We start from the raw sequence: 43,333 nt of genomic DNA, 5'->3' as shown, positions 1-43,333 counted from the left end.
CTAAATCAACGCGCCAGTGCTCGACCCTACCTGCGAGCGGCTGAGGGGGAAGTTCCCTCGGCCGACTCACCACTTTGGCATGAAGGCGCATATCGGCGTGGATGCCGCTTCCGGCCTGGTCCACACGCTGGTCGGCACGGCCGGCAATGTCGCGGACGTCACGCAGGCTCATGCGCTGTTGCACGTTGACGAGAAGATTGCGCTGGGTGACGCGGGCTATCAGGGCGTCGAAAAGCGCGGAGAAAATCAGCATCCGGACATCACCTGGCACGTCGCTTTGCGGCCAAGCAAACGCAAGGCGCTCCCCAAGAGCAAACTGGGGCGCTTGCGCGAGAAACTTGAGCACACCAAGGCAAGCGTTCGCGCCAAGGTCGAGCATCCATTCCATGTGGTGAAGAACCTGTTTCGTCATCGTAAAACGCGCTATCGCGGCTTGGCAAAAAACACCGCACAACCGTTTTCCCTATTCGGCCTGGCCAACTTGGTGATGGCGCGCCGACGCTTGGGAATGCTCGATGCCCAAGGTGCGTCATGAACGACGAAAACCGAGTAAAACGAAGCAAAAATATGCAATATGGCAGCTTCATTTGGCCAGAAAGATCAGATTTTGGTCGCTGAACGAATTCGTCCCGGCGTCGGTAGGATTCGCGCAGAAAACGTCAATTGTTCAGCGGTTCCTTAAGGGCACCTCGAATAACCGCTTTTTAACGCGACAAAATGGCACAGTCATCAAGGTGGCCGATTCGAGCCAGAAATTTTGATGTTCGTGACGTAAGAACGGTCGCTTTGGCGCTCTTGCGTGGCACTGCTGGATCGGTTTTGCGTTCGGATTGGCCGCCTCGGCCTCTGAATCAGAATGCCGGAATGCCTCGTTCCTTCAAGAATACGAGTCGCCGCAGGTTGTAACTGGCCGCTTTCAGATTCAAGGCGAACGTCGTGCGCACGATTCCCATGCAGCGCACCAGTTTGCCACCCATCTGAGCCATTGCGCCAAAGACGTGCTCGACGCGGGCACGTGGTGTCGCGATGCGGCGGTTGCGCTGCTTCTGCGCTTGCGAAATCGGCTTTGTGGCGCTGCCTTTTCGCTGTATCTGAACGCGCCATCCGGCCTGCTTCAACGTTGCCTCGCGCTCAGCGCTTGGGTAACCACGGTCGGCATATACGTCGCGACTGGTGTTGTTGGGATCGAGCAGCTCTTCAAAAACGGTGGTGTCGGCCACGGCGGCATTCGTGATGATGACTTTGCGTATAAGCTTGTGGCGTTTGTCGACGCTCGCGTGCAGCTTGTATCCGAAATCGCTCTTGCCGTGCTTCTTGGTCCACTTCGCATCGACATCTTTTTGCGCACGTTTATGCGCGGACCAAGCGACCGGCATCGTGCCTTCCTTTACAGTGTCGGCCTCTTCGCGTTTGTTGCGCTGGACTGGCGCCTGGACAAGCGAAGCGTCAACGATTTGACCGCAGCGTGCAAGGTAGCCATGCGCCAGTAATTGTTGTTGCACTTGTTCGAACAGCTTGCCTCCCAGCCCAGCTTGCGCCAGGCGATCCCGGAACAGCCAGATCGTCTTCGCAAATGGTGCTGCTCTCGGTGAGCCCGAGAAATTGCAGGAAGCTGCGACGATCAAGCAGTTGATACTCAAGCGCGTCATCGGCAAGGTTGTATAGTTGTTGCAGTACCAGAATCTTGGCCATCAGGACCGTCCGATACGGTGGTCGACCGCCCTTGGCACGTGACGGCCGAGGTAACGCAAGATCGATCTCGTTTGCCAAGGCAACGAAGTCGACATGATTGGTCAAACCAACGAGCGGGTCGCCCAGTTTGGAACGTCTGTTTCCACGTTCGTCTTCGGCAAACATGCTGGGCTTGGGAATCATCATCGCTTGGACTCGTCGATCAGTTCGGAATCAGAATTTTACTGAATCAGTTGTGTGGATGGGGAGGTTTTTAGAGGTGCCCTTAAGTAATTACGTGAAAGGTTCAACATGATGGCGGCGCACACTTTATTTGGCATTGATATTTCCTACGGCGACGCAGCGGCGATAATATCTGCTGTAGCCGCCGTCTATGCTGCTTATTATGCATATAGACAAGGAAAAGATGATGACGCGCGACGGCAAAAACGCACTGCCATTGACTTTGCTGCAGAATGGTGCCGCGTCGAAGCCCCTTCGCCAATATCCATCATGCGCGAATGCCTAAGAAACTTGGAAAGACCAATGCTTGCGGCCCTCCTAAACGGAGAGATGTTCAAAGTAGAGGGAAAATACCATGATGAAATCTCAACATTTTTTTCGGAAATAATAAGGGGAAATGGGGGGGAGGGATTCCGATGTGAAAACGGTAAGATCACCATACAAGAGAAAGAATCCGAACTACTGAGAAACTATTTTGCACGCCGTCTAAATTTTCTGGAAGTCGTCGCTGCGGCGTTCAATTCAGAACTCGCCGACCGGCAACTGATCACACAGTTTTTTGGGGGAATAATTTTTAAGAATCCTTCTTACAGAACCGCGGTGGAGATTGATCGCACTGCATGGCCCGAACTTGCGCAATTCATTTATAGCAATACACGCAACGGGAAATGAGTGCGCAATCATATGCCTGCTGCGGTTGCAGATATTGATCAGTACCGTAAAAAAACAGCGCGTCTGTGCACCGTGCTATTTGGTAGCCATGCGGTCGAGCTATCGCAGGCGATCACATATGTCGAAAGGCGTCTACATGGTTCAATTAGGTCCCGCGCACTTCGCATTCCGCGGCTTCATACTACATTGCTATGGACTGCGGGGCGTTCATCTCGGTACTTGCTTATGAAGGACGCTGAATTATTTTACGACGAAAAATTGATGGATTGTATTGACCTGGCTTCGTTTCTCAAAGACAGAGGCGCGAAAAACCATCGAAAGTAAGCTTTTATACGGATCTGCGCGACCGGTATTTTTGTTGAACACATCAACTGCTGCGGGTCGGTGATGACACTCTGCCGATGGCAGGTGTGAACTGAATGCGAGGTAAGGTTTTCTCGTTTCTCTTTTTGGGTATTGATGTTGAGAGGCAATATCGTGTCGATCTTTCTGGTTTCAATTGGTCATCGACCTGTTCCGACCCATTGGAGTGCTGCTCGCGCAATCTGGGCGCTTGCAGCACTGATAGGATTATCAGCGCAATCATCACAGGCTCAGTCAATTTCCGCTAGCAATACGCTTTCCTGCGCGGCGAGGCCCATCGCGCCGATGGACGAAAGTTCATACGCGCGACACTTTGAATCGTACGTCACGTACCCAACGCAAATGTACAACGATACAAAGGTTTACCCGGGCGCCGATGCTGTCCACCAAATAAGGTCGTACCGCGAGCACTTCTATCAACCTCGAGATGTGGTGTGCATTATGGGACAGGGACTGACACCCGCGCAACTCCAAGGCGCTGGCGTCTTCGACACATCGGGAGGTGACGTGTTCCTGCTCACACCGCTGCAGGACGCGAGTTTTGACCCAATTCGCCAGCATTCAGCAGACCCGTTCCAGTCGAATACCGCTTCTCTGCGGGATACGATAACCTCAGCAATCCTTTCGTCGAAGGCAAACGGCCGACTTTTTGCGTGCGACAACAGGAGACCAGCACCGCCGCCAAATTGCGAGAAGCTTGCAATGCAAGGAATTGAACGCGACCAAGATCAGTTCGCTGCGGCCATGGCAGTCAGGACGCCCGTCAATCGCTCGGTTATCCACGTCTACACCTACGATCCTGCGGCAAACACTGACGCTGCGTTTGCTGCAAACGCAGCCGTGATGAACACCTTCATTTCACGGGTGGCGACCCAAGAGATCACCATGGCTCCGATTTACCAACCGCGGCCCAGCAATGGCACGAACTACAATGTCTGGACCCAGGACCTCGCGAGTCCGGTGGATGCCTATTCACTGACCGACTACCTGGGCAATTTCATTTCCAGAGTCGCCGTGGACGGAATCTATGCGCGGTTTCTCGCAATCGGATCTGATTTTGATGGGTTAAAAAGCACTACCCCTGTGGTGAAGCCTATTTCGGAGGTGAAAGTAGTCTCCTATAACGCGTTTGCGCGTTCTGACGCAATGATGGAAATGGTGCGCGCCTATGTGTGTAACGACGGAACCGGCGCACTAATGGCCCTCAAGGACTTTCCTAGCGATACACAGATGACTTTCACGATCTTCAAATTCTATTCGTGCGATAACCGCGCGCTCAATGGACAGCGTGTTGTCGATATGAATATTTTTCTGCAAAAGGATTTGAAATTTGTGAGGGACGACCTCCGCCAACTTAGTTTGGAGGACAAGCTTAACGAGATCAACAAGCAATTGGTCGCGTTGAACGGCATTCAGCTCAGCTCTCTGAAAGCGCTCCTGGCGATTGAAAAGTACGTCGCTCAAACTTTCTACGATAGTCGAATCGCTTCTCTTTCGACTCAGAGTGCGCAGATACAAGCGGCCGCGGGCAGCACGAACCTACTGCAAGTGGCGGGTGCGATCGCTGGAACTGTGTCAGGAATCTCAGAGCTGACAACAGGTCTTACGGCGTTTCAGGCCCTTACGAAGAATGCTCCAAGCAGTGATTTCGGGCTGCTGAAAGACTACTTTGTTGACAAGAGCGCTGACTTCAAGAAGTCGGGTGACAACATGTCAAACGGCTTTTCATCTCTCGCTAAGACCGGCCCGGTCGTACTGGCAGCAATCGACAGCGCCCTCCACACTGGCGCAAACGCAAACGAAATAGCCCAACTTAGGCAACAATTGGACGCGCTTCAAAAGGAGAAGACGGCACTGCTTGCCGACATCACGACCCAGGTTCGCCAAGCAGATGCTCAACTCATTGATATCTACAGTACGCTTTACCGGCTCAGGAGCGCGCAGCAGACGCTGCGACGCGACGTCGAGAACAGTTTGCATCCCCTCATTGCTCTCAATTTATTGTCTAGCGTCGGGATCGAGTTTGTGGCGAACGTGAAGGGATGCATTTACGGAGTACATTCGTGGAGCGATGGATCACAGAATTCGACGGTTCCAGTCTTGCAGGACTGCGCTGGCTCGGCAACCACTCTCGCAGCGCTGCAGACATGCACTGGAAGGGCTAAGGACAAGAGTCAATTGGTGGCAGTGATCGGCCACCAACAGGCGTACATCGTGGCACACGGGCGCGACGCACTTCAATGCTTTAAACACTGACGGTGGCTTAGGGGAGTTGGCCTGAGGGCTTCGAGGTCGGGCGCGGCATGTATGCCGTTGATGACGTCCAGACTTTACGGCGGTTTGGCCGCTCGGATGCTAATCTTACTGTGTCACAAATTGTATCGAACTACGTTGCAGCATGGGCAGCGCTGGAGCTGTATTGCAATCGCGCGCGCGATGAGTGCGCGCAGCGTCGGAATGGAGTCAGGTACGTGGCGTTGCGTGCGCCCCGCTGCCGCGAGGGATGTAATCGTCGGGTAGGGCAAGGATTTCTGGCCGAGCAGAGTTTTTTTTAGAGCCTCGATGATTGAGGCGTTGAGTGATCAAAAAACCGTAGGCGGCGATACAAAGAGTTGCGTGATGGTGAAACCCTTGCCAGCCTCGCCCTTCGTAATGCCCCAGTCCAAATTCTTGCTTTAGTTCTTGATAGTCGCGTTCGATACGCCAGCGCATCTTGGTCACGAACACAAGTTGCTCAAGTGTGGCGTCGCTCGGTGCTGTCGAGAGGAAGTATTTCAACGGTTCAGCATCGCCTTCGGGCCATTCGATCAATAACCATTCCTCTTCGCGTTGTTCGCTGCGCCAATAGTCGCGATGCGCCGGTCGCACGCGCAACGCAGTGAAGCGCGACGACAATGCCGTATTGGTGCCCTCTCGCCAACCAACCTGCTGGTAGGACGCTGATGGCAATCCCATCGCCAACGCTTTCACTGCAGTGGGTTCATGACCCGGCCCCCGGCGCAGCAAGGTTGATGGTCGTCCCCGCCCGGGTTGGGGTATCGGAGGCAGCGGCGATATGCCCGGCGCCCATACAGTCGTTCCGGGCCGAATGCAAATCGGAGTTGTTCTGTCGTAGAATTCATGCTGGGCAACGCGTTGTTTGTGTTGATGAATGCGTTTCTCGTAAACTCTCATTCTATCAATCACTTACGGCGATCCTTGCCCTTTTTATGAAATATTCAGGCTAGGTTTCTTTTCTCACTTAGGGCCATTCGCTGGCGAACTATTCATCCGCAGTTCGAATCCCGAAAGCCGATTCGAACTGCGGATGCGAATTGAAAATTCCCTGCTCATACCCTATTCGTTCCCTGTTCTGTAATTCTGTCAATTGCTTCAAATAACCGGGAGCGCAAGTGCTGGTGTGGGTTTGTCCACGGTGCCTGCAACCGAATGCAGAACAAATTCGATCAATTCGCTGTATTTTTCCCTGTTACAGGGAATAGGGTGCAGAGACAGGTTCGCGCAAGACTGCACTCACCGCCAAGAATTGGTTTTAAGTAGTCCAGTGACATCCAGAAACCCGCCTCAAGCCCAGTGCTGATGCGGGTTTTTTCGTTTTGAGTTTGGAAAACCTTTAGCAGCGATACCCCATTGCCTCGAATACAATAATGAGCACAATAAATATTGAGGTAATGCGATGGCAGAAAGTAAAGCAGCGGGTAGTCTTCCAGCAGGCTTATACGAACGGCTCGTTTACGATGACGAAGCGGCGGACTTAGATGCACTGGCAGCCTCTCACTGCGCAGTGATCAGTCAGCCTTCCCAAGCCCAGCGTCGTGAACATCTCATCGACGAAGTCACATCCCGTTTGCCTGAGCTTTTAGATGCCATATCAAGTGGTTCCGACGGAAGCGCCGAACAAGTGCGAGCTGAAGTGAAGCTGATCGCCCATATGCTTCGGGAAGCGCGATTGGAACAGAGCGAAAAATCCACTGTGCAATTGCCCGCCGAACCGCTACGCATTCTGCGTGCTGTGCATGCGCCCGATGCCGTTCCCACATTCCCGCAAACAGGCTTGCGACGCCCTTGGATATTTACATCTGCCCGCAGTGATCCATCTCTTCTCAATGAACTTCGTGCAGAACTCGGTAACGTTGATCGCGTCGACATCCTCGTCAGCTTCATCACATGGAGCGGTGTGCGTAAGCTCATCGACGTACTCAAATTGGCAACGGCGCTCGACGCTGGGGAAAATCCGCGTACTCGCTTTCGAATTCTAACCACGACATATATTGGCGCGACGGAAGTTCGGGCAGTGGATGCGCTGGCAGAATTGCCTGGCGTCGAACTACGCATTTCGTTGGATGGGCGGCGCAATCGGCTACATGCCAAGGCTTGGTTATTTCATCGAATGACAGGGTTTGGCACTGCGTTCGTCGGTAGTGCAAATCTGTCAGAGTCAGCGTTGATTGGTGGGATTGAATGGACGGTAAAGTTCACGGAATCTGGCGACTTTGATTTATATGCCGCCGCGTGTGCAAACTTTGAGACGCTGTGGAATGACGGCGAGTTTCAACTCTACGATCCGAAAAATGATGAGCAGCGCTTAGCGCTAACAGTAGCATTACAAGAACAGCGCCGGCGACCCGGGCGAAGCAATGACAACTCAGAACCGATCGCCATACATACGTGGTTTGAACTCCGGCCAAAAGCGTACCAGCTTGAGATGCTTGAACGACTTGAGGCGGAGCGCCAGCATGGCCGTTGGCGGAATTTGGTGGTTGCTGCCACTGGTACAGGAAAAACAGTGGTGGCGGCGTTCGACTACGAACGTCGAACGCGTGAAGAGGGTAGCGCCCCAAGGTTGCTCTTCATTGCGCATCGCGTTCAAATTTTGCGACAGGCACTCGCCACCTTTCGCCAAGTATTGCGTGATCCTGCATTTGGTGAACTACTTGATGGCGAAAACTCGCCTTCGCAATACACGCACTTGTTCGCCACCACACGGTTCACAGCCGTGGTCTGGTGCAGGAGTTGGGGGCTGATTATTGGCGCGTAGTGATCGTCGATGAGGCGCATCACCTCAAGGCCGCTACATTCGATCAATTTGTTCGGTCGGTTCGCCCTCAATTATTGTTGGGGCTTACCGCGACGCCAGAACGTGCGGATGGAAAAAATCTAAACGATTATTTTGATTCGAGACCGGATGGCTCGCCTGCAGTATCGCTGCGACTCTGGGATGCACTAGACCAGCAATTGTTGGCGCCGTTCGAGTATTACGCGACCGCTGATGAGACCGACCTGAGAGACATCAAATGGAACCGGCCCGAGGAAATAGGCCAACTTGATGCGCTGATATCGAGTAACACAGTGCGCGGGCGGCTGGTCATTAATGCCGTCCGCCAGTACGTGTCGGACTTGGATCAGCTTAAAGGCATCGTATTTTGTGTCAGCGTGGCGCATGCTCAATTTATGGCGAACTGGTTCGAGCAGTCTGGGCTGCCAGCGCGAAGTTTGACCGGCGCCAACACGACCGAGCAGCGGGACGACGCCGTACGGAGCTTGAGGTCGGGCGAAATCAAACTGATCTGTACCTGCGACCTGTTTAATGAAGGCGTGGATATTCCAGAGATCAATACGCTGTTGCTGTTGCGCCCGACGCAAAGCCCGGTAATTTTTCAGCAGCAGATTGGCCGTGGCCTCCGGCTGGCCGATGGCAAGGAGAGTTGCCTCGTTTTAGATTTTGTTGGCCTATATGCCGAAGGCTTCCGTTTCGATACTTTGTTCAGAGCGATCACCGGGCAGACACGAGCACAGCTAAAAGACGCGGTTGAAAATGGATTCGGGTTACTGCCGACGGGATGCTATATCCAATTTGATAGGGTAGCGCGTGAGCGCGTGCTGACGAGCCTACGGGCAGCGTTACAAATGAATGCGCGACGGATCAGGCAAGAGTTGGGGATTTGGGCTGCTAATCGTCCTGGTCAGCCACTTCGGATGAAGGATTTTTTGCGTGACAATGAATTCGATATTGGCGATCTGTATGCGAATAAACGTTCATGGACCAGCTACATGCGCGATGCCAATTTGCCGGTGCCGCTGGCCGGGCCGCGGGAAGCCGAGTTAAGTCAGCGGATGGGAAGTATCTTGCATGCGAATGATCCGAATGCGCTGGATGCCTGGACCACGGTTCTTACTACCGGTGAAATCGACGAGACTCGCGTGCAAATGCTCGCGCATCAGATCTTGCACAGTACAGAGGAGTTAATTGACCCTGCAGGATTTACAGCGTTAATACAGGCTCATCCAGCTTTGCGCGATGAACTGCTTGAGCTTGTGAATTGGCTACGAGAGGATAGTGCGATAAGTCCTCGACCGCTACCTGATGCGCCATCGGATTGGCCGCTGACATTGCACGCTCGGTATGAACGACGCGAGATTCAGACCGCAGTTGCTCACATCACGTCAACGAAACGGCCTCGGTTCGGCGAGGGGTGTTTGCCGCTGAAGGATGAAAAGATTGAGTTAATGTTTGTGACGCTGGACAAGCGAGAGGGATTTGCTGATCGAGTGCAATACCACGATTATGCGATCAGTCCCGAGCGCTTTCACTGGCAGACGCAGAATATGGCAGGTGCAAATAATTCTACGGGTCGCCGCTATCTCGACAGCGGTGAAAATGGCTGGGGCTTCCAACTTTTTGTCAGGGAGGATGCGGAACATGCTTTTGTTGCACTCGGCCCCGTCAAGCTTGAAAGTCATGAGGGAGATAGGCCGATATCGATCGTGTGGAGGCTCAAGCATGCGATGCCGATCGAAATTTTCCGGCGCTTTAGCGTGCTGAGAAGCGCGTGAAAGCACTGAGCTGGTTTTCTGGTAGTAATTTTCCGGGATAGTTCCTTGCCCATGCAGCCGCAAATCGTCCTTGGACAACAAAAATTTCCGAAATCCAACTCTTTTCGGCGCCCGCCAGAATCGTCACGCCACCCTATCTTGTCTGGCCTGCATGTGCGCGCTGTTACAAGTGCTTTCTTCTGAAACGTTTCACAACTTCACAAACCGCTCTGCTGATAGTACGCTGTAGATTCTCCACATGGATGGCAACGCAGCAGAATTGAGGATAGCCATGAATCAACCGTTATTACGCATCCCCCCTTTACTGACACGCACCGCGTTATTCGCCGCGTTCGCTACGGTATTGGCAGTAGCGCCCCTTGCTGTACAGGCAGCGCCATCGCATCATAGTGCGCATGCTTCGGTTTGTCAGAATTGTGGGACCGTTATCTCGACTCACACATATAAGAGACCCGCGGCACACGGTAGCGGCGTGGGCATCGCTACAGGCGCAGTTGTGGGCGGCGTGCTGGGCAACCAGGTGGGCGGGGGTACTGGCCGCTCTGTGGCAACAGTGGCAGGAGCTGTAGGCGGCGGCTATGCCGGCAACGAGATAGAAAAGCACGCACGCTCGACCACGGTGACGGAAGTACGCGTTCGAATGAACAATGGTTCGGTTCGCACCTTTACTGAATCGGGAAACAGCCGGCGGCATTCAGGCGAGCATGTCAAGATTGCCAACGGTAGATTGGTCGCACGACGCTAGTCTCGTACATTGCGTTCGAGCGTAGTCGCAAATCATGATTTCATTTTCTAGTTGAATTCAGTAGGCGCGACCAGTTCAACTGAATCAATATTCAAAGTCCCGAACGCCAAAAAAACATGCGCAAGATTTGCGCATGTTTTTCGATAATATTCGAATTTTAGTAACCTGATTTCTTGCCAACTACGTCGCCCAGATAACCGCCGCCAATCACCCCCGCGACGGTCGCAAGGGCCCGTCCGTTTCCGCCGCCCACCTGGTTGCCAAGTAAGCCACCTATCACCGCACCGGTCGCAATACCCACAGTACTATGTTGCGCAGCTGGTTGCTGAATTGGTTGTTGCACGGGCTGCGGATACGGCTGACCATCATTCGAAGAGGCCTGAGCGTACTGCGTAGACGGCGCAGCTTGCGAATAAACCGTGGGCGCATGATGCGTGACAGGTTTGTGATGCACAACCGGAGCCGCCATGGCAGGGGCCTGCATAGCGTACTGGTAAGGCGTTGCGTCAGTTGCTGGAACATTGCCCACAACCGGCAAAACAGTTGGCGCAGCGGCATTTGCCATCGGTGCGACGGTGCCATGCGAATTTGGTAACACGCCGGTGATGGCGGCCACACCAATCAAGCTGACCAGCATGACTGACGCTGCAGCACCTGCCATCAAGGGGTGGATGCGATTCGATGTTTGGTTCATTTCCATTTGTTACTCCGAGATGCCGCCGTGAATGTGGCGTATGGAGAGATTAACGTCCGATGCATCGACCCGTAAGTACGAAAGCTGTATCAAGCGTAACTAGTTGTAACTCAACTCCTCCATGAGGCTAGCCCTCGAGAAGAAGTAATTCTGCCGAGGGCATCTTTTTTGTAACATCGTCAAGCATTCCCGACGTTTCTTGCGTTAATGGCTGGCAAACATCATCACGTCTCAAAGGCACACCATGAAATCGAGAATTGTCCCCGCAATATTATGCGCAGTTGCACTGGCTGGCACGTCAGGACTGGCGAATGCCAAAGGCTGCCTGAAGGGCGCTGCGGCAGGTGCGGTCGCCGGTCATTACGCTGGTCATCATGCAGTCGTTGGCGCGGTTGGTGGTTGTGTCGTGGGACGACACCTCGCCAACAAAAAAGCGGCTGAGCAGAAAGAGCAGGCAACTGCGGTCTCCGCCGCCGCACCTGCGCCGGCTAAGTAATAGACCATTTTGTCTGCTGCCGCTGTATTCAGTAAATCCAAGGAACCAATTTTTTGACACGACTTTTGTAAGAAGCATAGTCAGGATACTGTTCCTGCAGCCAGATTTCCTCGCGACGGGCCTTTAAGTCAAAGAAGATGAAAAGAGCAGGCACAAGTACCAGCCGCAGTGGACTGAACGTGACCAACGCCCATCCGAGACCACCAATGAGAATGGCGAAGTACATGGGGTGGCGTACAAATCGATATGCGCCATTAGTAACCAATTGGCCTTGCGGCCGCGGGTGCGGAAACGGTGTCAAGGAGCGTCCTAAGTTATGCGCGCTCCATGCCATCAGCAGAATGCCGGTAACGACAAATGCCCATCCAGCAAGCCGAAACATGTCAGGACTCGGCCAAGCGGCCCCAATCCGCGGCACGACAAGAAATAGGGTCAGTAATGCGACTTGCATGATTACCCACGACTCGCCACGATGGCCCATTTTGTCCTCTTTGGTATGCGTCATCCGAGCTGCTATCATCGATTCTGCCTGGCTTTAGTGACTGTCATCACAAACGATGAAAATCCGGGCGAGCTTTTCAAATCGAATCCTATTGCCCTTGCTTCCTCAAATGTTGCGGCCAGTCGCAATCAGAGCCATGTGCCATGGTTGGACGGACTCATCTCGAATCCCTGCAGTCGGAATGGCCACAATCGTTAACAGAGATTATTGTTGTTTTACGACAAAGTAAAGAACCCAGTGCGTTCGCCACGAAGACGTTCGCTCACATCCTGGGCGGGGCTATCCGTGAGATGACACCAACAGAACTTTCATCCTGAAATCGTTCAATCTCTGCCAACAGATTCATCAGGGTCTCCAACCATGGGTAGCGCTGATAGCGTTGGGCATTGTTCCTTGCCTCTAGGTCAGCGATGAACTGCCGAGTAAAAATGCAAGGCTGTGACCTGCTGCATACGCCGCCATGAATTTGTGCGCGTTTTCCGAGATAAGCCATCGCACACTGTCGTTTGTAGGCGCTGACGCCACCATAACAAGCGACAACATCCTGGTTGTCATGGTGCCTTGTGATGTGATGTGAATAGGCATTCCAGTCACCCCCACGGATTTTAATCGCCGCCGCTCTGGGATAGACGTCAGACACCAGATCGTCTGAGTAGAGTGCTATTGGCATATTAGAGAGTCCGTCAGGACTTCATCATGTCCCGTCTGATGGGGAAGAATGAAATTGAATCTGTCTGACGAAGTGGCATTGCCGTGAATGTAGATGATGTTCATGAGCCCCCTTTTTCTGCAGCATAGGGCAGGGGGCAACTCCAGTTCAGTGCGGTACCGCACAATACGCCTCCAGGCAGACAGTCTTGGTTCAGTTTTCCAAAGTGGGCCAAAGCGAATCGGGGGAATAAGTATGTCGCATCAATCGAATCCAGGATTTCGCGGGCGTCACCTTGGGTCACGATAGGCGTGGCCACTATATTCCGACTGAATCGCGAGTTCTTTACTGGAATTGCCGGCATCATTTCGAGGACCCGATTGATGACAAGGTAGCGCACGCGCACTTCGGTAATTTCCTTGATGCGCATCGCCAAGATCGTCTGGTCCTGTGTCACCGCCTGATAATAATAGACGGACCGCGAAAGACTCAGCGCACTTCATGCTTGCCGAACTCCAGCATCGAATCGTTTCACCAGATCCTCGACCAGAGTTCGCTTGCGAGAAGGCTTTAGAGCTTTTTTGACAAAACATCCTGAAGCATGGCCTTGTCCAGTGGTGAGTCAGCCACAATCAGCTTCAGTTTCGTGTTCTTTTCTTCCAGTTGCTTGAGCCTGCGCAGTTTCGATGGTGCGAAGCCACGGTGAGCGACCTGCCTCGTGTTGACCTGCTGTTGCGGATACTTGAATCGCTGACGCGCCTACGCATGAAGGGCTTTGAAATTTCAGTCGATGATTTTGGAATGGGGTACACGGCGACGCGGTTGCGTCGGTGGTTGCGCAACAAGCATAAGGTCAGGCGACGCAAGGGTGGGACGTATCCACTCTCGCACCTTTACGGGTACTTCGGACTCGTACGCCTGAGCGCGCGAGGGCGCAGTCAGGCGTGGGCGAAGGCGTAGGGTCTTGTCCGAGAGCCGGATGCGGGAAATCTGCACGTCCGGTTCGATGAGAGGGGTGTGGAAACGGGGTGCATTGCACTACCGCGCCACATCCCGACTCTACCGTGAACCCCTCACTGAAATACGCCCGCGGATCATCGATCCACGGGCGTATAGGTTGACACCATAATTCGGTCAAAACACTGGGGATTATTTCTTGGTAGCGTCCGCTAACTTTGCCTTGGTTGCCGGATTCAAGACTAGGGCTGCTGGCGCCGGACCGGCAGCTGGTGCCTGCACGATCTCGATTTTTGCCGTGGCCTTGGTCTCATCCAGGAACTTCTGCAGGCTTTGCTGCCGCGCTTTTTGGATCAAGCCGGGTTTGATCTGTTCGAATGGTGGAGCCTCTTTCATGCGCGAGTCTTCCAGCAGGATGATGTGATAGCCGAACTGTGACTTGACTGGCTCTTCGGTAAATTTGCCTTTCTCCAGCTTGGCAACTGCCGCGCCGAATTCGGGCACCATCCTGCGCGGATCGAACCAGCCCAGATCGCCGCCATTGACTTTGGAGCCGGGGTCTTTGGATTTTTCTTTGGCTAGGGCTTCGAAGGTTTTTGGGTCTTTTTTCAGCTTGGCGATGATGTCCTTGGCCTCGGCTTCCTTTTCAACCAGGATGTGACGCGCTTTGTATTCATTGCCGCCCATCTGGGTCTTGATCTTTTCGTACTCGGCTTTGAGCATGTCGTCGGTGACTGGATGGGTCGCCAAATAGTCTTGAACAAAGGCGTTGGCAAGAATGGATTGCTTGGTCAGTTCGAGTTGATCGACGACTTCAGGGGTCTTGTCCAGGCCTTTTTTGGTAGCTTCTTGCGAGATGACTAGTTGCAGCGCCAGGTGGTCAATGATCGCCTTGCGTGCTTCCGGACTATCGGGCTGACCTTGTGCGCTACGTTGTTTCACCAACAGATCGACGCGATTTTCACTGATGGCGGTGCCATTCACTTTGGCGGCAATCGCTTCCTTGGCGGCAGCGGGCTCTTTGCTCTTCGCGGAATCTTTGTCGTTGCACGCGCTCAGGGTCAGCAGGCAAGCCGCGCTGGCCAGCAAGATTCGGGATTTGATAAACATCGATAACGTTCCTTAATGAAATGGACTGCGCAATATTCTTTTCTAAAGACAAACTACTTGAAAAACCGCCGCTCGCGGCGGGCGCCCGAATCCTTGATCTGCTTTGACTTGACCAATTGCGTCAGGGCGTTGGTCATGCGTGCCGACAGTTTTGCATTCAGATCCTGGCTGGGCGTCATCCCAAGTTGGGCGATAGCCGCCTTTAAGATGTCCGGAGCCGATTGCGGTTGATCCGTGATCAGCTTGGTCCAGAAGTCGCCGCCAGTCGATGGGATCGCGCGCGATCCGACAGCTTTGACGCCTTGGCGGCGCTGGCCAGTCTGCGTTTTGGCAGCACGCTTGTTCGGTGCTGTTTTCCCTGGGCTTGCAGCATTCACGCCCTCCAGTGCCGCCAGCGCTTTCTCCAGCATCTCTAATTGCATTTGGTAGTGGTCTCTGCCCTTGGTGACATGAGCGATTTCTGCTTTGATGGCGTCTCTTGCAGACAGTAGATTTGACACGCTGTTCTCCTTGATATATTGGAATAGGGGTTGGATTGTACTCCGGCAACGATATTAGTTCTATTTGATGTGCATATCACATTTGAAATCAGAATCTGCCAAGAGTTGATATGTTGATGGGAGCGTCCGCCAACCTGACCGGTCAAAAAATCCTTGCCAGTTCTGAATATTGGTTCGCCTGTCGAATCAATTTTGGAATGCAGACAGCCCAGTTACCGCAAATGGATTCAGAAGATGAAATCCCGATGAACGCCACGCAATGGCAGGTCATCGGCAGATCTTGAATTGTAGCGCCGCGCTTCCGCGATCGGCCACTACAATTTCATGACCCGCCTCGTCTATCTGCCTGCTTCGCTAATCGCGTGTCTAGGTCTTGATGCGCTGACGGTATTCGTTTTCGTGCAGTCGAACCAACAGCGCTGTGCAGACGCATGCCCGCCGTAAGCTGAATTGATCGGAGTTGGACAGCTCGCATTCCTTCTGACGCGAACGTCTACAGGCTCGAAAAGAGCCATTCGAACAGGGTAGTGTTGAAATGCGTGCTCGATTGGTCGCCTTGTCGCAACCGCCGGATACGGAGTGTCCTAAGGCGGTAGCGTACTGTCGCAACCTTGAGCATGGTGTATTACTGTTCGCTGCAGCGGCCGGCTTGACGGAAATACGTATTTCCCAGTTACCAGATTTGTCTGGATTGGGGGCGCCAGGATATTGTAATGGCTGGCACTTATCTGCATTGCTGGTTTGCTTAGGGCGGCCCACCAGACATCAATCACTACGGCTGAAACGCAAGACAAGTTTTCAGCATGGTCCGGCTTCACTGGCTGACGTGGATCACGTCCCGTACGATGGGATAGACCTCTTGTTTCCAGCGCCGCCCGCTGAATACGCCGTAATGCCCGACACCGGTTTGCATGTAGTGCAACTTCATGTAACTCGGGATTTGGCTGCAAAGGTCCTGCGCGGCCATTGTCTGCCCGATTGCGCAGATATCGTCATGCTCGCCTTCGATAGTGAGAAGCGCAGTGTGTCGGATGGCCGCCGGATTGACGATGCGTCCATACCATTCCAGTTTGCCCAGTGGCAAAGCGTACTCCTGGAAGATGTGGCGTATCGTCTCCAGATAGAACTCGGCGGTCAGATCCTGCACCGCGAAATACTCCGCATAGAACGCGCGTGTCGTGTTGGCCTTTACCAGATCGCCTTCAACCAGGTGGTTATACAGCCCTTTGAAGGAATCCACATGCCGCTCAAGGTTCATACTCATGAAAGCCGCGAGTTGCAGGAAGCCAGGGTACACACGGCGCATGGCGCCAGGGTGGCGCAGCGGTACGGTGCTAATGAGCTTCTGCTCGAACCACTTGATGGACTTGCTGATGGCGAGTTCGTTTACTTTGGTCGGATTGACGCGCGTGTCGATTGGACCAGCCATTAGCGTCAGACTTCGCGGTTGCGCCGGGTGGCCATCTTCGGCCATGATGACAGTGGCAACCAGGGCGGACACACAAGGCTGGCATATTGCCACCATGTGCGCACCCGGACCCATGATTTCCAGGAATGTGATCAGGTAATGGGCATATTCGTCCAATCCAAATCGGCCAGCCGCCAACGGCACATCGCGTGCATTGTGCCAGTCTGTAATGTACACGTCGTGGTCGGCCAGCATCGTGCGCGCGGTCTCGCGCAACAGTGTCGCGAAATGACCTGACATGGGTGCGACGATCAGCACGCGCGGCTGACCGGTTACCCCTTCCTTCTTGAAATGCAATAGCGTGCCGAACGGCGCGACATGTGCTGCCTCTTCGTGCACTGCTACCTCGCAGGCGTTGCCATTTTTAACGACGCTTACGCTGCTGATGCAAAAGTCCGGCCGCGTGTGCGTGACCTCGGTGCTCGAAAACACCTCATAGGCTGCGGTGAGTTTGCGAATGCCGGGGTGGTCAATCAACCAGGGATGAGACAGCGCTTTGACGGCACCCTGCGTCAACATGCGCATCCCCGCCATCATGTCAGAATGCGCTTGATATACTTGATACTTCATGGATACTCCCGTCTCCGTTGAGGGGGCAATAGCCAAGGCGCTAGCAAGTTGCAGGCCATGACCTTTCTGGCACGAGCCTTGCTCAGCCTTTCGTTGAGTTGTCTACCGTATGTCATGCCCATACGAGGCAGTGAAAGGGGAATACGCAAAATGGCCCAAGCTACACTCTCCATCGGCAGTAAAAATTACGCGTCGTGGTCGATGCGCGGCTGGTTGCTGGCGAAATTCTCCATGCTTCCGTTCGACGAACAGGTCATATCGTCCGATGATCCGGCGATGCGCGCGGAGATTCTATTAGTGGCGCCGTCGATCCTGGTGCCCTGCCTCACGTACGATGGCGTGAAGGTGTGGGACACACTCGCGATTGGCGAGTATCTCAACGAAGTCAAGCCCAAGGCTGGCCTGTTGCCCGCCGATCGCGGCGCACGTGCGCACTGCCGCGCTATCTGCGGCGAGATGCACTCTGGATTTTTTGCCCTGCGGTCGGCGCTACCGATGAACCTCAAGAGGCATTTCAAGGATTTCAAAGTGTGGGCGCGCGCGCAGGCCGATATCGAACGCATCGCAGTCATCTGGCACGAATGCCTAAACACTTATGGCGGGCCTTATCTCTTTGGGGCGAAGCCGTGCATGGCCGACGCCATGTATGCACCTGTGGTCACGCGTTTCCTGACCTACAACGTGAAGCTGGATGCCGTCTGTACCGCATACTGCAAATGCATCATGGCGTTGCCGCAGGTGCAGGAATGGGTGGCGGCAGCGAAACTGGAGCCAGAAGAGATTGATGAACTCGATGCCGAATTCTGATCCTTGGTGCTCATCGCTACGGTCCTGCCATTTCATGTTTGGAAATTGCCCTACAGCACTCCCAATTGCATCCGGGATGTGGGGACGACGGCTACGGTGCACGGCCCGCGACGTCAAGCCTCATGACAGTGAAACCCAATGCCCTTTTCAGGCGCATTGCGTGCGCTAACATGGTGCACGATGCATCTTGCCATTGGTTACGTCGGCCACTCTACTCGACCAAGACCCTGCGCGATGATTTCCCCCAGTTAGAACAGGGCGCGATCGCTCAACACCGCGTAGTCGACGTCGTCCAAGGTGAAGCCCGCCACCTCGCGCATGCCCAGCCGCTGGTGGGCGCGCAGCGAGGCGACATTGTCGCGGCGGATGAACAGGACCGCCTCGCGGCTCTGGCAGTGAGCCCGCAGCGCCGTATACAGTTGGGCCAGCAGGCCGCGGCCGCGCTCACTGTCGGCGATGCACACCGGCCCGTACACATAGGCGTCAGACTCGCCCGGCCAAGCGGCCAGCATCGCCCGCACCGGTGGCGGTGCAACTGGGTCGTCCTTGTCCGAACTGAACAGCACGCCGACCACCCGACCGTCGCGGTGGGCGACCACGACCGGCGCGCCGCTCGCGGCCATGTGTGCAACCTTGTCGCGTGGGAACTCCCCGGTTAGCGTACCGCCCTGAGAGGGCGAGTTGGCGTGCATTAGGGCGGCCACACCGTCGAGATCGGCGGTGCTGCTGAGGGAGATGTCGTACATGATGGCTGCTTGTTCCATGATTGCGCCAGAAGCCGAAAAGGCGATACAGACATCCAGTGGTATCGCAGCTTAACAAACTGTATGCATCCAGCCGTGAGTGTCGGGGGCGCTGCCATGCTGGATGGACAACAGAGCCTCACGCAGTGCCATTGTGACGGGTCCGTTTTCACCGTTATTGATGCGCATTTCGAAGCCGTTGGCTTTGACTTCGCCGACGGGCGTGATGACAGCAGCTGTGCCACAGGCAAAGACTTCGGTCATGCGGCCGGCGGCGATGTCATCGCGCCATTGCTGGACTGTGAGTTTGCGTTCCTGGGCTTCGAAACCGAGATCCTTGGCCAATTCCAGCAGGCTGCGGCGAGTGATGCCAGGCAGCAGTGTGCCGGTCAGCTCGGGTGTGACGATGACGGTTTTGCCGCCTTCTTGATAAACGAAGAACAGGTTCATGCCGCCCATTTCTTCGATGTATTCGCGATGCACTGCATCGAGCCAGACCACTTGGTCGCAACCTTTTTCCTGGGCTTGCGCCTGGGCCACCAGACTAGCGGCGTAGTTGCCCGCACACTTCGCTTCACCGGTGCCGCCGGGAGCGGCGCGCACATAGTCTTCGCTGATCCAGACGGTGACCGGTTTCACACCCTTGGGAAAGTAGGCTCCAGCCGGTGACGCGAATAACACGAACAGGTATTCATTGGAGGGACGCACGCCCAAGTATGGGTCCGTGGCGATCATCAGAGGACGCAAGTAAAGACTTTCGCCGATATTTTGCGGTACCCAAGCACGATCCAGGCAAATGAGTTCATCGGCGGCCTTCAGAAACAATTCGACCGGGATTTCGGGCATGGCCAGACGCTTGGCGCTGCGGTTAAAACGCTCGCCGTTGGCTTCAGGGCGAAACGTTTTCACGCCACCATCGGGTTGGGCGAAGGCTTTGAAGCCCTCAAAGATGGCTTGACCGTAGTGCAGCGAAGACGCGGAAGGATCAAGGCTCAAAGGTCCGTAGGCCTTGACTTCACCTTGTTGCCAGGTGCCGTCGCGGTAGGGAATCACGACCATGTGATCGGTGAAGGTGCGGCCGAAAGTAAGCTTGCTCATTCGCTCGGCGCGCTGGGCGTCGCTCAAGATAGTGGCGGAAGGCGTTACGAGGAGGTTGAAGGTTGAAGTGGTCATGGATAAATTTCGCAAAAAATAGTAGGTTGGATATAGTAATCTAGCGCAAATCAAATAAGAAGGATGACGGGATCGTAGCCCCAACGCGCAACACCAAGTGCGTACCGTGTGCAACGCCTTCTGGATATCGCGGCCTGCTTGGTGTCAACGCAGCCCGTCTCTCTCCTGCACAGCCTGTAAAACATTTGCTGGCGCCAGCTCGGCGTAGCCCTGTAGCCGCTTGAACGCGGTAAGTTCTTTCGATTTCTCAGCCTGAGAAATGATTTCGGCTTTGGTTGCGCCACGCTGCGCGGCTTGGTCGATCAAGGCTCGCAATGTTGCGAGGTAGGTGCGTGTGTCGGCGTCCATGCGCGCCAGATTGCCGAGCGTGCCGCGGCCGGGCACGATCTGGCGCGGGCGCAGGCTGGCGAGGCTATCATAGGCAGAGATCCAGTTGGCGAGGCGGCTGTCGGCAGTGAGCGCGAGCAAGGCATCGGACTGCATGATGGCGCCAGCGAACGCGATTTCCTCCCGCTGCAGCCAGACCGCGATGTTGCCAGAACTTTGCGCGGGACCGAAATACAACAATTGCAGCAGGCTGTCGCTGAAGCGTATCTCTTCGGTGTCACTGGAAAAACCTCGTGGCAGCGCGAGTTCGGTTCCGTGGGCCTTTTCCCGGAGCAGCGCCTGCATCGCCTTGAGCTGGTCGGCGCCGCGCGTTTCCATCAGTTTGCGCGCTTCCTCATGGGCCAGCAGGGGCACTCCGAGTTTTTTGAAGTAACCGTTGCCGAGCCAGCGCGCTGGGTCGGGACCTGTGTTGATGACGTATTTGATCGGGTAGCTGCTGACTCTCTGGATCGCCCGATGCAGCATTTGAGCGACGCGATAAGAGGGACCGCTGTCGATGACGACAACCCCGGCCGAGGTGGTGATAAAGCCGAGATTGACTGTCAATGCGTCGTTGTCGTAGCTGGCCGGTTTGAGGTCGCCGTACACGACATACACGCCGGGTGCGACCCGCACCGGCTCCAATTGCAGATCGGCCGCAACACCGAGCATGCAGCAGCACGCCATGGCAATGCCAAGCAAGCCGTGGAATAACATCGTGGATTGGTTATTTTTTCTTCTTAACATTGGATCAGGTTCCAGGAGTCGGATGCTAAGTGTAACGGTTGGCGTTTGAAAACGGTCTGACTCGGATTTGGCGCCGTTTCGGGCAATCTCTGTATTTCCGCACATGACAACGGTTGCAAGACCCGTAGTTGGGTCAACGAAATCCCTGCACGGGGTTCAATATCGCGTGGGCGTCAACGGGCAAGGACAAGAATTTTGACGAAAAAAAAGCCCGCTGGTAAGAGCGGGCTAAATCCAATTCTTGGAGGAGATTGGAGGAGACAGCTGAACTATGCTGCATTGCCACATATATTGCCACTTTTAATTCGACATGAGAGATATCATGTTCGTGAATAACGCTTGATCGATGGCATGAAGAAGCGAAGCCTGGCCGGGACTCATCCTTGCCACCAACGATATTTCGCGGCGGCGCCCGATGGCGTCCCCCTACACTGAGTAACCTGTGCAAACAACTATTCCTAAACGAACAGCTGTAATTATCAATGCCTCGGCAGGAAACGGACATACCTCCGAATGGGCAAGCCGTCTCGCCGATAAATTTCAATCCCATGGCATGAGTGCGCAGGTGACGCTCGCACGGAGTGGTGACCAGATTCTTGAGGCGTCCCAATTCGCAGCAAGGGACGGGTATGACGTAATTGTCGCCGGCGGTGGCGACGGCACCATCAATACGGTTGCGTCAGCCCTGGTCGGAACCGATATCGCGTTTGGAGTCCTTCCACTCGGAACATTGAACCATTTTGCGAAAGACTTGCATATTCCTCTGGATCTTGATGCGGCGGTTCGCAATATCGCGGCCCGGCACAGCGTCAAGATCGACGCCGCCGAGGTGAATGGTCGGATCTTTCTCAATAATTCGAGCCTCGGACTGTACCCTGACATCGTACGACATCGTGAAACACAACAGAGGCGACTGGGAAGAGGAAAATGGCCCGCTTTTTTCTGGGCTACCGTGACGGCATTGCGTCGCTATCCGTTTTTGAACGTGACGCTCCGCTTGAATAATGAAGAACATAAGCGCCGCACGCCATTCATCTTTGTCGGCAATAATGAATATTTGATGGAAGGCTTTAATATTGGTGGGCGCAAGCGCCTTGACTCCGGGCAGTTGTGCCTGTATGTCACGCACCGTACCGGGCGCCTGGGTTTGTTATTGCTCGCGATCCGTGCGCTCTTCGGCCGGCTGCGACAGGCAAAAGACTTCGACGCGGTTGCCGCGAGAGAAGTTTTGATTGAAACGCGACACAAACGCATTCGCGTTGCCACGGATGGTGAAGTGACTGTCATGGAGACGCCTCTGCGTTACCGAAACTGTCCAGGCGCGTTAAATGTCATTGTGCCGCAAGACGTCGATATGAAAGCAGCAAATCATGCGGACGCTTGTCCATCTGTCGGATCTCCACTTTGATCGCATTGATCATGCACTGATCACGCCTCTGATCGCGCTTGTAAGGGAATCGTGTCCTGACCTTGTAGTTGTTTCCGGCGACCTGACTCAACGCGCGCGCACGGCGCAATTCAAAGAAGCACGACGGTTTTTGGATGCTTTACCGACGCCGCAAATTATCGTTCCGGGCAACCACGACATACCGTTGCACAATATCTTCAGCCGCTTTATGCGGCCGCTCGAAAAGTATCAACGCTATATCACGGACGTTCTTGACCCGGCTTATATTGATGAAGAGATTGCCGTGTTCGGGATCAACACCGCACGTTCCTTGACCATTAAGCATGGACGGGTCAATGACGAGCAGATTGCGGGTGTCCGCGCGCGCTTATGCGCACTGGACGATGACATCACAAAAATCATCGTAACGCATCATCCCTTTGATTTGCCCGAGCGCTACGACGACAAGAATCTGGTCCGAAGGGCGCCGATTGCAATGGACATGTTTTCAAGTTGCAGAGCAGACCTGCTGCTTGCCGGCCATCTGCATGCCAGTCATGCGGGAAATACTGCGGCACGGTATGACATCGCAGGCTATTCAGCGCTGGCCGTGCAAGCCGGCACTGCGACTTCGACGCGCGCCAGAGGTGAGTCGAATTCCTTCAATATCATTCGCATTGCCGCTCCCCGTATCGTCATAGAGCGTTTTAGTTGGATACCGAACCGGCGAAGATTTGCGCATGCAACGACTGAAACATTCGAACGCGTTTCCAATGGATGGGCCAGTGTTAAGCATGTCAGCCAGCCTTAGGCTGCAGCCGGCCTTTCATGAGCGGCGCAATTAGTCGAACTTTGCCGCGACCGAGGTTCCGGTGCGTCTTCGTTGCTGCCAAACGTCCTTGAATAGGACGCTCAATCCGATCACCCAGGTGAGCGACGCCGTCCAACCCGCGAGAATGTCGGACGGGAAGTGCACGCCAAGGTATATCCGGGACAAGCCGACCAGGAACACGAAACACACGCCGATCAGCGCCACAAGCCAGCGCCAACGACTATGCCACGTCAGTGCCACCAGAGCAGCCACCACGGCCATGGAGTGCATCGCGTGACCGCTAGGGAAGCTGAATGTCGTTTCAGGGAGAAGAGAAATCCAGAAATCAGGCCGACCTCGGGCAAAAACGTGTTTGGCGAGCATATTGAGCAACGCCGCCCCTCCCACCGCAAGAACCCAAAAAGCCGCTTGCATTCGATTTCGCCGTCGTAGCAAGTAGAGAAAAACCAGAACGTCAAAAGGGGCGAGCGCAGCAGCTGAGCCAGCTCGGGTAAAAAATACCATGGCCGCATCGAGCATGGCGTTTGCATGACTGTGGACGAACAAGAGAATAGGCTTGTCGAACAGAAAAATTTCCTTCTCGACTACATCTTCCGCCAAAGTTCCAAATAGATATAAAGGTAGCAGCACGCCGCCAAACAGAATGAGCAACTTGAGGTAGTGGCGACGCAGCCAAGTTTCTGAATGGTTCATAAATGGATCTGAAGGGAAAAATGGTGCGCTGGACATCAACGCAACCGACGCCTTTCGCGCGATTTCGCCCGGGACATCAGGCATTAGGTACGAAGCACAATCGAGGGGGAGAGCATGGATTAGATGCCGGAATCGACACCAGCACGACGCCTGGATATTTCAGGGTGCTTACGATTCATGTTATCGGCTGATACAAAAAGCTGCGGACGATCTGCCGCAGGCATTTCGTCCGCTCAACACGCTACCCTAAAGAGACAGCAGGCGCTCAAAAAACGAGCGATAACGACGCAGGGCAATCCGTAAATTCTCCGTGGACGCCTTGTCAGTTTGGTCCAACTGAGCGTCAAGCTTGGCGCGCTCATCGGAAAATGTTTCCGCTAAGCTCTTCATGACTTGGGCAACGAGCTCGTCCCCTTGCCGGACAGCCTGTTTCGGATCATCGACAAAACTTCTTTGAACGGCATCCCAGCGCGAGCGAAAATCTTTGGCCACCTCCGCCAAAAAGAGCGGGGCGAGCTGCTCGTCTTCACGCTTCACATCGGAGTTTTGATTTTCGATCACGGGTTCCTGGAGATCTCGATTAACATCCAGTGGTGCAGTCGGTATCTCCGTAGTGGTTGCCAAATCGGCCGTAGTGAGACTTTTTTCCTCTGGCTCTCCGTTCATTTTCGCACCTCCATTTGCTTTGCTGGTATCACTTCTGGCTTAGCTTCCCTTACCTCCAGCAGTTCATCGAAGAGCACGCGGTAATGCACCACCGCTTTGCGCAGCTCCTCGGTATCGGCTTCGCCGCGCTCATCGCGCACCGCGATGGCCTGCGCCGAGCGGTAATGGTCCACCACGGCAGGGTGATCGACTGAGATGTCGGCCGCACGGTGCTCAAAATCCTCCATGGGGTAGCCACGCTTTACCATCAACTCACGCACCAAATGGTCTGCCTCGATGACGACACCCTTGGGGTTGTCGACGAAGCGGCCCTGTAAGACTGCCCAGGCCTGACTGAACCTGGCGGCTTCAGGCGGCGCCAGAGGTACGATAGTGAGGCGCTCAACCCGCTTTTCGCGCGCCTTGAGTTCCGATTCGGCCGTTGCTCGGCTTCCGAGTTCATCGACGGTTCGACCGTATTCCGGACCGAAGCGTTTTTGGAGTCTATGAGATTGCTTTTTTTGGTAGAAGAACCATGCCGCAAGTGCAATCAATGCAAGGACAATAACGCCGGCCAGAATGATCCATGTTTGTGTGGCGATCGTACTCATATGTACCTCCTCTTTTGATTAATCCGTTAATGAGATGTTCGGAAGCAATATGGAGGCGTATCGGAGGTGGGGACGCCGGGTTCTTGTTAATCACTCTTGCGTAATGCTGCGAAGCACAAGCGACATGCCGTGCAATCTTCCTCGAAACCTCATCTCAGTATAGACCTCACGTTCGCAGTCTGTTCGGCGGCGCACACTACGTCCGCCCAAAGATCTGTTCCCGCGCAAACACGTCGCAAACATTCCACATTACACTGTCATGGCCGCACGGAAAATCCAATATTCGCTTGCATTTATATGCTGCTGGTTGAGGCGCATAAGGAGCCAAAAATGGGTCGTTCTCGCACTCCCAAACCACGCCGCCCCGGCCTCTCCCGCCGCGATTTTTTGAAACGAACTGGTGCGGTGCTGCTTGCATTAGGCGCGGCGCCGCTTTTGCAATCCTGCGGTGGCCACCACGCAGAAGCCGCACCTGCACCCGTTACCGGAACTTCGGGCGAGACAACGTTCGGACATAGTGTTGCCAGCGGCGACCCGTTGTTCGATCGGGTGATCCTCTGGACCCGGATAACGACGAACAGCGCCGGCCCTATACCAGTCGACTTCGTCGTAGCCAGGGACGCCGCGCTCAGCCAGATTGTCCGCAGCGGGCAGGTCACGACCGATCTCGGCCATGACCATACGGTCAAGATCGATGTCGACGGCCTGCAGGCGAATACGACTTACTACTACCGCTTCTCCACCGGCGGCGTCAATTCGCCGATAGGCCGCACCAAGACACTGCCGATCGGCGACACCGGCAGAGTTCGCATGGCGGTCGTCACTTGCGCCAGCCTCGCACAGGGTTTTTTCAATGCCTACCGCCGGATATCGGAGCGCGCCGACCTCGATCTGGTCGTGCATCTGGGCGACTATATTTACGAGTTTGGTAACGGCCAGGACGGCAACGTTCGGCTATATGACCCCGCCAACGAGATTCTTTCCCTGAGCGACTATCGCACTCGTTACGCGCAGTACAGACGCGACACGGATTTACAGGAAGTGCATCGTCAGCATCCGATGGTGGCGATCTGGGATGACCACGAATTTGCGGACAACGCCTACGCCAATGGGGCGCTGAATCACACGGAAGCGACCGAAGGCTCATGGGCGGCGCGGGTTGCGGCCGCCTTGCAGGCGTACTACGAATGGATGCCCATACGCGTGGTCGATCCCGCCAACCTGCGTAAAAACAATCGCAGTTTTGCACTCGGCAATCTGGCCGACTTGCTGTTGCTCGAAGAGCGGGTCAATGCACGCTCCAAGCAGCTGCTGGCCGACAGCACCACCAACACCTTCACTCAAAGCGGCGCGTTTACAGATCCGAATCGCCAGATTCTCGGTTCAGAGGAGGAATCCTGGCTATCCGACAAATTGCGCAGTTCGACCGCAAAATGGAAACTGATCGCACAGGGCGTGATGTTCGCGCAACTCAAGATAACGCCGGGGACGATTGCGAATGGCGGCGGCACGTTCGTGAACCCGGATCAATGGGATGGTTATCAACCCGCCCGGGACCGTGTATATGCCATCCTCAAGGGTAATGCAACGACTCCCGCGATCGACAATGTCGTGCTCCTCAGCGGTGACCTCCACAGTTCATGGGCGGCCGACCTGTCGCAGGATCCGAATAATTCGGACGTCGCCAGCGGTGGTTATGATCCGAATACGGGGGCGGGCTCGCGGGCGGTCGAATTCGTCAGCACATCGATTACTTCGCCCGGCTTGCGCGAACTGGCAAACGTGACAGTCGCCGGGCTCAAGCTCGTCAATCCGCATTTCAAATACATCGAACTTAGCAAGCGCGGCTACATGCTGGTGGACGTTGATGCCACCCGGGTCATCAACGAGTGGTGGTACGTGGATACGGTAGCGAGCGTCAGCAATGTGCAGTCATTCGGCATGGCCTTACAGGTTCAGGATGGCGCCAGGCATTTGATATTGGCATCGCAAACAGCGCCGCGATTAAATCCGCCAGCGCTGGCGCCGTGACGGAAAGAATCGGGAACGCTGTCCTTGAAAGAGCGCGCTGTTCTCTGCTGTGGGCTTGACTCTTCATGCGGTTTGAGTGGATTCGTCATCGCGTCGAGCTGTACGGGGATATCGCGCAAAAAAATGCCTAACTTGGTGATGAACCAGGGCAATCGCACGAAGAACCGCATGAACATTGGTGCTGCCGGGTTGCGTTCCCTCCCCCTCGCAGGGGGTAGGGGCGGAGCAGGGAATTCAGGAGGCATGCCTCCTGCCTGAGTAGCGGTATCCGCTTGGAAGCGGATACACATGGACGCGGGGTAGTGCGGTCGATGAATGATGTATGTTGCCGATCGACCGTCCTACCCCCATCCCAACCTTCCCCCTGCAAGGGGGAAGGGGCGAGAAGCCTCAGCCTGCAACGATCTTTATGCAATCGCCCTGGACGATGAACGCGCTCACTTGCCGTTGCGGCGATTACCGGTGACGTTGAACGCTTGCTGCCAATCAGCTAGCCAGATCGGAAGTGAATTATGCAGAAAAGTCGCTACACAATCAGGGTGATGACTCGGCAAGAAGTAGATATCGCCATCGACTGGGCTGCGGCAGAAGGATGGAACCCGGGGTTGTACGATGCGAATTGCTTCTACGCTGCTGATCCAAACGGTTTTCTTATCGGGTTGCTTGGGGATGAGCCTATTGCAACGGTTTCAGTCGTTAAATACGGTGATTCCTTCGGCTTCCTCGGTTTTTACATTGTCAAGCCGGCGTATCGTGGCAAGGGCTACGGAATTCAGATCTGGAACGCCGGTCTTGCGCAGCTTAGAGGTCGTACTATCGGCCTTGATGGTGTAGTAGATCGGCAGGGCAACTACCAGAATTCCGGGTTTACGTTGGCCTATACAAACATCCGATATCGGGGAACTGGCGGCGGGTATTTTTCGACTGATTCAGGGGTCGTGCAGTTGTCCACGCTCCTTTTTGATGAGATATGCGCATATGACAAACCGTTTTTTCCCGACAATCGCATGCAATTCCTGAGGTGCTGGATAAATCAACCCCAGAGTACGGCACTAGGCATCCTACGAAACGGCACGCTGGCGGGTTACGGGGTTCTGCGTAGTTGTCGCTCTGGATATAAGATCGGCCCATTATTTGCGGACAGTCCAGAGCTTGCAGAACATCTGTTCTTGGCGTTGAAGGCACATGCCCCGGAAGGTGCCCCAATTTTTCTGGACACGCCGGCAGTGAATTCAGCGGCAGTCGATTTAGTGAGGCGACACAACATGATCGTCGAGTTCGAGACGGCCCGCATGTACAGCGGCAAATGCCATGATTTGCCCATAAGCAGACTGTTCGGTGTCACGACTTTTGAACTTGGGTGATCAGAATTCAAAGACCAACACCTGAAACCGGCGTTTGCTGCGGACTGATGCCTTGGGCTCAAGCCGTCAATTTGCTAAGGCTTGGGGCTGATCTCATCCAAGCTGGGTCGTGGTGCCAATTGCCAATCAGCAAGCCGGATACATGCATGCAAACTGTTTCCTATCATCGAAAGCGCTTGCAAAAAGCGTCGGGTCCATACCTGCACCGAAAGTACGATAACCCTTTGTAGTGTGATAACTGATGGAGGTTCTATGTCGATAGCGTTACAAGAATTGGAAAGAACGGTGGGCGAGCTAACGGTGCCCGGCAAGGGAATTCTCGCAGCCGATGAGAGCGTTGGCACCATCGAGAAGCGGTTCAAGGCGGTGAACGCAGCGTGCACCGAGGAGACCCGACGCGATTACCGGGAGTTATTGTTTTCCACCCCCGGACTCGGTGATTTCATCAGTGGGGTCATCCTGTTCGAGGAGACGCTGAAACAGAAAAGTTTGACAAGTATGCTGCTGCCGCAGTTGCTGGCAGAACAAGGCATTGCATACGGAATCAAGGTGGATAGGGGCACGGTGCCGCTAACCGGCTTTCCCGGAGAGAAAATGACGCAGGGCCTGGACGGCCTGCAGCAGCGGCTTGGCGAGTACAAACAGATGGGTGCGCGTTTCGCCAAGTGGCGCGCGGTCATTGCCATCGGCGCGGGCATCCCGACGTCGCAGGCGATCGCAGCCAACGCGCATGACTTGGCGTCCTATGCGGCCATGTGCCAGGAGCTCGGCCTGGTACCGATCGTCGAGCCTGAGGTATTGATGGACGGCGATCATACGCTCGCGACCTGCGCGCGCGTCACCGAAGAGGTGCTGCATGCGGTGTTTCACGCGCTGCACCAGCACCGTGTCACGCTTGAGTGCCTGCTCCTGAAACCCAACATGGTCGTGCCTGGCGCCGCATGCTCCGAGCAAGCGACGCCGCATCAGGTGGCGCAGGCAACGCTCACCTGCCTGCGGCGCACGGTCCCGGCAGCGGTGCCTGGGATCAATTTCCTCTCGGGCGGGCAGAGTGATGCGGCGGCCACGGCCAACCTCAACGCCATGAACGCCACGGCACAAAGCCATCCGTGGGCCTTGAGCTTCTCCTACGGACGTGCGCTGCAGGCGCCTGCCCTAAAGGCGTGGCGCGGCGAGTCCGCGAACAAGATCAACGCGCAGCAAGCGCTTTACCAGCGGGCGCGCCTGAATAGCGCGGCGTGCCAAGGTCAATACACCGCCGCCATGGAGAACGAATGAGCTCCTGCGTGGGTCGAGCCGTGTCTGGTAACGCGGGTCGGGTCGCACCATCCCGGCACGCAGCTCGTGACGACTCTGGAACGCTGCCTGGTACCGGCTGATGCCGAACCGGCAGCTCAATCTGGAAACGGCCGTATTCATTGAATCTCGGACAATATGCAATTGATCACAACAATGAATTACTGTATGTTTATACAGTAATCGTGGTAAGCTAGTATTTTGTTGTGACCGATTTCATAGGGGATTTCCTACCATGGCGAACTTCAATTCCATAGGGACAGGCTTCGATTTTGAATACCTCGCTACATCGTTCTTGTTACGTATCGGCAGGCGGGAAATATCCATTTGTCGTGATTTTCGTAAGCGCTATTACACAACCAGTCCTGTTCTGGAATGGTGCCCGGGCATTGAGCCGGGACATCTTGAATTGTTGCTGCTGCGTAAGTGGTTGATCATCCTGTCTAGAGCTCGGTAGAGCGAAGCTTGCTGGAGCATATCGGCCCAGCTGCTTGACTCGGACGCCGCTTGGGACCCCGGTTTCGTGCCTGAACCAATTGAGCGAGCGGATAGCCGCGCGCGTGAGGCCTGCGGTGTGACCTCCGCGGTGTGTTATCGGGCGCAGACCGGACGATCGGGCAGGCTTTATTTGCGCCATTCGAAATGATCAAGCTCATCGAAAATCGCTTCTACTATCTTGAGAATTTCTGCACCGTCTTGGAGTGGATCGCGGAGCGTTACAGCGACCTTCTTACTGCCCAGGAACGGGAGTTCATCGACCACTTTCATCTGTTATCCAAGGAAACGAAAGCGCTACTGGTCAGAATGGTGATGCGCAAAGGCGATCTGTTTCGATCGAGCAAATTAGCGTACGACGAAATAGGGTCGGTAGAAGACGCAGCGGCGCCCCTGATTATGCTTGGCTGGGTCGATGAGAACCCATGGCTCAGCTTGGACGAGCTGTTCGGGCTCTTGAAAAAAGCCGAGATCTCACAGGTCTTCGGATCATCTCTCCATAAAACTGCAGCGAGAAAGTCGGATCAACTGCTGGCGCTTCGTGGTGAATTTACCGACAGCCGCGACTTTACGGCCTGGTACCCGGCATCCAACGAGCGCGTGTATCAGGTGCAAATCACCCCGATCTGCGATCGCCTCAGACTGATGTTCTTTGGTAACTTGCGGCAGGACTGGTCGGAGTTCGTGCTTGCGGACTTGGGGATATTCCAATATGAAAAAGTTGAGTTTTCAGCATCGTCACGGGGATTTCGGAGTCGCCAGGACATTGACGACTACCTGCACCTTCATCGATGTCGAGAACGATTCCTGCTGGGTGAGCCACCGGAAGAAGTTCTTAAGGACATCCCCGCCCGCGTGTATGACAATGATTGGCTAGAAGGTAGGCGCTCAAAACTGCTGTTTCAAATCGCCCAGCATTATGAGCAAATCAAGCAATTCCCTGCCGCGCTCAACGTCTATGGCCAATGCCAATATTCTGGTTCGCGCGTTCGAGCAATACGGATGATGGAACGCTGTGCCCAATTTGAATCGGCGTTCAGTTTGGCCAACATCGCCGAACGCACGCCCGAAAGCGAGGCAGAGAAACAACAGCTCTTGCGAATTTTGCCAAGATTGCATCGCAAGCTCGGCCATCCCAGGATTCCCGCGGTACACCACCACCTGGATCCCGCCAGTAGAATCGATCTGGCATTACCCAAACCTGAGCCGCTAATTTCAGTAGAGGAGCTCGTCAGGGTTCATCTGGAACAGCTTAGCCGCCAGCAGCGTGTACGAGTACATTACGTCGAAAATGCGCTGATCAATTCGCTGTTTGGATTGCTGTGTTGGAGTGCCATCTTTGCACCGATCCCAGGTGCTTTTTTTCACCCATTTCATACGGGTCCGGCCGATCTGCATAGCCCTGATTTCTATCGCCGCCGTGAGTCGCAGTTCATCAACAGTCTATTGCAGCTAGACTCGGATCAGTACACGCATACCATCCGCCATAACTTCAGAGAAAAAGCGGGAATACAGTCTCCGTTTGTATTCTGGGATGTATTGACCGAAGAGTTACTCGATCTTGCACTGTCCTGTGTGCCGGCGCTCCACCTGAAAATATGGTTCGAACGCATGTTGCTAGATATCAAATTGAACCGCGCAGGTATGCCGGATCTGATCCAATTTTGGCCGGACGAGAAGCGCTACCGCATGATCGAGGTAAAGGGACCGGGTGATCGCTTGCAGGACAACCAGATGCGATGGCTCGACTATTGTGCAAAGCACGACATCCCGGTCGCGGTATGTTATGTGCAATGGGCGGAACGGGTCGAATGAAATACGCGGTCGCCGTCCGTGCCCTGTGTGAATTCACTGCCAAGCAGGGTGATCTTGATTTGCGCTTCACGCCGTCGCCATCGGCACAGGAAGGCATCGCAGGACACGCGATCATCCGCTCGCGTCGTGCCGCCATGGATCAGGCCGATTCTCAGCCGGATTATCAGGCCGATTGTCAGGTCGGTTATCAGGCGGAGGTGGCCCTCACCGGCGAATTCAAGAATTTGCGCGTTGCCGGCCGCGCCGATGGCTATGATCCGGCACAGAATCAGCTGGAAGAAATCAAAACCTATCGGGGCGACCTGCGTCTCATGCCGGACAATCACAGACAGCTGCATTGGGCGCAGGTCAAGATTTACGGGTGGCTGCTGTGCCAAAAGCTGGGTCTGTCCGAGGTGCGCCTGGCGCTGGTCTACTTCGACATTGGCAGCCAAAAAGAAACCTTGATCGTCCAGCCGTATTCTGCGGACGCACTCAAGCAATTTTTCGAGGATCAATGCGAACGTTTTCTGGCGTGGTCCGAGCAGGAACTGGTTCATCGCGCCGCGCGGGACCAGGCGCTCACCTCACTGCGCTTTCCACACGCATCGTTCCGTTCGGGCCAGCGGGCCTTGGCGGAGAACGTGTACCGGGCCGCCGCCAGCGGTAGGTGCCTCATGGCGCAAGCGCCAACCGGAATTGGCAAGACCATCGGCACCATATTCCCGGCGCTTAAAGCCTGTCCCGGGCAGGAACTGGATAAGGTATTTTTCCTGGCGGCCAAGACATCAGGCCGCGGCTTGGCGCTCGATGCCCTTAACCTGATCAAAAGCAATGCACCATCCTTACCGCTTCGCGTGCTTGAACTGGTCGCTCGGGATAAAGCCTGCGAGCATCCCGATAAAGCCTGTCATGGAGAGTCTTGCCCACTCGCCAAAGGCTTTTACGATCGCCTGCCGCAGGCACGCAGCGCCGCATTAGTCAGCGGTCTGATGGATAAAAGCTCAGTGCGGGTGGTCGCGCTGGAACATCAGATCTGCCCGTACTACCTCAGTCAGGATCTGGTCCGTTGGAGTGACGTTGTGGTGGGAGACTACAACTATTATTTCGACTTGAACGCGATGCTGTATGGGCTAACCGTCGCCAATCAGTGGCGCGTTACCGTTCTGGTGGATGAAGCGCACAACATGATCGAGCGCGCCCGGAAGATGTACACGGCCGAACTGGACCAGGTTGGTTTCAAGATAGTGCGTCGGGCAGCGCCAGCCGCACTCAAAAAACCTCTTGATCGCCTCAATCGCCAGTGGAATGACTTGCACAAAAATCAGAACGCCTCTTATCAGGTCTACCCGGCCGTTCCGCCAAAATTCGTCAGCGGATTACAGCAAGTCATCAGCGCGATCTCGGAATATCTGAATGAAAATCCGACAGGCATTGATGCCAGGCTGCTGAGGCTTTACTTCGACCTGCTGCATTTTTCTCATCTGATCGAGCTGTTTGACTCGCATTCGCTGTTCGATATCACCAAGGAATCTGAAATCGGATCCTCAAGAAATGCGCAGACGGCGACAGTGCTTTGTCTACGCAATATTATCCCTGCAGCATTTCTCGAGCAGCGCTTTGCCGCTGCCCGTTGTGCCGTATTGTTCTCTGCCACCTTGAGCCCTTGGCATTACTATGGCGACACCCTCGGTCTGCCGAGCGATACCGCCTGGATCGACGTGCAATCTCCATTCAGTGCCGAACAATTGTCGGTGCAGGTCGTGAGCGATATTTCAACCCGATATCAACATCGTGCGGCATCTCTCGTGCCGATCGTTGAGGTGATGGCGAGACAGTACAAAACGCTGCCAGGGAACTATCTCGCGTTTTTCAGCAGCTTCGATTACCTGGAACAGGTGGTTGGACTATTTAGCGCACTGCATCCAGAGGTCCCGTTGTGGCTACAGTCGCGCCGGATGGAAGAGACTGAACGGGAACAATTTCTGGCGCGCTTCTCAGTTGGAAGCCAGGGCATAGGATTTGCCGTGCTGGGCGGCTCCTTTGCTGAAGGGATCGACCTACCCGGTGAGCGTCTGATCGGCGCATTTATCGCGACGTTGGGATTGCCCCAAGTTAATCCCGTTAACGAGCAAATGATGCAACGGATGGGCGCAACATTTGGCTCGAGCGTGGGCTATGACTACACGTATCTTTTTCCGGGTATACGGAAGGTCGTGCAGGCCGCCGGGCGTGTGATCCGGACTCAATACGATCGAGGTGTCGTGTATCTGATTGACGACCGGTTTGCACGACCGAACGTTGTTCGCCTGTTACCTAGTTGGTGGAAAATAGAACGCTAAAAGGGAGGGGCGCGTGTGCATAAAATCTCGGTGTTCGCGTGTTGGCACAATGGAATGAGCGAATTAGCTGCGATCCCAGTTGCATAAGAGCAATGCGCTGGCCGCTGCCGACGTCCAGGGATCAATCACCATCCTGCGTGCGGTGCCGGATTTTATCGATTTGACGACATCCTGGCTGAAATTTGTGAGAAGGCCGCGGTGCCCACGACTATCAAACACGGGTACGATGATTCACAACGACATTCAGTAAGTTGGTCTTGAATGGAAAACATGAAGTTATGGAGGGGAACATGCCATGAATTCACCCAACCGCAGGTCCGGGAGCGCAATGTGGCGATGCTGCAGCAATCACCAGCGGTAGCCATGGCGCATGGCGACTTGCGGCGCGTGCTCGACGCGCTTGGCGGATATGTCACCCGGTGAACCGCGTGAATAGTCAACCTTCAATTACCTCAACCCAACAGGAGAACGCTATGACAAAAATCATCGGGATTACAGGGAGTCTGCGTAGCCATTCGTACAATACTGCCTTGTTGCGTGCGGCTGCAGCGTTGGTGCCAGATGGAGCCACGCTGGAGATCGCGACACTCAAGGGAATTCCGCTCTATGACGGTGACGTGGAGGAAGCACACGGTATTCCATCGGCAGTAACGGCGTTAAAAGAACAGATCGCAGGGGCTGATGGCGTACTATTGGCGACTCCCGAATACAACAATTCCATACCTGGCGTGTTCAAGAACGCGATTGACTGGATGTCGCGACCACCTGCCGATATCCAGCGGATATTCGGCGGTCGACCGGTTGCGGTCGTGGGTGCCTCGCCCGGCGGGTTCGGTACGATCCTGTCCCAGAACGCCTGGTTGCCGGTGCTGCGAACCTTGGGTATGCGACCTTGGTTCGGCGGCCGCTTGCTCGTGTCCCGCGCCGGGAACGTCTTCGACGAGGCGGGCGAGATCGTTGACGAGAAAATGCGCGCACAACTCCAACAGTTCGTCCACAAATTCGTCGAGTTTGCGAAGACATAATGTTGAGCGGCGGCTCGATGAGCGCAGCTTAGTTTACCAAAAACAGTTCTCGTCGTTGAATCAGTAGAGCGACGGGAAGCGTATACTTTCATGCCTTATGAACTGTACTGCGGGCCTGATGTTCATCAATTGCTTGAGTCCCCAGGCACGAAGCAGTGATGCACCGGGAACCTCAGGATCCGGAGATGTCGCACAGTGGCTGACATGAGAAACCAGACGGCCAGCGATGGCCGGGCAAAATCAACCAAGGAGAGCAAGCACAATGGATTCCACGCTACGCAATATCGTACAAAAAATGCCGAAGGCAGAACTGCACATTCACATCGAAGGTTCGCTCGAGCCAGAACTGATTTTTGCGCTGGCCGAACGCAATCTTGTCGCACTTAATTACGCATCGGTGGATGAACTGCGGCGCGCATATGCGTTCACGGATTTGCAATCCTTCCTCGATATCTACTACGCCGGCGCCAGCGTGTTGCTGACCGAGCAGGATTTCTTCGACATGACCTGGGCGTATTTGCAGCGTGCGAAAGCCGACCATGTCCTGCATACCGAAATTTTCTTCGATCCGCAGACCCATACCACACGCGGCGTCGCGTTTTCGACCGTGATCGACGGCATCCATCGCGCGTTGCGCGAGGCGCGCGCGCGTTGGGGCATGAGCGGCGCGTTGATCATGTGCTTCTTGCGCCATCTGTCGGAGGAAGACGCGTTTGCGACTTTGGAGCAGGCACTGCCGTATCGCGACAAGTTCATCGGCGTCGGTCTCGATTCGTCGGAGCGCGGAAATCCTCCGGAAAAGTTTGCACGCGTGTTCGCACGCTGCAAAGAGTTGGGCTTGCATCTGGTTGCGCATGCGGGGGAGGAGGGGCCGCCGGCCTATATCGAGACCGCACTCGACGTGCTGCAGGTCGAACGTATCGATCATGGCGTTCGCTGCCTGGAAGACGCCGCATTGACCCGGCGCCTGGCACGCGACAAGATCCCGCTGACGGTGTGCCCGCTGTCTAACCTCAAGCTGCGCGTAATTGACAAGTTGAGCGATCATAATTTGTTGCAATTGTTGGATGCAGGCTTGGTGGCGACCATCAACTCGGACGATCCGGCGTATTTCGGTGGCTATATGAACGACAATTTTGTGCAAACTTTTGAAGCTTTGCCGCTGCAACGCAAGCATGCGCAGCAACTGGCGCGCAATAGTTTTTTCGCGTCGTTTCTGGATGCCTCGACCAAGCAGAAATATCTGGATGAGGTGGACACCTTCTTCCAGGATTGACGCATGATTCGAAGCGCGACGTTTTGGCGCGTTTGCCGCGCACCCGATCAAATATTCCGATTCGCGCAACCAAAAAACTCCGGGGAGTTAGTCTATGACAATGAAAATTCATCTTGATACCGTCATCCCATTGCTGCACAGGGCGACCTACGGCGTCCTGGCGACACAATCGACGCAGGTTGAAGGCTACCCCTTTGCATCTATCCTGCCATTCGCACTTGATGAACGGCACTACCCAGTATTTCTCGTCAGCGGTCTGGCGGAACACACAAAAAATCTCATGGCGGACCATCGCGCCAGTTTTCTGGTCTCCAGCCCGGACGGGCACAACGTCCTGACGGTGGCGCGGCTGACCATCGTGGGGGATGTGGAACGTTTCGACGCATCACAGGAATTGGTTGCGCGCTACCTTCGCTATCAGCCAGATGCGAAGCAGTACCTCGACCTTGGGGACTTTGCGTTCTTCCGGCTCACGCCAAAGCGCGCCAGATATGTGGCTGGTTTTGGTGAAATGGGTTGGATGGAAGAGGTCGAGTGGGCGAATGGGGCAGTCATGCCGCTAATCGACGAGGCAAAATTCTACCGGGAACTCATTGAGGTTTTACCGATGGGCATCCGGTTGCTAGGCCTGGATTACTATGGGGTCGACATCGAGCGTCAGGGCAAGCGCGAGCGACAGCAGTTTCCAAATGCGCCGGTTGGGACGGAACACATTGGCGAAGTGACAAAACGGTTTCTTGCCGCGTTGTGAATTGCCGACTGCCGCGAAATGTGGATTAAAGGCTGCTTGGCAACCGCTGGGGCAAAACAAAATTGGCATCGGCATGATTAAATTCCAGGGTGTCTTACAAAGCGACCTAATGATTATAAATAACCTACTCACTCAACAGGATTAAACATGAATGACGTCAACACGAGCAAACCCGTTACAATCAATCTCGCGTTGCAAGGTGGTGGTTCGCACGGCGCATTCACCTGGGGCGTGCTCGACCGGCTGCTGGAAGAAGAGCGCATCGTGGTCGACGGCATATCCGGTGCCAGCGCGGGTGCCATGAATGCAGTGGTGTATGCCGACGGCCTGCTCGACGGCGGCGTCCATGGCGCCAAAAAAGCGCTGCACGATTTCTGGAAAGCCGTGTCGGAAACGCCCAGCATCGGCGCGCTGAAAATTCCTTCGCTGATGGAATTCGTCGGTGCCGAGTTCGATCTCATGTCGCGCATGTTTTCGCCGTACCAGACCAATCCGCTCAACATCAATCCGCTGCGCGACATGCTGAACGCACAAATCGATTTCCCTCGGCTGCGCCAGAAAAGTCCGGTCAAGCTTTTCATTTGCGCCACCAACGTCAAGAGCGGGCGTGTCAAGGTGTTCAAAAATGCCGAGCTGTCGTGCGACGTGCTGCTTGCATCGTCGTGTCTGCCATTTTTATTCCAAGCGGTAGAGATTAATGGCGAACATTACTGGGACGGCGGCTACATGGGCAACCCGCCGATATTTCCGCTGTATGAACAAACCGAAACGCACGACATTATGATCGTGCAAATTAACCCGATCGAACGCAACGATGTGCCGGACACGTCACCGGAGATTATCGACCGTCTCAATGAAATCAGTTTCAATAGCCCGTTAATTCTGGAGTTGCGCGGGATCGACTTCGTCAACCGGATGCTCGCCGAAGACCGCGTGGACACGGGAAAATACAAGCACATCAAGATCCATGCGATTGATTCTGAAAATCAAATGCGCAAATTTGGCGCGTCTAGCAAATCCAATTCTGATTGGGGATTTTTGCAATCGTTGCACAAGATCGGCCGTCACGCCGCGGACAAATGGCTGGCTGAAAATCTCGACGCCATCGGCGAACGATCGAGCGTCAACATTGCACAGAAATTCTTATGAAGCGTGGTTTTTGTGGTTTACCTGGTCCAGGACCATCGCCCGTCGGCCCCGGCCATCCTGGAAATCGAAAATTCAACGGTACCGGTGACCTGATCCTGAGGCTTGGGACGGCGCCGGGTCAACACCCATCCAGTAACGCACGATATTCAGCTGCCGCATAGGTTGATCCCTGATCGGAGTGCAATATTGCCGGACCGGATCTGCGCCGGCTGACCGCCATGTTGCGCACATCCGAAATGCATATTGCGCAGCCCAACGTATGTAGTCTTCGCTTCCTCATTGAATTTCTGGCAACATGCACGGCGGTTTCAACCAGTTTCCATCGACACCGACTGTCACGGGGATAGCTATGCAAAAGGGGCGTGTGAAGGTCTGGTTCTGGCGAGTCTTGCTGGCACTTGTCGGATTATTGGCCATCGCCTTGCTCGGGTTATGGCTATTCCTGAGGGGCAGCCTGGCGCGGCTGGACGGCATTCAGGCAGTCGCCGGCCTGAATGCCACGGTCAGCGTGGCGCGCGATGCGCTCGGCGTGCCGCTGATCAGCGGTAGCGACCGGCGCGATGTAGCCTACGCCACCGGCTTTGTACACGCGCAGGACCGTTTTTTTCAGATGGACTTGCTGCGCCGCATGGCGGCCGGCGAACTGGCGGAATTGTTCGGGCCGCACGCCGTCGCTCTCGATAAATCGCATCGGCTGCATCGATTTCGCGCACGCGCCGAAAAGGCCTTGCAGGCGCTGGCGCCGGCTGACCGCCAGTTATTGGAGCGCTATGTTGCAGGCGTGAACGATGGCCTGAGTGGGCTTGCCGCCCGGCCGTTTGAATATGCCCTCATCGGCGTCGCGCCGAGAATATGGTCGGCGGCTGATTCGCTACTGGTGATCTGGGCCATGTATTTCGATTTACAGGGCGGCCAGGAGCCGCGCGAACTGGCGCGCGGCTGGCTGAAGGAGCACAGCAGTGCCGATCAACTGGCGTTCCTGTTGCCGCAATCGACGCAGTGGGATGCGCCGCTGGATGCCGACAAGGTCGCCGCGCCAGACGCAGCGATTCCAGCCACCGCGCCCGACTGGTGGACGAAGCCGCGCGCGAAAGATGCGCTCAAAGTCGCCACCGCTGAATTTCTCGACCGCCCCTTTCTCGATCCCTCTTTTCTCGATTCTGTCGGCAGCAACAACTGGGCCTTGGCGGGGAGCCGCAGCAAGGACGGCGTGGCGATCGTGTCCGACGATATGCATCTCGGCATCCAGCTGCCGAACACCTGGTATCGCGAAGCACTGCAATTTCGCGAGGCCGGCGCGACGCTGCGCATCGTCGGCGTTACCTTGCCCGGCGCGCCGGTCGTGGTGGTCGGCAGCAATGGCCACGTGGCGTGGGGATTTACGAACAGTTATGGGGACTATCTCGATCTGATCGAGGTGGTTGCCGATGCCGACAAGCCCGGACTAGTGCGTACGCCTGGTGGCTGGGAGACTCCCGTCGCGTATGAAGAAATGATCCTCGTGAAGGGCGCGCCGGCAGAAAAGCTACTGGTACGTGAAACTTCGCTGGGACCGTTGCGCAAAGTAGCGGGGCGCAGCTATGCGATTCATTGGGTGGCGCATGCCGCCGAGGCAGTCAATATGAATGCGAAAAAACTGGAGTCGGCCAAGACGCTGGCCGACGCGCTTGCAATTGCCGCCACCATGGGCATCCCGGCGCAAAATTTTGTCGCCGGCGACGACAGGGGCAATATCGGCTGGACCATCGCCGGCCCCTTGCCACGGCGTGCTCAAACCGGTCTGGCGGCGACCTTTCCGCTGACAGCGGATGACCCGGCCGCGTCCTGGCAGGGCTGGCTGACGCCAGCGGAATATCCGCAAGTGCGCAATCCCGACAACGGCCAGCTGTCGACGGCAAACAGTCGTCAGTTGATGGGCGCCAGCGCCGATTTGCTTGGCGACGGTGGCTTTGACCTTGGCGCGCGCGGCCACCAAGTGCGCGACGACCTGACCGCGCTGGGCGCAAAAACCGATGTGAATGGGGCATATGGCGTGACCTTGGACGACCGCGCCATTTTCCTGTCGGATTGGCGCAACCGCGCTATTGCGGCGTTGGACGCCGGCACCGTAGCCCAGCATCCGCAGCGCGCCCAGTTTCTGCAATTGCTGAAGAGCGGCTGGACCGGTCACGCCAGCGTTAACTCCGCCGCCTACCGAATCACGCGCGGCTTCATGTACGCACTGTACGATCTGTTGTTTGATGGCGCCAACGGCGAGCTGGCCAAGCTTGATGATAATGCCAGCATGGCCGCTGCGACGTCGCGCTGGCCAGTGGTGCTCGCACGCCTGCTCGATGGTCGGCCGCCGGCCTGGCTACCGCCCCAGTATGCAAGCTGGCAGGCGGTGCAAGTGGCAGCCATCGATCGGGTGATTGCTGATCTGACCAAGGATGGCAAAACCCTGGCCTCGGCTACGTGGGGCGAACGCAATACTGCAGCGATTGTGCATCCCATCGGTTCGGCTATGCCTTTGCTGCGCCGCTGGCTTGCGGTTCCCGCGGACATGTTGCCGGGCGACAGCAACATGCCGCGCGTGGCCGGCCGCAATTTTGGGCAATCGGAACGCATGACGGTATCGCCCGGCAAGGAGGAGGAAGGTATCTTCAATATGCCCGGCGGGCAAAGTGGCCATCCCTTGTCGCCATTTTTTCTCGCCGGTCACGAGGCTTGGGTCACTGGCCAAGCCACACCATTGTTGCCCGGTGCGGAGAAACATACTCTCACGTTCGTAAAATAGGGGAGCGAAGTCTTAAGCCGGCGGCGGCCACGTCGGGGTTGGGCGTAGGCCGCATGTTGGGCGGCGATTGAGCCGGATACAACGGTGGTCGATCATGTGCACCCTCTGTACCAGTTAAAGATCAACCAACACCTCAAACCCTCCATAAATCATTCTCTTGCCATCGAACGGCATGGACGCCGGCTTCATCATGTCGGCCATGCGGGGGTCCTTCATCACCTTGTCGTTGACCTCGTCGCGGTGGGCGCGCGATTCGTACACGATCCAGGCGAAGATGACGGTCTCTTCGGGCTCGAGATTCACGCTTTGTGGGAACGAGGTGAGCTTGCCGGGTTTCACGTCATCGGCAATGCACTCGCGAAATTGCAGCGCTCCATGCTCGCGCCAGATCGCGCCGCATTTGTTCGCGATTGCGCGGTAGGCCTCCACATTTGTTTTGGGAAGCGGTAGAACAAATCCGTCGACGTAGGCCATGACATTCTCCTTGAGGAAATAGATCTGTCGAACATGCGGTTCATTTATTACTTGGCAATCACAATGCCCAGCTTAGTCAGGGGCAGTCGAGAAAACAAGGAATTTATCCGCCAAGCCCATGAACGCGCTAGCACCCCACTTGGGATCAATTTAGAATTAAGCGCTTATTGTTGGCAACAAATAAAGTTCTGTCCTGAAAAAGATCTAAGTCCCTGACTGGAGGAGCGGCCGCATGACGTTTTGCAAAGATTGCTTCAATGCTAAATCGCGGTCAGTTTCTGCACGGAAAATTCTACTTTTGAGATCGACTTAACAGGGGGGCGTGCGTAAAAGCGTGAGTTTGGCAAATGATTTAAGGCTACGCTTATATGGACGTCTCCCGGAAAGCAAGTTTTAGCAGCATGAAGTTTCAATGGAGGTTGCAGTCTTATATGCGGCCTGTTTGCGCAGGCGTTTCATCCTGCTGGCCCTGATGGCGGGCAAGGTTCCTATCTGATTATCGAGCTTGATGCCCTGTAGCCTTATCGGATTGTCCCTGCCCCGGTATGACTGTTGACCCATCACTTTGCTTTGTGCTTACTCTCCTTCAAAACGTTTGTGTTGGATATGTCTTGTCAACTTTCTGCCCGGTGTAACTCATGCAGCCACGGTTTCGGCTGGATTCCATTTGCCCTGATCAAAGGCTTTGCCTTTTGTCAGGACGGCCCAGGCCGTTCGCGCCAGTTTGTTGGCCAATGCGGCGACCACCACGCTGTAAGGGCGTCTGGCCAGCAACGCTTGTACCCACGCTGATTGCACACTTCGCGCAATCACCGCTCGCGCGCCGTGCATCAGCAGGGTTCGTATATAGGCGTCACCACGCTTGGAGATCCCAAACTACCTGATCTTGCCGCCGGTTCCTGTTTGTCGGGGAGTCAACCCGAGCCAGGCGGCAAACTGGCGCCCTGAATAAAATCTCGACACGTCCGACACGGTGGCGTTCAATGCAGTGGCGGTCAGCGGGCCAATGTTATCCCGTTGACGAAGGTCACCAACCTGCCATGCGGGGATGAGTGACGTGACATCAACAAAACCTTATGGCA

At 55.3% G+C, this 43,333-nt stretch carries 34 protein-coding genes and 5 pseudogenes; 22 read left to right on the top strand and 17 right to left on the bottom strand.

From position 1 onward, the window contains the following. Positions 1-70: 70 nt before the first annotated feature. Positions 71-535, top strand: a pseudogene (locus ACFOFO_RS21490) (IS5 family transposase); the annotation flags it as partial. 316 nt (positions 536-851) lie between these two features. On the opposite strand, the pseudogene ACFOFO_RS21485 reads toward ACFOFO_RS21490, so the two are convergent. Next, positions 852-1,878 (bottom strand): annotated as a pseudogene (locus ACFOFO_RS21485) (IS5 family transposase). 105 nt (positions 1,879-1,983) lie between these two features. On the opposite strand from ACFOFO_RS21485, the gene ACFOFO_RS21480 reads away from it, so the two are divergent. Next, complete coding sequence (locus tag ACFOFO_RS21480) at positions 1,984-2,586, top strand: DUF4760 domain-containing protein (protein WP_390332810.1); 603 nt, start codon at positions 1,984-1,986, stop codon at positions 2,584-2,586. Between the two features lie 705 nt (positions 2,587-3,291). Further along, a complete protein-coding gene (locus tag ACFOFO_RS21475; RefSeq protein ID WP_390332807.1) occupies positions 3,292-5,205 on the top strand; it encodes a hypothetical protein in 1,914 nt (637 codons plus the stop codon). Between the two features lie 207 nt (positions 5,206-5,412). Here ACFOFO_RS21475 and ACFOFO_RS21470 read toward each other — a convergent pair. Continuing rightward, positions 5,413-6,039, bottom strand: a pseudogene (locus tag ACFOFO_RS21470) (IS701 family transposase); the annotation flags it as partial. Positions 6,040-6,625: 586 nt separating this feature from the next. Between ACFOFO_RS21470 and ACFOFO_RS21465 the strand changes: the two are divergent. The 3 genes from ACFOFO_RS21465 (at position 6,626) to ACFOFO_RS21455 (ending at position 10,528) form a co-directional block, all read left to right on the top strand. After that, positions 6,626-7,987 carry a DEAD/DEAH box helicase gene (locus ACFOFO_RS21465; protein ID WP_390323192.1) on the top strand — a complete coding sequence of 454 codons (1,362 nt, stop codon included), beginning with the start codon at positions 6,626-6,628 and terminating at the stop codon, positions 7,985-7,987. Further along, on the top strand, positions 7,987-9,783 hold the full coding sequence (locus ACFOFO_RS21460; protein ID WP_390332806.1) for a DUF3427 domain-containing protein: 1,797 nt from the start codon (positions 7,987-7,989) through the stop codon (positions 9,781-9,783). Before ACFOFO_RS21465 ends, ACFOFO_RS21460 begins: the two co-directional genes overlap by 1 nt. A gap of 238 nt (positions 9,784-10,021) precedes the next feature. Further along, positions 10,022-10,528 (top strand): outer membrane lipoprotein, encoded by a 507-nt coding sequence (locus ACFOFO_RS21455; RefSeq protein ID WP_390332803.1) that lies wholly within the window; start codon positions 10,022-10,024, stop codon positions 10,526-10,528. Between the two features lie 157 nt (positions 10,529-10,685). Here ACFOFO_RS21455 and ACFOFO_RS21450 read toward each other — a convergent pair whose 3' ends face one another. Further along, on the bottom strand, positions 10,686-11,228 hold the full coding sequence (locus tag ACFOFO_RS21450) for a hypothetical protein (RefSeq protein ID WP_390323200.1): 543 nt from the start codon (positions 11,226-11,228) through the stop codon (positions 10,686-10,688). A gap of 238 nt (positions 11,229-11,466) precedes the next feature. On the opposite strand from ACFOFO_RS21450, the gene ACFOFO_RS21445 reads away from it, so the two are divergent. After that, positions 11,467-11,718 carry a hypothetical protein gene (locus tag ACFOFO_RS21445; protein ID WP_390323202.1) on the top strand — a complete coding sequence of 84 codons (252 nt, stop codon included), beginning with the start codon at positions 11,467-11,469 and terminating at the stop codon, positions 11,716-11,718. 28 nt (positions 11,719-11,746) lie between these two features. Here ACFOFO_RS21445 and ACFOFO_RS21440 read toward each other — a convergent pair whose 3' ends face one another. The 5 genes and pseudogenes from ACFOFO_RS21440 to ACFOFO_RS21420 all read right to left on the bottom strand — a co-directional run bounded on the left by ACFOFO_RS21440 (position 11,747) and on the right by ACFOFO_RS21420 (position 15,436). Next, entirely contained in the window at positions 11,747-12,223 is a 477-nt protein-coding gene (locus ACFOFO_RS21440) for a methyltransferase family protein (RefSeq protein ID WP_390323203.1), read from the bottom strand. A gap of 259 nt (positions 12,224-12,482) precedes the next feature. Next, positions 12,483-12,890 (bottom strand): hypothetical protein, encoded by a 408-nt coding sequence (locus ACFOFO_RS21435; protein ID WP_390323204.1) that lies wholly within the window; start codon positions 12,888-12,890, stop codon positions 12,483-12,485. 370 nt (positions 12,891-13,260) lie between these two features. Continuing rightward, a pseudogene (locus ACFOFO_RS21430) lies at positions 13,261-13,568 on the bottom strand (IS3 family transposase); the annotation flags it as partial. Positions 13,569-14,018: 450 nt separating this feature from the next. Beyond that, positions 14,019-14,936, bottom strand: a complete 918-nt coding sequence (locus ACFOFO_RS21425) for a peptidylprolyl isomerase (protein ID WP_390332800.1) — start codon at positions 14,934-14,936, stop codon at positions 14,019-14,021. Between the two features lie 53 nt (positions 14,937-14,989). Further along, a complete protein-coding gene (locus ACFOFO_RS21420; protein ID WP_390323208.1) occupies positions 14,990-15,436 on the bottom strand; it encodes a hypothetical protein in 447 nt (148 codons plus the stop codon). 110 nt (positions 15,437-15,546) lie between these two features. On the opposite strand from ACFOFO_RS21420, the gene ACFOFO_RS21415 reads away from it, so the two are divergent. Beyond that, complete coding sequence (locus ACFOFO_RS21415) at positions 15,547-15,720, top strand: hypothetical protein (RefSeq protein WP_390323209.1); 174 nt, start codon at positions 15,547-15,549, stop codon at positions 15,718-15,720. 530 nt (positions 15,721-16,250) lie between these two features. On the opposite strand, the gene ACFOFO_RS21410 is transcribed toward ACFOFO_RS21415, so the two are convergent. Beyond that, the gene (locus ACFOFO_RS21410) at positions 16,251-17,474 is read right to left on the bottom strand and encodes a polyhydroxyalkanoate depolymerase (RefSeq protein ID WP_390332813.1); all 1,224 of its coding nucleotides are present in this window, start codon (positions 17,472-17,474) and stop codon (positions 16,251-16,253) included. A 150-nt stretch (positions 17,475-17,624) separates the two neighbouring features. Here ACFOFO_RS21410 and ACFOFO_RS21405 point away from each other — a divergent pair, with 150 nt between their 5' ends. After that, entirely contained in the window at positions 17,625-18,281 is a 657-nt protein-coding gene (locus tag ACFOFO_RS21405) for a glutathione S-transferase family protein (RefSeq protein ID WP_390327973.1), read from the top strand. 248 nt (positions 18,282-18,529) lie between these two features. On the opposite strand, the gene ACFOFO_RS21400 is transcribed toward ACFOFO_RS21405, so the two are convergent. The 3 genes from ACFOFO_RS21400 to ACFOFO_RS21390 form a co-directional block, all read right to left on the bottom strand. After that, entirely contained in the window at positions 18,530-19,045 is a 516-nt protein-coding gene (locus tag ACFOFO_RS21400; protein WP_390323211.1) for a GNAT family N-acetyltransferase, read from the bottom strand. Positions 19,046-19,096: 51 nt separating this feature from the next. Next, complete coding sequence (locus tag ACFOFO_RS21395) at positions 19,097-20,197, bottom strand: branched-chain amino acid aminotransferase (protein WP_390323213.1); 1,101 nt, start codon at positions 20,195-20,197, stop codon at positions 19,097-19,099. A gap of 144 nt (positions 20,198-20,341) precedes the next feature. Next, positions 20,342-21,280, bottom strand: coding sequence for an MBL fold metallo-hydrolase (locus tag ACFOFO_RS21390; protein WP_390332798.1), 939 nt, complete (start codon positions 21,278-21,280; stop codon positions 20,342-20,344). Positions 21,281-21,752: 472 nt separating this feature from the next. Between ACFOFO_RS21390 and ACFOFO_RS21385 the strand changes: the two genes are divergently transcribed. Beyond that, positions 21,753-22,718: a diacylglycerol/lipid kinase family protein gene (locus ACFOFO_RS21385; RefSeq protein WP_390332796.1), complete on the top strand. Its 966-nt coding sequence runs from the start codon at positions 21,753-21,755 to the stop codon at positions 22,716-22,718. Continuing rightward, positions 22,681-23,508, top strand: a complete 828-nt coding sequence (locus ACFOFO_RS21380; RefSeq protein WP_390332793.1) for a metallophosphoesterase family protein — start codon at positions 22,681-22,683, stop codon at positions 23,506-23,508. Before ACFOFO_RS21385 ends, ACFOFO_RS21380 begins: the two co-directional genes overlap by 38 nt. 30 nt (positions 23,509-23,538) lie before the next feature. On the opposite strand, the gene ACFOFO_RS21375 is transcribed toward ACFOFO_RS21380, so the two are convergent. The 3 genes from ACFOFO_RS21375 to ACFOFO_RS21365 form a co-directional block, all read right to left on the bottom strand. Further along, a complete protein-coding gene (locus ACFOFO_RS21375) occupies positions 23,539-24,222 on the bottom strand; it encodes a phosphatase PAP2 family protein (RefSeq protein ID WP_390323221.1) in 684 nt (227 codons plus the stop codon). Positions 24,223-24,468: 246 nt separating this feature from the next. Then, positions 24,469-24,888 (bottom strand): hypothetical protein, encoded by a 420-nt coding sequence (locus tag ACFOFO_RS21370; protein ID WP_390323223.1) that lies wholly within the window; start codon positions 24,886-24,888, stop codon positions 24,469-24,471. Continuing rightward, complete coding sequence (locus ACFOFO_RS21365; RefSeq protein WP_390323225.1) at positions 24,885-25,478, bottom strand: LPXTG cell wall anchor domain-containing protein; 594 nt, start codon at positions 25,476-25,478, stop codon at positions 24,885-24,887. Before ACFOFO_RS21365 ends, ACFOFO_RS21370 begins: the two co-directional genes overlap by 4 nt. A 330-nt stretch (positions 25,479-25,808) precedes the next feature. Here ACFOFO_RS21365 and ACFOFO_RS21360 point away from each other — a divergent pair, with 330 nt between their 5' ends. The 11 genes from ACFOFO_RS21360 (at position 25,809) to ACFOFO_RS21310 (ending at position 41,777) form a co-directional block, all read left to right on the top strand. After that, positions 25,809-27,509: an alkaline phosphatase D family protein gene (locus ACFOFO_RS21360; RefSeq protein ID WP_390323227.1), complete on the top strand. Its 1,701-nt coding sequence runs from the start codon at positions 25,809-25,811 to the stop codon at positions 27,507-27,509. Between the two features lie 512 nt (positions 27,510-28,021). Continuing rightward, positions 28,022-28,873, top strand: a complete 852-nt coding sequence (locus tag ACFOFO_RS21355) for a GNAT family N-acetyltransferase (protein ID WP_390332790.1) — start codon at positions 28,022-28,024, stop codon at positions 28,871-28,873. 252 nt (positions 28,874-29,125) lie between these two features. Continuing rightward, a complete protein-coding gene (locus tag ACFOFO_RS21350; protein ID WP_390323232.1) occupies positions 29,126-30,151 on the top strand; it encodes a class I fructose-bisphosphate aldolase in 1,026 nt (341 codons plus the stop codon). A gap of 660 nt (positions 30,152-30,811) precedes the next feature. Then, complete coding sequence (locus ACFOFO_RS21345; RefSeq protein WP_390332788.1) at positions 30,812-32,479, top strand: VRR-NUC domain-containing protein; 1,668 nt, start codon at positions 30,812-30,814, stop codon at positions 32,477-32,479. Then, positions 32,476-34,800 carry an ATP-dependent DNA helicase gene (locus ACFOFO_RS21340; RefSeq protein ID WP_390332785.1) on the top strand — a complete coding sequence of 775 codons (2,325 nt, stop codon included), beginning with the start codon at positions 32,476-32,478 and terminating at the stop codon, positions 34,798-34,800. Before ACFOFO_RS21345 ends, ACFOFO_RS21340 begins: the two co-directional genes overlap by 4 nt. 270 nt (positions 34,801-35,070) lie before the next feature. Then, positions 35,071-35,223, top strand: a complete 153-nt coding sequence (locus tag ACFOFO_RS21335) for a hypothetical protein (RefSeq protein WP_390323238.1) — start codon at positions 35,071-35,073, stop codon at positions 35,221-35,223. A gap of 50 nt (positions 35,224-35,273) precedes the next feature. Continuing rightward, positions 35,274-35,825 carry an NADPH-dependent FMN reductase gene (locus ACFOFO_RS21330; RefSeq protein ID WP_390323239.1) on the top strand — a complete coding sequence of 184 codons (552 nt, stop codon included), beginning with the start codon at positions 35,274-35,276 and terminating at the stop codon, positions 35,823-35,825. A 262-nt stretch (positions 35,826-36,087) separates the two neighbouring features. After that, on the top strand, positions 36,088-37,101 hold the full coding sequence (locus ACFOFO_RS21325; protein ID WP_390323240.1) for an adenosine deaminase: 1,014 nt from the start codon (positions 36,088-36,090) through the stop codon (positions 37,099-37,101). Between the two features lie 94 nt (positions 37,102-37,195). Next, on the top strand, positions 37,196-37,852 hold the full coding sequence (locus ACFOFO_RS21320) for a HugZ family pyridoxamine 5'-phosphate oxidase (RefSeq protein ID WP_390323241.1): 657 nt from the start codon (positions 37,196-37,198) through the stop codon (positions 37,850-37,852). 147 nt (positions 37,853-37,999) lie between these two features. Beyond that, positions 38,000-39,001, top strand: a complete 1,002-nt coding sequence (locus ACFOFO_RS21315; protein WP_390323243.1) for a patatin-like phospholipase family protein — start codon at positions 38,000-38,002, stop codon at positions 38,999-39,001. Between the two features lie 349 nt (positions 39,002-39,350). After that, the gene (locus ACFOFO_RS21310; RefSeq protein WP_390323245.1) at positions 39,351-41,777 is read left to right on the top strand and encodes a penicillin acylase family protein; all 2,427 of its coding nucleotides are present in this window, start codon (positions 39,351-39,353) and stop codon (positions 41,775-41,777) included. 114 nt (positions 41,778-41,891) lie between these two features. Here ACFOFO_RS21310 and ACFOFO_RS21305 read toward each other — a convergent pair whose 3' ends face one another. After that, on the bottom strand, positions 41,892-42,251 hold the full coding sequence (locus ACFOFO_RS21305) for a DUF1428 domain-containing protein (protein WP_390323246.1): 360 nt from the start codon (positions 42,249-42,251) through the stop codon (positions 41,892-41,894). A gap of 636 nt (positions 42,252-42,887) precedes the next feature. Beyond that, a pseudogene (locus ACFOFO_RS21300) lies at positions 42,888-43,259 on the bottom strand (transposase); the annotation flags it as partial. Positions 43,260-43,333: the final 74 nt, after the last annotated feature.

Origin of the sequence: Pseudundibacterium arcticum, from assembly GCF_042646465.1 — a bacterium.
GTDB lineage: Bacteria > Pseudomonadota > Gammaproteobacteria > Burkholderiales > Burkholderiaceae_D > Undibacterium_A > Undibacterium_A arcticum.
This window is presented reverse-complemented; position numbering and strand designations above follow the sequence as displayed.

Coding starts and splice junctions, on each gene's coding strand:
- ACFOFO_RS21465 (WP_390323192.1), top strand. CDS start 6,626: ATGGCAGAAAGTAAAGCAGCGGGTAGTCTTCCAGCAGGCTTATACGAA.
- ACFOFO_RS21340 (WP_390332785.1), top strand. CDS start 32,476: ATGAAATACGCGGTCGCCGTCCGTGCCCTGTGTGAATTCACTGCCAAG.
- ACFOFO_RS21390 (WP_390332798.1), bottom strand. CDS start 21,280: ATGTTATTCCACGGCTTGCTTGGCATTGCCATGGCGTGCTGCTGCATG.
- ACFOFO_RS21360 (WP_390323227.1), top strand. CDS start 25,809: ATGGGTCGTTCTCGCACTCCCAAACCACGCCGCCCCGGCCTCTCCCGC.
- ACFOFO_RS21345 (WP_390332788.1), top strand. CDS start 30,812: ATGATCAAGCTCATCGAAAATCGCTTCTACTATCTTGAGAATTTCTGC.
- ACFOFO_RS21320 (WP_390323241.1), top strand. CDS start 37,196: ATGACAATGAAAATTCATCTTGATACCGTCATCCCATTGCTGCACAGG.
- ACFOFO_RS21440 (WP_390323203.1), bottom strand. CDS start 12,223: ATGACGCATACCAAAGAGGACAAAATGGGCCATCGTGGCGAGTCGTGG.
- ACFOFO_RS21365 (WP_390323225.1), bottom strand. CDS start 25,478: ATGAGTACGATCGCCACACAAACATGGATCATTCTGGCCGGCGTTATT.
- ACFOFO_RS21475 (WP_390332807.1), top strand. CDS start 3,292: ATGTACAACGATACAAAGGTTTACCCGGGCGCCGATGCTGTCCACCAA.
- ACFOFO_RS21450 (WP_390323200.1), bottom strand. CDS start 11,228: ATGGAAATGAACCAAACATCGAATCGCATCCACCCCTTGATGGCAGGT.
- ACFOFO_RS21405 (WP_390327973.1), top strand. CDS start 17,625: ATGGCCCAAGCTACACTCTCCATCGGCAGTAAAAATTACGCGTCGTGG.
- ACFOFO_RS21380 (WP_390332793.1), top strand. CDS start 22,681: ATGCGGACGCTTGTCCATCTGTCGGATCTCCACTTTGATCGCATTGAT.
- ACFOFO_RS21435 (WP_390323204.1), bottom strand. CDS start 12,890: ATGCCAATAGCACTCTACTCAGACGATCTGGTGTCTGACGTCTATCCC.
- ACFOFO_RS21480 (WP_390332810.1), top strand. CDS start 1,984: ATGATGGCGGCGCACACTTTATTTGGCATTGATATTTCCTACGGCGAC.
- ACFOFO_RS21415 (WP_390323209.1), top strand. CDS start 15,547: ATGTTGATGGGAGCGTCCGCCAACCTGACCGGTCAAAAAATCCTTGCC.
- ACFOFO_RS21400 (WP_390323211.1), bottom strand. CDS start 19,045: ATGGAACAAGCAGCCATCATGTACGACATCTCCCTCAGCAGCACCGCC.
- ACFOFO_RS21410 (WP_390332813.1), bottom strand. CDS start 17,474: ATGAAGTATCAAGTATATCAAGCGCATTCTGACATGATGGCGGGGATG.
- ACFOFO_RS21325 (WP_390323240.1), top strand. CDS start 36,088: ATGGATTCCACGCTACGCAATATCGTACAAAAAATGCCGAAGGCAGAA.
- ACFOFO_RS21375 (WP_390323221.1), bottom strand. CDS start 24,222: ATGAACCATTCAGAAACTTGGCTGCGTCGCCACTACCTCAAGTTGCTC.
- ACFOFO_RS21335 (WP_390323238.1), top strand. CDS start 35,071: ATGAAGTTATGGAGGGGAACATGCCATGAATTCACCCAACCGCAGGTC.
- ACFOFO_RS21425 (WP_390332800.1), bottom strand. CDS start 14,936: ATGTTTATCAAATCCCGAATCTTGCTGGCCAGCGCGGCTTGCCTGCTG.
- ACFOFO_RS21445 (WP_390323202.1), top strand. CDS start 11,467: ATGAAATCGAGAATTGTCCCCGCAATATTATGCGCAGTTGCACTGGCT.
- ACFOFO_RS21350 (WP_390323232.1), top strand. CDS start 29,126: ATGTCGATAGCGTTACAAGAATTGGAAAGAACGGTGGGCGAGCTAACG.
- ACFOFO_RS21370 (WP_390323223.1), bottom strand. CDS start 24,888: ATGAACGGAGAGCCAGAGGAAAAAAGTCTCACTACGGCCGATTTGGCA.
- ACFOFO_RS21395 (WP_390323213.1), bottom strand. CDS start 20,197: ATGACCACTTCAACCTTCAACCTCCTCGTAACGCCTTCCGCCACTATC.
- ACFOFO_RS21455 (WP_390332803.1), top strand. CDS start 10,022: ATGGATGGCAACGCAGCAGAATTGAGGATAGCCATGAATCAACCGTTA.
- ACFOFO_RS21305 (WP_390323246.1), bottom strand. CDS start 42,251: ATGGCCTACGTCGACGGATTTGTTCTACCGCTTCCCAAAACAAATGTG.
- ACFOFO_RS21355 (WP_390332790.1), top strand. CDS start 28,022: ATGCAGAAAAGTCGCTACACAATCAGGGTGATGACTCGGCAAGAAGTA.
- ACFOFO_RS21315 (WP_390323243.1), top strand. CDS start 38,000: ATGAATGACGTCAACACGAGCAAACCCGTTACAATCAATCTCGCGTTG.
- ACFOFO_RS21310 (WP_390323245.1), top strand. CDS start 39,351: ATGCAAAAGGGGCGTGTGAAGGTCTGGTTCTGGCGAGTCTTGCTGGCA.
- ACFOFO_RS21330 (WP_390323239.1), top strand. CDS start 35,274: ATGACAAAAATCATCGGGATTACAGGGAGTCTGCGTAGCCATTCGTAC.